This window comes from Haloferax sp. AB510, assembly GCF_024136985.1.
Taxonomy (GTDB): domain Archaea; phylum Halobacteriota; class Halobacteria; order Halobacteriales; family Haloferacaceae; genus Haloferax.
The window spans coordinates 1-56080 of the sequence record NZ_JAMYJY010000005.1 but is presented as its reverse complement, the minus strand read 5'-3'; the positions used below and the strand labels follow the sequence as shown (position 1 = coordinate 56080).

Here is a 56080-nt window from a genome sequence, read left to right as displayed (position 1 = left end):
GCCGCCGCCACCGGAACAGCCCGCGAGCGCCGCCGACGCCGCCGCGCCGCCTGCCAACTTCATGTACGACCGCCGACTCATGTGTGAATTGGTATCAGCCATCGAAGGTAGATTGCGTCGGTCGTTCTTATATCCATTGCCTGTGATTCGGCCCCCGCATAGCGTTCTGCCCATATATTGTGCACAGTTATGCTCCCGAGACATTACCCCCCGAACACGGGGTACGCTTATTAGGGACCATCGCGGAACGATTCGTATGGCCGTGACCGGCCGTCCCACACTTCGGGACTTGTTCGACGAGTCGCCGACGCCCCACATCGCACACCCGCCGCGCACGCACCAACGGCACTTCTACGTCGCGACGGACGGGTCGTACCGCCCGAACGGCGGCGGACTCGGTGCGGTGATAGAGACCCGCGACGGCGAGCGAGTCGCCCGTATCGCGCTCCCAGACGTACCGCCGGACAACAACGTCTCGGAGTATCGCGCACTTCACCTCGGACTGGACGTGCTCGCCAATCGCGCGCCGCCGGGCGCTCGCGTCGGCGTCCTCGTCGACCACGACGACCTCGCCGCGAACGTCAACAACGCGGTCCTCGCCGGCGACCACCCCGACTGGAAGTCGCCGAAGCGAATCGTCGTCCCCGCGGGGAGCGAACACCACTGGCGAGGGATTCAAGCCCGCATCGCCGGGTTCGGTGAGCTTCGCGCCGCGCGAATCGACAGCCGCGAGAACCCCGCGCACCCGCTGGCGAACGCGCCGCGCGAGTACGAGCACGTCAACCGGCGAGCCGACCGCTGCGTGCTCCCCGAGCCGCCGGAGTTCGAGGCGGACTCCGGCACCGACGTGAGCTATCTCCCGCCCTCGCGGTTCGAGGGTCGGGCGAGCGACTGAGCGCGAGGCGTCGTCGAGACCCGTTCGCCCCCGCCTTCGTCGGGTGGGCCACCGAGCGTGAGCCGTCTCATCGGACCGTCGCCCCGCCGGCGGCCGGTCACTACTTCGTCAAAAAGTTGACAACGCGGAGCGGCGATGCCGGACGTATGGACCCCACGGAGACCGTCGACGCGTTCGACCCGCGGCGACGCGGGCTCTCGCCGCTCGGCGCAGCCGCGAGACGCCACGCACGCCGACTCGTCGCTATCGGCCTCTCGACGGCCGGTTTCGTCTTCGCCACCGCCCGTGACCCCGGACTCCTCTCGCCGGCCGCCGGGGTCTCACCGACCGCCGGTGTTTCGACGGCTGTCGTTACCGTCGGCGACCCGACCTTCCTCGTCCGTCTCGAACTGGGTGTGCTCGCCGGCCTCCTCGCCGCCGGCGCCTCGCTCGTGTTTCTCGCCGACCGCGACCCCGCAGTCGATATCCGCGCCGCGTGGGGCTGGTTCGCGCTCGCCGCCGCGGGGTTCCTCGTCGGAACCGCCGTCGCCCGTCAGGTCGCGCCCGCGCTCTTCGATCTCTTGGTCGAATGGGGCCGCATCACGGCCGACTCCCGCCAGTCGGCGCTCGAACTCGAACTGTTCTTCCCGGTCGCGGTCGGCGGCGGCGCGGCCGTCGCCCCGCTCCTGATCGGATTGCGCCGTGCCGGCGCGCTCTCTCGTCGACTCACCGGTGGAACGAGAGGGCTGTCGCTCCTCTGTCTCGTCGCCTTCGCCGCGTGCTTCTCACCGCCGGACTCGACGACGTTCGCGCTCTACTCGGTCCCGCCAGCGGTCGGGCTGGGCGTCGCCGTCGCGTGGGTCGAGTTCGGGTGAGCGTCTCGCCGAAAAAGCAGAACCGGAAGAACCGGAGTTGTCAGTTACTCTTCCTGCGCGTCCACGACCGCCGTCGCCGCCAGATCGAACGACCACCTTTTTTCGGTTCGGGTTCGCTTCGCTCACCCTCTCCGGAAAAAGCTGGACCAAAAAATCCCTCGCTTCGCTCGGGTCTGTTACTCTTCCTGCGCGTCCACGACCGCCGTCGCCGCCAGATTGACGATGTCTTTGACTTCGTCGCCGCGCTGGAGGACGTGGACGGGTTTGTCCATGCCGACGAGCATCGGGCCGATGGCCTCCGCGCCGCCGAGGCGCTGGAGGAGTTTGTAACCGATGTTCCCCGCTTCGAGGTTCGGGAACACGAGCAGGTTCGCGGGGGCGTCGAGTTCCGCGAAGTCGTAGGTGCCTTCGAGGATGTCCTCGACGAGGGCGGTGTCGGCCTGCATCTCGCCGTCCACCGGGAAGTCCACGTCGGGGTCGTCCTGCAGGAGCGCCGCGGCGTCGCGGGGCTTGCGCGTCCCCTCGTTCGTGACGCTCCCGAAGTTAGAGTACGAGAGGAGCGCCGCGCGGGGTTCGACGTTGAACTGGCGGGCCAGTTCGGCGGTGTGCTTCGTGATCTCCGCGAGAATCTTCTCGTCGGGGTCGAGGTTGACCGTCGTGTCGGCGCAGAAGACCACGCGGTTCTTGAACGTCATCATGTAGACGCCGGCCGCGTAGTTCGCGTCCTCGGCGGTGCCGATAATCTGCAGCGGCGGGCGGAGCGCCGACGGGTAGTGGTGGGTCAGCCCCGTCAGCATCGCGTCCGCGTCGCCGACTTCGACCATGACGCTGGCGAAGTAGTTCGAGTCGCGGCGGACGAGTTCCTCCGCCTCGGACTTCGTGATTCCCTTACGCTGTCGAAGCTCGTAGAGGCGCTCGGCGTAGTGGTCCCACTCGCCGTCGCGAGGATTGGCGATGGTCGGGTCGAAGTCGAGACCCAGCTCCTCCGCCTTGCGCAGAATCGTCGTCGTCTTCCCGACGAGGATGGGTTCGGCGATGCCCTCCTCCTGCATCTGGTAGGCGGCGCGAATCATCTTCTCGTTGGAGCCCTCGGCGAGGGCGACCCGCTTGGGGTTCGACTTCGCCTTGTTGAGGACGACGCGCATCATCTCGCGGGACTTCCCGAGGCGCGCTTCGAGGCGCTCGCGGTACTCGTTCATGTCGAGGCGCTCGCGAGCCGCGCCGGAGGTCATCGCCGCCTGCGCGACCGCGGGAGCCACCTCGAACAGCACGCGGGGGTCCAGCGGCTTGGGGATGACGTAGTCGGCACCGAACTGCAGCGGGTGGTCGCCGTAGGCCTTGACGACCGCGTCGGGCACGTCCTGTCGGGCGAGTTCGGCGAGCGCTTCGGCGGCCGCGCGCTTCATCGCCTCGTTAATCTCGGTCGCGCGCACGTCGAGCGCGCCGCGGAAGATGAAGGGGAACCCGAGGACGTTGTTGACTTGGTTCGGATAGTCGGAGCGCCCGGTCGCCATGATGACGGTGTCCTCGCGGGCCTCTTTCGCGTCCTCGTAGGTGATTTCGGGGTCCGGATTCGCCATCGCGAAGATGACCGGATTATCGGCCATCGACCGCACCATCTCCTGGCTGACGATGCCGCCGACGGAGAGCCCCGCGAACACGTCCGCGCCCTCCATGGCGTCCGAAAGCGAGCCCTCCTCGACCGGCTGTGCGAACTCAGCTTTGTACTTGTTGACGTCGCCTTCCTCGACGCGCGACTCGGTGATGATGCCCGAGGAGTCGCACATCGTGATGTTCTCCTTTTTGGCGCCGAGGGAGACGTAGAACCGCGCCGTCGCGAGCGCGGACGCGCCCGCACCGGAGAAGACGATATCGAGGTCGTCGAGGTCTTTGTCCACGATGTCGGCGGCGTTGAGGAGCGCCGCACCGGAGATGATGGCCGTGCCGTGCTGGTCGTCGTGGAACACGGGGATGTCCATCTGCTCCCGGAGCTGTCGTTCGATTTCGAAACACTCCGGGGCCTTGATGTCCTCCAAGTTGATGCCGCCGAACGTCGGCTCCATCGCCTTCGTCGCCGCCACGAAGTCGTCCACGTCGGCGATGTCGAGTTCGACGTCGAACACGTCGATGTCGGCGAAGCGCTTGAACAGCACGCCCTTGCCTTCCATCACCGGTTTCGACGCCTGCGCCCCGATGTCCCCCAGCCCGAGGACGGCGGATCCGTTGGAGACGACGCCGACGAGGTTGCCCTTCGCCGTGTACTCGTAGGCGGCGTCTTCGTCCTCCGCGATGTCGAGACACGGCGCGGCCACGCCCGGCGAGTACGCCAGGCTCAGGTCGCGTTGGGTGTTCGTCGGCTTTGTCGTCGCAATCTCGATTTTTCCGGGTGGGTCTTGTCTGTGATATTCCCGTGAGTCGTCGTCCAGTCCCATGACCAACACGTCCTCACGCAGGGGGCAAAAAGCTATTCAACAACGTCGAATTTTGACTTCGACAATAGTCGAATCTCCGGCGGACGGCGGCGAGGTCGCGGCGACGAACCGACGCCGCTCCGCTCGAAAAATTACTCCGTTTCGATGTGAAGAATTTCCGGCCGTTCGAGTTCGACGGTCTCGTCGGCGTCGGTCACGGTTCGGGTCGGCCAGCGGCCGGTCATGGTCAGCGGCTCGACGCCCTCGTCAGTGACGAGCGCGGTTCCCTCGCTCTTTGCGCCCTGAATGGTCGGGTTGTAGGCGTAGCCCATCGGCGCGTGGACCTCGTCGTCGGCGTCGGGCGTGGCGAACCACTCCCGGCCGGCGAACCCGGCCGCGCCGCCTTGGTGGTGGTTCAGCCACTCCTCTGACTCTCCGACCGAGTCGTAGGCGTCGCGAATGGCGTCGAACACGTCGCCCGCAGTGCCGCCCTCCACGGCGGCCTTTCGGGTCGCCGCCAGCGCCTCCGTCTCGACCTGCATCGCCCCCTCGTGGCGGGTTTCGAGCCACTCGGGCGCGTCGAACGCGACGGTTCGCGTACAACTCGCGTAGAGGCCGCCGCGCTGGGCCGTCACGGAGACGAGCGCGTAGTCGCCGAGTTCCTCTTGTTTGGGCGTGTAGTGGCGGTACTTCTGGGCTCGCCGCCCGCTGCCGACGAGCACCACCGGCGCTTCGATACCCATCGCGCTGAGCGTGACTTTCAGGCCGGAGGCGACCTCGTGTTCCGTGTCGCCCGGTTCGAGTTCGCGGCAGACCCGCTCGACGGCGCTCGCCGCGTCGCGGCCGAGTTCGCGGTAGGCTTCGATGTCGGCGTCGGAAAGCGGCTGGCGGACGGCCGCGGCGTCCACGCCCTCGAAGCCGGGCACGTCGAAGTCGGCGGCGGCGGGGGTCGGCGAGACCGCTTCGACGCCGGACGCCAGCGAGCCCTCGTACCACTGGAAGCGGTGGACGCGAACGTCCTCGTGGGGCACTTCCTCGTGGAGCAGGCGGGTCGCTTCGATGTTGTCCGTCACGACGTGGAACTCGTCGCCGTCGTAGCCGGCGGCGGCGACGCCCAAAGGCGAGTCGCGGTCGACGACGCTGTCGCCGCCGAGGAGCCACGCGAAGGAGTTCGGTCGGGCGAACCAGACCGCTTCGAGGCCGTTGTCGTCGAGGTAGCCATCGAGTCGGTCCGCTCGGGATTCGAGTCGCTCGTCCATGTTCGCGCGTCCAACCGAACCGACTTGAATGGGACGGCTCGGATGGGGCGTGTTACCCGCGCGAGCGACCACCCTCACGACGACGCCTTCGAGGACCATACCGACGAGATTTGACATCCTCCCGTGCCTAAAGACGCGGGAATCCCGACCGCAGTTGGGATATTAGGGTTTGCAACCCGCCTGCTCGCTCGGTGCAAAACGCCCCGAGGTTTGAGTGAACAGGTAGGCTACTGGCCGTGCCAAACGACCGTTACTCATATCCTCCGTCGGAGGATTCTGAGTTATCTTTCTGCGAATGTTCACCGCACCGTTCACGTCCGCGTTCATCGTCACACCGCACGACTCACAGACGTACAACCCACGCTCCACGCGGTTCGCCTCACGCTTCCGCCCACAGCACGAACACGTCTTTGACGTATCTCGCTCACTCTTGCGGTCTACGAGAATCCCGTGTTCTTCGGCCTTGTATTCGAGCAGACGAGTGAACCGGTCGAACTCCCAGCCGTGGAGTTTCTTATTTCTACGTGTACCCCAATTCCGAGAGTCACCATTTTCGTCCTCTCGAATATCGCTCAAGTCACCGACGGCGATACGACCGACCTCGTGGTCGATACACTGCTCGACGATGTGCTTGGAGAGTGCGTGCAGGAAGTGGTCTTTCCGACGCGAGAGCTTCTGGCGAGCGCGAAGCGCACGACGTGACGGCCCGTTCTCGCCTTCAGTATCGTACTCGTCACGGGTGAAGTAGTGTTTGTCCTGTTTCAGCACGTTCCCCGAATACAACTCCGCCTCACCGTCGTCGTAAGCGATGGCGAGGTAGTTCTTGATGCCGAGATCGATACCGGCGGTGTTATCGCCGGGAGCGTCCTCGACGGGGATTTCGACCTTGCAGACGAGGTTCAGTTCCCATCTGTCGCCGTTCCACACGGCTCGCACTTGCTGGATGTTCTCTACGGTCACGTCTGGACGCGTCTCGTACTCGCAGAGGATGAAGTCCGAACGGTGGCTTTTGAGGTTGAACCCCTTGCTGAGACGGAGCCTATTCTTCGAGGTGTCGTGTTTGATGCCGTGCTGCTTCCACGTCACGGTGGAGCGTGGGTGGTTGTCACCTCGCTTTCGGTAGCCGGGCGGATTCGCATCTGTGTCGCCGTTCTTGCGCTTTTTGAACCAACCGGTGAACGACTCAGCGAGTTCTTCGAGAACGCGCTGACTTGACTGAGAATGGAGGTCACTATATCGTTCGTGGTCTTTTAATTCGCGCTTGAGGTCGGCTTCAGACGGAATCTCGCCGGTATCGTTCCATTCTTGCTGGATGTGGTAGCGGGCGACGTTCCACAGTTTCGACGCGGAGTGTCCGCAGTCATCAAGGTCGTCACTCACTTGCGAGTGATTGACGATTGTCGCTCGATAGGTGCGGGTTGTCTCCAGCATCTGACTATAGTTATAAATACTTATGAGGATTAGTATATTAAAAGTAACGAGCGGGCGTGGAATATCCGGGCGTGCTATCGAACGTGGTTAGTGGAGGGGTTGACGGATTCATCCCGCGCCTTTAGGCACGGGTATTCTCCTCGCCATGTATAAGTTCGCGCGGTCCTGACCCACGCGTATGACACCTCGGCTTCGCCGCCTCCTCGCGGGGGCCGCCGCGATGACCGGCGTCCTGATGGTCCTCGGCGTGTACACCGCCGCCGCGGGCGCTGGGCTCACCTGCGCCGGCCGCTGGCCGTTCTGCGACGGCTTCCTCGGGCTGTTCCCGGCCAACTGGGGCAGTTTCCTCGAATGGTTCCACCGCCTCGTCGCCATGCTCACCGGCTTCCTCATCCTCGGGACGACCGTGCAGGCGTGGCGCGAGGGCGTCGCGAAAGGCGTCCGCTACGCGCTCGTCGTCGCCACGGTCATCCTCCCGTTCCAAATTGTCCTCGGAGCGCTCACCGTCACCGAGTACGAGTGGGTCATCCTCACCGCCCACTACGTGGTCGCGACCTCCATCTTCACCGCCGTCGTCGCCGCCGCGGCGTGGGGACTCGTCGACCGCGGCATCACCCGCATCGCCGACGCGGTCGGACTGGCGCTCGTCGGCGCACCCGTCATGCTCGTCCTCGCGCCCCACGCGTTCGTCTCCTTCGGCCTGACGACGCAGGCCGTCTACTACGTCGTCGGCCTCGCCACCTACGCCGCGCTCGTCGCGGTCACCCTCTGGGCGAACGCCGCCCACGGCCCGCGGGCGGACGCCTACGGCCGGCTCAGATTCGTCACCGCGCCCGCGAGCGTCGTGGTCGTCGCGCTCCTCATCGCCGGCCGGCAGGTGTACGGACCGGCGCTCGAACTCGCCCACCTCGGCGGGACGGTCCTCGCGCTCGTCCTCGTCGGCGGCGCGGCGATCCTCGTCCGCGGCGGGCTTCCGGTCCCGCAAGCCGGCGCGACGAACGACGCCGACTGACGAGCGGGCCGCACCTGATTCGTCGGAGCTCGCCCGCGTGTCGGAGATGCCTTCAATACTCGTACTAACCGCGGCAATATTTACAACAGTATTGCCAGAAGTTGTACTACAATTCGAGACTAGCAAATGGTCTGACCCCGTTCACGGTTAGAGATATATCTCACCCATCTACACAATTCCCGAATATTTTTCGTCAATCTCGGAACGAATTGACGAACGGACCGAAGAAGTGTTATACGGGGCTGTGCTACCTGAGGGCTGTTATGGAACGTCGCACCTTTCTGAAGGGCTCCGCCGGAGCCGCGGCCGCGTTCACGCTGGCCGGCTGCCTCGGCGGCGGCGGCAGCGGTAGCGAGACGATCACCATCGGTTCGGACATCCCGTACCGGCCGTTCGAGTATGAGACGACCGAGGGCGAACTCGTCGGCTTCGACGTCGACATCGCGCAGGCCGTCTTCACCGACGAACTCGGCTACGAACACGAGTTCCAGAAGACGAGCTTCGACAGTATCATCCCCTCGCTCAACAACGGGAACTTCCGCGTCATCATGTCCGCGATGACCATCACCGAGGACCGCGCGGAGCAGATCGACTTCTCGGACCCGTACTTCACCGCGTACCAGACGGTCATCGTCCTCAACCAGAGCGACATCTCCTCGAAGGAGGACCTCAAGGGCGTCACCGTGGGCGTCCAGAAGGGGACGACCGGAGAGAGCGCCGCGACCAGCCTCAAAGAGGAGTTCGGGGGCGACCTGACGATTCAGAGCTACGACCAGGTGACCGGCGCGTTCGACGCGCTCCGGAACAACCAGGTCAGCGCGGTCGTCAACGACAACACCGTCAACGCCGCGTTCGTCGAGCAGAGCGACAACGTCCGGTTCCTCGAAGGGCCCGGAGCCGCCGAAGAACAGGGCAAGGAGAACGCCCCGCCGTACCTCACCCTCACCGTCGAGGAGTACGGTATCGGCTTCCGGCAGGACGATGACGAACTCCGCGAAGAGGTCAACGGCGCGCTGCAGACCATCCGCGACAACGGCACGTACGACGAGATTTACTCGGAGTACTTCTCCGGGTAACTCGACCAGGACGCGTTTTTTATCCCATCACTGTGAGAAACACTACCAATGGCTGAATCCTACTCCGAGGGACGCACCGGAGACGGTGAGTACCAAGAGCAGTTTTTGAACGATACGACCCTCAGACGGCTGGGTGCGGCCGTCGCGGGACTATTCACGCTCGGAGTCGGCGGCTTCATCGCGGCGATTATCTTCACGCAGGTCGATTTCGAACTCCTCGTCGAGATTATCCACCCGCAGTTCGTCAACGCGTTCCTGCGAGTGCTCGGTATCGTCCTCGTAGGGAGTCTGTTGTCCGTCACCGCGGGCGTCTTCGTCGGGCTCGGTCGGGTGTCGAACACGAAATTCACGAACACCGTCGCGACCGCCTACGTCGAGTTCTTCCGCGGCACGCCGCTTCTGTTCCAGTTGCTCGTTATCTACGTCGGGATTCCGGCGTTCTGGCCGCCGGGGCAGTTCCCCATCTCCAACTGGGCGATTCCGACCGCGATTATCGGACTGACGCTCAACCACGCCGCCTACGTCGGCGAGGCCGTCCGCGGCGGCATCGACGCCGTCCCGGAGGGCCAGATGGAGGCCGCCCGCTCGCTCGGGATGTCCTACGTGCAGGGCATGCGCGAGGTCGTCCTCCCGCAGGCGTGGCGCAACGCGCTCGCCGCCATCGGCAACGACCAGGTCATCCTCGTGAAGGACACGTCGCTCCTGACGGTCATCGCCATCCCGGAACTCATCAGCGCGTTCCGCAACGTCAACTCGACTACGTTCGACCCGTGGACGCCCATCATCCTCGTCGCAATCGCCTATCTCATGATTACGATTCCGCTCGGCAAAATCGTCAACCACCTCGAAGCCCGCGCCGATTGGGGAGGTGACCGCCGATGAGTCTCCTCGAGTTCGACGAGGTTGACAAGTACTTCGGCGAGACGCACGTCCTGAAAGACGTCGACCTCGACGTCGAAGAGGGCGAAGTCTGCGTCATCATCGGGCCGTCCGGGTCCGGGAAATCGACGCTGCTTCGCTGTGCGAACCGCCTCGAAGAGATTCAAGACGGCGAGATTCGACTCGAAGGCCAGTCCATCTCCGCGGCCGACGCGGACATCAACCGCCTGCGCCAGCGCATCGGCATGGTGTTCCAGAGCTTCAACCTCTTTCCGCACAAGACGGCCCGAGAGAACGTGACGCTCGCGCCGACGAAGGTCAAGGGCCTCAAGAAAGGAGACGCCGAGCGCCGCGCCGACGAACTGCTCGACCGCGTCGGCCTCGGTGCGCAGTCGAACTCCTATCCGAACCAGCTCTCGGGCGGCCAGCAACAGCGCGTCGCCATCGCTCGCGCGCTCGCGATGGACCCCCACGTGATGCTGTTCGACGAGGTCACGAGCGCCCTCGACCCCGAACTCGTCGGGGAGGTGCTCGACGTGATGCACGACCTCGCCGAGGAAGGGATGACGATGCTCGTCGTCACTCACGAGATGGGCTTCGCCCGCGAGGTCGGCGACCGCATCGTCCTCATGGCCGACGGCAAAGTCGTCGAGGACTCGCCGCCCGAGGTCTTCTTCGAGAACCCGAAAACCGACCGCGGCAAGCAGTTCCTCTCGAAACTGCTCTGAGGCGGGGTAGCCGGTCACACACCCGGATTCTTCCAACAAGCTTATCTCCCGAAACGCCGCTTGCTGCGGCATGAACTACGCTCCCCGCGAATTCAGTCACGAACCACCCGATTGCGAACACACCAAGGCCGTTCTCTTCTGTCAGACCTGCGGTCGCGCCGCCGGTATCGACGAGTGGCCCGAACAGACGCACGACGGCCGGACGGTCCGACTCGACTGCCCGGACTGCGGTGAGGTCGTCTGGCGCGGGCTGGACGACGAGCCGTCCGAAGAGCGTCGAGCGCCGACGCCGACGCCCTGAGCCGGCACCGAGCGTCCGAACCGACGACAGCCCTGTTTTACGGAACCATCACTTCGACGCCGACGGTGTCGTAGTCGGTCATCGCGGCCAGCCGTTCCGGAACCTCGTCAAGCGAGACGGTCTTCGTCACGAGCGACCCGGGGTCGACCGCGTCCGACGCGAGCAGCGAGAGCAGGTCGTCCGCGCTCGTCGGCGGCATTCCGCGCGCGCCGAGGAACGACACCTCGTGTCTCGTCATCCAGTCGGTCGGCAGCGAGACGTTCCCCTTTTCGGCCTCGGTCGTCAGGCCGACCTGCACGTGCGAGCCACGCGGCCGAACTGAGCGGACCGAGTTCCGGCAGGTCTCGGCGACGCCGAGCGCGTCGAGCGAGACGTGCGCCCCGCCGTCGGTCAGCCCCCGGATGGCTTCGACCGGGTCCTCCGCGGAGCCGTTGACGACGGCGTCCGCACCGAGGTCGGCGGCCGCGTCCAGCGCGGAGTCGCGCACGTCGACGGCGACGACGCGCGCGCCGAGGACGTTCGCCACCTGAATCGCCGACAGGCCGACGCCGCCGCAGCCGTGGACGGCGACCCACTGGCCGGCGCGGAGTCCGGCGCGGGCGTCGAGGGCGTTGTAGGCCGTCATGAACCGGCAGCCGAGCGCGGCCACGTCGGTCGGCGAGACGCCCTCGGGGAGCCGAATCGCGTTGTAGTCCGCGGAGGGGAGATGCACCAAGTCCGCGAACGCGCCCTGCGCGGACAGTTCGAAGCCGAGCGCGTGCGGGTGGTCGCCCGTGCAGACGTTTCCGTGGCCGGTCCGGCAGTAGCCGCAGGAACCGCACGCGAGGTTGAACGGCAAGGCGACGCGGTCGCCCTCGCGAAGCGTCCGGACGCGGTCGCCGACCTCGACGACGCGGCCCGCGGGCTCGTGGCCGAGAATCTGCCCGGACGGGACCGCGTCGTCGGCCCACTCGCCGTGGCCCATCCACGAGTGCCAGTCGCTCCGGCAGATGCCGCAGGCCTCGACTTCGACGACGACGCCGTCGGGGTCACACGTCGGGTCGGGGACTTCGGTCACGTCGAGCGGTTCACCGTGTTCACGAAGGACTGCGGCTCTCATACGCACGGTTCGGCGGGCGGCCCCAAAAAGCTCTGCGTGGCGTCAATCTCGGGCGGGAGAAAACCGGTAGAAACGGCGGAAACGCGGCGGATGGTCCCGTTCAGAAGAAGTCGTCGAGGCCGGACTGTCCGTCGTCGGTCGAGGCGTCGGCGTCGTCGCTCTCGGCCGACTCGTCGGCGTCGGCGTCGCGGTCGAGCACGTCGTCCGAACCGCCGTCTGCTCCGTCGCCGTCGGTGGCCGCGGCGTCACCCTCGACGGACACGTCTTCCATGCCGGCGAACGCGCCACCGGCGTGTTCTTCGACCAGTTCCTCGTGGAGTTCACCGGCATCCTCGACGATGGACTGGACCTTGTTCGTCGTCTCGCCGCTCCCGGTGACAAAGGAGACGTGCGACTCGTCGAACTCGTAGTAGGCGGCCATGGCGACGGTCAGTTCGCGGGGTTTGCAGTGATGGGTGATCGCCGAGAGGTACGGCAGAACCTCGCGGCGGGCGGTCGCCATGCTGAAGCCGCCCTGCTCCGCGATTTTCTGGACGACGGTGTCGCGGGTCTTGTCGCGGGTCGAACGGTAGGGCGCGCCGCCGTAGCGGGTCCACCCGCCGCGGGTCCGGTCACGGGAGGCCGCGACGCCGGCGGCGAGGTTGTCGGTCGCGTAGCGCCAGTAGGAGTAGTTTTGCGTGGCGCGCACGCGGCCGAGCCAGCGGTCGGCGTTGGCGAGGAAGTCGTAGGCGCGGGCGAGCTCGTCGGGTTCGTAGACGAGCGAGACCTTGTCCTCGACCCACTTCGTGAGGTCGTCGGGCGTCTCATCCACGTCGTAGGCGGTGTAGAGCGCCTCCTGTGCGGATTTTTCTTTGAGGACGGCGTCGAGGAACTCGAACAGGCCGACCGAGCGGTCGCGGTCGCCCATGACCACGTCCTCCTCGGTGATTTTCTCGCGGCCCTCGGCGATGGCCTGCAGGTCGTTGACGGCCGACCGCAGGTCGCCGCTGTTCATCTCGGCGATACGGTCGAGCGCGTCAGACTCGAACGCCAGCCCCTCCTTGCGACAGATGTCGCGGAGGACGGGGACGATAGAGCGAGCGGACACGTCGCGGAACTCGATTTCCTGACAGGCGTTTCGGAGCCCGCGGCTCATGTCGTAGAACTCGTTGGCGATGAGGACGATGGGCTGGCTCGACGATTTGACGAGTCGGGTGACGGCGCTGGCCCCGCCGCGATCGTAGTTGCCGTGGATGTTGTCGGCCTCGTCGAGGATGACCAACTGCCGGGTGGACGTGCCCGCGGAGGAACCGACGAGCGTCGCGTTCTTCGCGGCGCGGCCGGCGAAGCGTTCGATGACGTCGCCGGTCCGTTGGTCCGACGCGTTCAGCTCGACCGTCTCCCAGCCCATGTCGGCGGCGAGCGCGTGGGCCGCGGAGGTCTTTCCGATGCCCGGGCTCCCGTGGACGACGACCGCCTCCCGGTGGTCGTCCCACGTCTTGGCCCACTCCGCGAGAGCGTCGCGGGCCTTGTTGTTGCCGCGGACCTCGGAGAGCGTCGATGGGCGGTACTTCTCCGTCCAGTCTACCATTACCGGAAGGAGGACCGAGGCGCGTTTAGTGGTTGCGGAGCGCCGCGCGCCGGCCGGACGCTCCACCGGAAGCGCTCGGAGTTTCGGGGCGACTCACCGACGCAGACTCCGACTCACCACGCCGCCCGCCGCGCCCGGTTCCGTGCGTCGACGAGCGACCACCCGAGCGCCGCGAGCGTGGCGAGACAGACGACGAACAGCCCCACGACGACGCCGACCCGTCCGACGCCGGCGTAGTAGCCGGCGCTGTCGATGACCCCGGCGAAAAGCAGGCCGAAGGCGAGGAGGCTGAGCGGCCGCGCCCACACCTGCCGCCGAACGAGTCCCACGCCCGTCGCCAGTAGCGACACGCCGGTCAGCCCCCCCAACACGAGCGACGCGAACAGCGCGAACGGGTCGCTCCGCGGTTCCATGACCGGCCCGCGCTCGACGGTCAACACCCAGATGGCGAGCGTCACGGCTCCCATGACGAGCGCGTAACTGCCGACCGCCCGCTCCCAGTCCATTGTGTATCTCCCCGTTCCCGTCCCCCCTAGACGCGCTCCCGCCACAAATACGCATCTCCACGTTCACACGGGGGAGACTGTGTGTACGACCGGAACGTGTCTGAGTCCGACCGGTCTGCGAACCGCGAGGGAACGGGGATGTTCCATGTTGCCTAATGTCAATACTCAGAAAACTTATTAGCGCTCTCCGAGTGGACTCCGTTCCATGTTCCCCGACGAAATCGTGACCCCGCGGCTCAGGCTTCGTGCCCTGTCGCGGGAGGTCGTCGACCCGTTGGACGCATACGAACACTTCGCCGCCTCGCGCTCGGACACCATCGAGGAAGAGACCGAGTTCGTCACGTGGGGACCCCACGAGACGCCCAAGGAGACGCTGGACTTCATCGAACAGGCCGAAGAAGGCCACGAGTCCGCGGAAAACGCCATCTACGCCGTCTTCCCCCGAGACGGTGAGGACGGGGCGGGCGAGTTCGCCGGCACCGCCGGCTTCAACCCCGAGTGGGACAAGCGCCGGGCGGTCTTCGGCATGTGGCTCCGAAAGGAGTTCTGGGGCCGCGGCTACTCGGGCGAGCGGGCGGCCGCGTTCTTCGCCGCGGTCTTCGACGTGCTCGACCTCGACGTCGCGCTCGCGTACGCGATGCCCGAAAACGAGGCGTCGTGTCGAGCAATCGAGAAGTACACCGACCGCTTCGGCGGGCAGGAAGACGGCCTGTTTCCCAACGAGGCCGTCGACGCCGACGGGACGCCGCGCGACGTTCGCGGTTGGTCCGTGACCCGCGAACAGTGGGAAGCCACCACCAGCGGCGACTACGACGCCGAGTTCCGTTGGGAGGTTCGCGAGTGAGCGACCTCTTTCCCGCGGTCGTCGAGACGCCGCGGCTCCGACTGGTTTCCCGCCGCCCGAAGCACGTCGGCGTCCACGAGGCCTACGACCTCTGTTCGGCCCCCGAGATGGACGACGTGACCCGGTACATGCCGTGGTCGCGCCACGAGACGCCGAAAGTGACGAAGGAGTTCCTCGACCGCGGGGAGTCGAGTTGGACCGACGCCGAGAGCGCCGACTACGCGATTATCCCGCGCGAGGGCGAAGACGGCGCGGGTGAGATTGCCGGGTTCGGCGGCCTCCACACCGAGTGGGACCGCCGCGTCGGAGAACTCGGCCTGTGGCTCCGGCCGCGCTACTGGGGCCGCGGCTACTCGGGCGAGCGTGCTTCGGCGTTGGCGGCGCTCGCATTCGACGTGTTCGACCTCGAAGTCGTCGCCGTCTCGCACGTCGCGGCGAACGAGAAGTCCCAGCGCGCTATCGAGAAGTACATGGCGGCGCTCGGCGGCGGCCTCGACGGCCGCGAGCGAAACAGCATCGTCATCGACGACGAGCCGGCTGACGAACGCCGCTACAGCGTCTCCCGCGAGGACTGGCTGGCGACGACCGGCGGCGACTACGACGCCGAGTTCCGCTGGGACCTCGACCCCGACGACGTTCGCTGAGCCGTCACTTATTCTCCGCCGGAAACCGCACCGGGGACCGCGCCGGCGACGACGCGGCCGCCTTTCAGGACCGCCGTCGGGTCGTTCAGCACCGTCAGGTCCGAAAGCGGATCGTCGTCGAAGACGAGCAGGTCGGCGTACGCGCCGGGTTCGACGACGCCACAGTCGTCCAGCCCCACCGCGTCGGCGGCCGTCTCGGTCATCGCCCGGATGGCGTCCAGCGGCTCCATGGCGTGTTGCGCCATGAACTGCACCTCGGAGGCGTTGCCGCCGTGGACGTTGAACGGCGTGCCCGCGTCGGTGCCGCCGGCGATGCGGACGCCGGCCTCGACGGCCAGTTTGAACGACTCGATGTGCCGGTCGTAGACGGTCTCAGTCTTCGCCACGTCCTCTCTCGTCGCCGCCTCGGTGTTTCGGACGATGTGGTACGGCGCGGACAGCGTCGGCACGAGCGTCGCGTCGCGCTCCAAGAACAGGTCGATGGCCTCGTCGTCGAGGAACGTCCCGTGTTCGACCGTGTCGACGCCCGCTCGGATAGCGGCTTTCACGCCCTCGCCGCCGTGGGCGTGGGTCGCGGTGTGGACGCCCCGCCGGTGCGCCTCGTCGACGAGCGCGTGGAGTTCTTCTTCGGTGAACGCCACCGCGCCGGGGTCGCTGCCGGGCGTCGTCACCCCGCCGGTCGTCATGAACTTGATGAAGTCGGCACCCAGTTTCACCTGCTCTCTGACCGCCTTTCGCGCCTCGGTCGGCCCGTCTATCTCGCGGCCCATGTGGTGGCCGTGGCCGCCGGTGATGGTTATCGACCGGCAGTTGGCGACCGTGCGCGGACCGGGCACGTCCCCGGCGTCGATGGCGCGTTTCAGCGCCACGTCGATGTCGCGCGCGCCCATCACCCGAGCGCCCGTGACGCCCGCTTCGAGCGTCTTCCGAGCGTTTCGCGCCTCGACCAGCGTGAGTTCGGCGTCGGACATGCCGACCACGTCTTCGACGCTCCGCTCGCCCGACAAGGAGAAATGGATGTGCGCGTCCACCAGTCCGGGCGTGACCGTCCTGCCGACGAGGTCGACGCTCCGCTCGCCCCCACGGGGGTCGAGGTCGCCGACGGCCTCGATTTGCCCCGTCTCGGCGTCGATTCGAACGTCCGCCTCGTCGATGACACGGTCGCCGCGAATCACCCGTGGGCCCCGAAGTAACATGCCCGTCGCTATCACACGGCGAGACTTGAACGTGACCCTCCGGCGGTGGACAGACGACGGGCGGCTCGTCGGGCAAACGGTGGACGATTATCGGGCGGTTTCCGGGGGGTCGCCGGGACGACTGTACCCACCTCGTATCGACATCATGTACCGCGAGAGACCCTCTCACGGCGGCCACGAGACATTTACGTGAGAACAACAATCGCTTCCGACACGATGTCAACGACACCTGAATCGACCCGCGGTTCCACACCATCGACGCTTCGGTCAGTCGGCAGCGGCGGCGTCGCCGGCCTCGGGGCGGCCCTCTTCGGCTACCTCGTGACCTACCTCCTCACCTCCTCGACCATCGAGAACTCGACGGCCAGCCAGGTGCTCGAAGCCCTCGGCTCGGACATCTCGACGTGGAAGGTCGTCGGCTGGGTGTTCATGAGCGCCCACGGCGTGACCACGACGTTCCCCGGGTTGTTCGGGACGACCTCCGCCGCGAACCTCATCGAGAGCGTCGAGGCGTTCTCGCCGGTACTCTACGTCGTGCCCGTGGTCGCGCTCCTCGCGGCGGGTGCGCTCGCAGCCGTCGTCAGCGGCGCGTCCTCGACGCGGGCGGGCGCGCTGGCCGGCGCGGGAACCACCGTCGGCTACCTCGTCTTCGCGCTCGTGGGTATCGCGCTGTTCACCGTCTCTCTCGGCGAGTCGGCCATCAGCCCCGACCCGGTCACGTCCGCGCTTCTTGCGGGCGTCGCGTACCCCGCCGTTCTCGGTACCGTCGGTGGCCTCGGGGCCGCGGCGCTCCGGTAGTCGCCGCCGTCCGGTCGCTCGGTTCTCCGTTTTCCGGCACCTCGCTTTCGTCGACTCAGAGGTCGCGAGCGACGAGTTCGCCCCAGTGGTCGAAGCCGTAGCGGTCGTAGAACGCCCGCGCCCGGTCGTTCGCCTCGTCCACGTCGAGGACGATTCGGTCCAACGGGAGATCCTGCGAGCGCGCGTGGTCCAACACGGCCGCCATGAGTTCGTCGGCGACGCCCGTCCCGCGGTAGTCGGCGTCGAGGAATAACTCGTTGAGGACGGCGGCGTCCCAGATGAACGTCATCTCCTCGGGGAGCGCGAAGGCGTAGCCGACGAGACGAGCGTCGCCGTCGTCGTCACCGTCACCGCCGTCGCTATCGATGCCGCCATCACCGTGCCCGTCTCCCGACACCGCCTCGGCGACGACGACGCACCCGGGGTCGTCGGTCGCACAGCGCTCGACCCATGAGAGGTATCGCTCGCGGTAGTCGTCGGTGAGTTTCGCCTCGTACTTCGACAGTTTGTCGTCGCCGCCGGTCCCCTCGCCGATGCCGAGTTCGAACCCGCGTTTCAGCTCCCAGAACGCGGCCGCGTCGCCCGGTTCGTAGGGTCGCACCTCGACGCCGTCGGGTGTCTCGCTCATGGACGCGGATGCGTCGCCATCCGTTATGAACGCTCGGAGTCGGGAGCCGCGGCCGCTCCCCCGTCCCGTTCCGACGACTCACTCCGCCCGCCCGCGCAGGCGCTCCGAGAGGAGTCGTCCGCCGACCACGCCCGCTCCGAGGACGATGAGCATCAGTTCCGTCCCCGACGAGGCCAGCGGGGCGACCCGCTCTACGTTTTCTGGCTCCGCGCCCGGCGACGGGTCGACGACGGTGCTGTAGTGGAGCGTCTCGGTCGTCGGTGGCGGCGACGCGGGCTGTAACTCCACGAACGTCTGGACGAACCCGCGCGTGCTCGACCACTCGGCGCGCCCGTTAATCGAGTAGAACGCGTCGTGCAGCGGGTAGAAGGCGTTGACGCCGTTGGTGAACAGGTCGGGGAAGATGCCCCCACAGAGGAGCGCGGCGATGCCGACCCACGCGACGACGACGCCACGGGTGCCCCAGCGACCGCGAATCGCGGAGCGCTCGGGGTCACGAATCCGCGTGTCGTAGACCACGACGGCGGCGAGGACGAGCGGGAGCAAAAGCGTGTGAAAGAGCGCGCGGTGGCTGCCGGGAAGGAGTGTGCTGGTGAACGAGTCGAGGTCGGGGACCGCGGCGGCGACGAGCGCGACGCCGACCGAGCGGACGTCGAACCAGCGACCGAGGAGGGCGGCACCGACAAGTCCGCCGACCGCGACGTGAACGAGGGTCGATGGCATACCGCGTAGTGGTCGGCCGACGACCTTCAGGGTTCCCACGGGGTTCGTCAGGCGACGACTACCACTTTCGACACCCTTTTGCGGCACACTCACGCACGTTGTCCCATGACTCACCCCTCGGTCGGACCGAGGTGTTCGCGATGACCGCGGCACCGCGCGACGACCTCGCCCGCCGCATCGCGGGCGAGATTACCCTCTCGGACGACCCCGGCGCGACCCTCCGGAAGTGGCGGACCGACTTCGACATCTCGCAGACGGCGCTCGCCGAGCAGTTGGACGTGTCGTCGTCGGTCGTCTCCGACTACGAGAGCGGTCGCCGCGAGAGCCCCGGCATCGGCGTCATCCGCCGGATGGTCGAGGCGCTCCTCGACATCGACGAGGCCCGCGGCGGCAGTCGCATCCGGCAGTACGCCCGCGTCCTCTCGGCCGGCTTCGAGAGCGACATCGTCCAGGACCTCCGTGAGTACCCCACGTCGATTCCGCTGGATTCCTTCTACGACGCCATCGGCGCGACGCCCATCGTCGACGGCGACCAAGACCGCATCAGCGGCCACACCGTCATCAACAGCATCCAGGCCATCACGCGGCTCTCCTCGGAGGTGTTCTACCGGCTCTACGGCCAGTCCACGAGTCGGGCGCTCGTCTTCACCGGTGTCACCCGCGGCGAATCGCCGCTGGTCGCCATGCGCGTCGTCACGCCGACGCCGAACGCCGTCGTCCTCCACGGCCTCTCGGAGGACGAACTCTGGGAGCACGCGCCCGCGCTCGCCACTATCGACGGCTTCGCCCTCGCCGTGACTGACCGCGACTTGGACGAGATGCTCGAAGACCTACGGAAGCTTCCCTGAACCCGGCGTCAAAACCCGATTTCGCGTTCTCTCCGATTCGATTCCGTTCGGTCCCGTTCGCTTCGCTTCGAATTTCCAGAGTGTCCGTCCAAGGGCGAAAAAAGCCGAAGGGCGGCCGCGACGATGTCCGTGTATGGATATCCGCGACCTCCAATCGCACCTCGAAACGTCGTTCGAGTACCCCGTTACGACCGAGCGCGTGCTCGACCGCGCCGGCGACATCGAAGTGACTGCGCCGAACGTCGACGACGCAGAGACCGTCGAAACCATCCTCGCCCCGCTCGGAACCGAGACGTACGAGTCGGCCGCCGACCTGTACAACACGATACTCGGAAGCGTGAGCGACGACTACATCGGCAGAAAATTCTACGACGACCGGGGCGCTGACCCGGCGGACTCGTGGTCGATACTGCCCGAACAGGCCCGTTCGTTCTAACGCGCTTCGTCTCCGCACTCGCTTCGCTCGTGCGGACGGTTCCCGCTACTCCACGTATTCGTACTTCCGAAACGCCGTTCGGCGCTTCGTCTCCGCACTCGCTTCGCTCGTGCGGACGGTTCCCGCTACTCCACGTATTCGTAGCGGCGCTCGTTCATCCGGCCCCAACCCGTGAAGACGAACTCGGCTTCGGGTTGGGTGAACTCCTCGACCTCGATCTCCTTTTCGTGGTTGTGCACGTCGTGGATGAGCTCGTAGTCGTCGAAGGAAATCTCGGTGCGGGCCGCGAGCTGGTCGTCCACGTCCACGGCTTCGATTTCGTCGAGCCACGTCTCTTGGACCGTCTCGGCGTGAATCTCCGCCTGCGCGCCGGAACCGTACGACCCGACGAGCAGTTGCTTTCCGGTCATGTCCTTCCCCTCGTCCGCGGCGGCGATGAGCGCCGACAGCCGGGCGATGTGGACCGAGCCGGTGTACCAGTTGCCGACGCGGCTGGAGATGTCGAGCGTCGGCTCGATGACGCGGCCGTACCAGTCGCGGTACTGCTCGGTCGTCTTCAGCTCGTCCATGTAGCCGCGGATGGCCTCCTCGTAGTCGTCCCACGTCTCGAAGTCCGCCTCGCGGGGCTGGCGACCGATTTCGCTTTCGAGGTCGTCTTCGATGTCGGTGTCGCGGGTCATGTGCCGGAAGCCGAGAAGCGCCGCCTTCCGGACCATGCCGGGGAACGGCGTGTGGAATGGGATGTACTCGAAGAGGTCCGGGTGGGTGCGACCCGCGACGCTCTCGTAGTCCTCGAGCGCCTCGCGCATGCGGGCGAGATACACCTGCATGGAGCGCTTGCCGTCCACGGAGGGGAACTGCTGGTTCGGCTTGAGGAAGTCCGTCTCGTCCATGCTGCCGTAGCCCTGCTCGGTCGAGAGTTCGACGAGGTCCGGGTCCTCGTCGATGAGCATCGCGACCGCGCCCGCGCCCTGCGTCGCCTCGCCGGGATCGCCGCGTTCGTAGAGGGCGGTGTCCGTAGCGATGACGAGCGCCGCGCGACCGCGGTTGCGTCCCGCCTTAATCCAGTTGTAGGCGTCGTCGAGGCTCTGAGTGCCGGCGATACAGGCGAACTTTCGCTCGCCCTTGTTGGCGTGGCGGAAGTCGCCGTCGTACACCTGTTCGAGACAGCCGGCGATGTACGTCGACACCGGCTTGGAGTTGTCGAACGCCGACTCGGTCGCCACGTCGATGCGGCCGATGTCCGCGGGCGTGAGACCCTTTCGGTCCATCAACTGTTTGGCGGCGTTCGCACCCATCGTGACGATGTCCTCGTACACGTCCGGGAACGACGACGTGTGGAGACCCAGACCCTTCGTGTACTTCTCCGGGTCTTCGCCCTTCACCGGCGCGAAGGTGTTGGGGAGGTCTAACACGAGTTTGCCCGTCCAAATCTCCATGGCGTCGATGCCGACGGAAGTCATGGTCGATGCTACAGAACCGAGGGATAAGGTTTTGTCGATGGTGAGTTACGTCGGTTGTCGAAGAGATCGGATGAGAGCAGTCAGGCGTTCTTGTCGCCCGCGATATCCGAGAGAACGTATCGGTCGACCACGATACCGTCGGCGTCGACGACGCGGACCTCGATATCGTAGGTGTCTCCGGTCCCGTAGGTCTCGGTGTATTCGAGGTTGTTCTCACTCGTCGCGGTACTTCGGACGACGCCGCTGGCCTGCGGTTGCTGGCGGTTGCGGAAGTACACCTCGACTTCGGCGAACTCGCCCGTACCGACGACTTCGTAGTCGACCCGGTAGCGAACCCGATTCCGGTTCGTCTGCGAGTTGTCCGACACCGACACCGAATCGAACGAGGGACTTCCCACGCGGGAGAGGCCGTCGTTTCCGGACGGGTCGGTCCAGTCCGCGTCGTCGGTCACGATGCGCTCGTCGACGACGACGCCGTCGGCGTCGAGCAACTGAAGCCGGATGCGGTAGGTCATTCCGAACGTCCCGCCGTTGTCCTCGGCGGCGAAGTCGTCGATGGTGTTCCGCGGGTCCGCGCTCTCGTAGATTCCCTCGGCGTACGAGTCGTCCACGTTTGAAACCCACAGCCTGACGCGGCCGAACTCCGCCCGGTCGGTGACGTTGTACGAGGCCTCGTAGTCGGCCTGCGTCATGCTCAGGTCGTCGATGATTGTACCCTCGAACGACGGGCTGGACACCCGCGTCAGGTCGTCGTTGCCGGCGGGGTCGACGCCATCGGCCACGTCCGAGATGACCCGGCGGTCGACGAGCACGCCGTCCTCGTCGAAGACGCGGATGACCACTTCGTAGTCGTCGCCTTCGGTCCCGTCGTACGCCGAGTAGCCCGCGATGGTCCCGCGGGGTGCGGTCCCGCTGAGTTCCGCGGTCGCAGACGGCGCGTCGAGGTTGTCGAACTCGACGCGAATCTCCGAGAGGTTCGACGCGTTCGTGACGTTGTAGTTCAGTTCGTACGCCGCGCCCTCCTGCGTCAGGTCGATGAGCGCGGCACCGCGAATCTTCGGGTCGTTCGTCTCGGGGAGTCCCGTGTTCGCGTCGGGGTTGTCGCCGTCGGCAACGTCGGAGATGGTCCGCGAGTCGAGGACGTTGCCGCCCGCGTCCAGCGCCGCCACCGTGATTCGGTAGCGGTCGCCGACGCCAGCGCCGATGTCGTAGGTCGCGAAGCCGCGGGCGTTCGTCTCGGTGACCGTCTGGGTCGCCCACGACGAATCGAGGTTCTCAAACGTCACGCGGACGCGGTCGAAGTCCGGCCCCGCGGCCACGTCGTAGTCCACGCGGTAGCCGGCACCGCCGGAGTTGGTCGTCCGGTCTTCCACGTGCACCCCGTTGATGGCGGTCGATTCCGGGGTCGTCGTCGTGGTCGTCGTGGTCGTGGTTGCAGTCGTCGCGGTTGTCGTCGCCGTGGACGTGGTGGTCGCTGGCGGACTCGTCGTCGTGGGCCGCGGCGTCGGCGCGGGACCCGGCGTCTCCGTGACCGCGCCGAGCGTCCGCTCCGCGCGGTGGATGACGGTGTTGCTCGGTTCGTGGACGACCAACACGAGATACGGATCGCTCCCGTCGAATCCGACGGGGGCGGTCGGTCGCCAGCTATCGCCCGGACCGAACTGCGACTCGCTCGTCGTCGCTCGGCGGTTGATGTCGCCGTCGGTCCCGAGCGAGTACCGGGTCGTCGTGTCCTCGCTTCGCGTGACGACGGCTACGTCGCCGGCGCGGAGGGTGTCGCCGGCGCGGTGCGCGAGCGTCAGGTTCGACCCGTCGACGGTCACGTCGAGTTCCACTAGCGGAGCGTCGTCTCGGTAGTCGTCGACAGCGGCGAGCGCGGCGACGCCGCCGACCGTGACGACCACGACGACGAGGCCTAACAGGAGAATCATCCCGACCGTCTCGCTCTGCGCGCGCGAAGCGACCTGCACGACTGAACGCAGGCGGGTACGATATAAAAACGTACGCGGCAACAGACCTTTATCAGTCCGACCAGTTGACCACCCCAATGGAACTCCTCGACAGCGAACGGGGGCAGGCGGTTCAGGTCGGCGCGATCCTCCTGTTCGGCTTCCTCGTCATCGGCCTGTCGCTCTACCAGGCGACGGTCGTTCCCCAGCAGACGAAGGCGACGGAGTTCGGGGCCTATCTGGACGCCTCGGACGACCTCGTGTCGCTCCACAACGACGTGCTCGCGACCGCGACGAGGGGAGTTCAGTCTGGGGTCACGGTCCAGACCGGCGTCCAGTACCGCCCGCGCGTCGTCTTCATCAACCCCGGCCCGCCGACGGGGAGTCTCACGCTCACGGACTCGCGGGACATCACTATCGCCGGTGCCGACGCCGTCGACGGCGAACCCGAGGCAGTCCGGACGCTCTGGGACGGCGGAACCCGGACCTACGAGAGCAAGGTCCTGCGCTACTCGCCGGACTACAACGAGTTCGACGGCACGCCGATCACGGTCTCCGGCGCGGCGGTCCAGCGCGAGGCCGGCGCGAACGTGGTCCCGCTCGGCGGCCAGACACTCGTCTCGGGGAACCGAATCACCGCCGTCTCCATCGACGGACGAATCGGCCAGACGGCGGCCCGAACCCCGCTGACCGTCGCGCCCATCTCGTCGGCCACGCGGACGGTGACCGTGACGAACGAGTCCGACGAAGATATCACCTTGACCCTCCCAGTCGGGTCGAACGCGACGGCGTGGAGTCGGTCGCCGACCGCCGACCGGATGCTGGAGAACGCCCGTGTGAAAGCCGTTTCCGACCTCGGCGACGGTGCGGACCCGACCAACAGCCTCGTCCGCGTCACCCTGAACGGCTCGTACACCTACGAACTCCGGCTCGCCAAGGTCGAACTGTCGTCCTCGTCGGCCGCCTCGACGGTCGCCAGCCCCGACGGGCAGTATCTCGTCCCGGTCACGACGGGAGCGGCCGCCGCGCCTGACAAGTCGACCGAAGTCGTCGTCGAAGCGCGCGACCGCTACAACAACCCCGTCGAAGGCGAACTCATCGACTTCACCGTTACCGAAGGCGACGCGTCACCGACCAGCAGGACCGTCACGACGACCGACGATGGCCGCGCCGGGTTCGCGTTCACGCCCGCCGCCGACGCGGACGGACCGATAACCGTCCGCGCGTCGGGCGACCTCGACGGCGACGGGACGGTCGAGGCAATCGAGCAGACGACCTACACCGTTCCGCTGGTCAACGGGAGCGGCAGTGGCGGCGGAACGGGCGCGGGAGACGACGGGTCGACGGGAGAAATTAACCCGCCGCAGGAGGACCAAGACGTCATCCTAACGGGGGCGACCGCCACGAACGGAAACGACGCCGCTCGCATCTCCCTCAACAACACCGGAACGGAGCGCGTCGTGACGAGTTTCCGCGTCTCGTTTTACTACCCCGACCAGGGCGGTAACGGCGCCGAGACCGCGTCGTTCAACGGTTCGCCAGCTCAGAACGTGGGGGCTGATCAGTACACGCTTGGCCCGGACCGAGTCACGCTCCCGTCGGACGCGACGACGGACATCACCATCGACTTCGGGGCGAACAAGAACCTCGACACACGTGGCGACTTCTTCATCCTCACCGTTCAGTTCGACGACGGCGAGTTCGCGACGTACTTCGTCGCGGTCCCGTAGCCGGGGCTCGCGGTCGGAACGACGGGTGGTTCGGTGCCGGGCGACTCCGGCGCTCTCGGCGGTCGAAAAGCGAGACAAAAACAGCGTGAGAGAGGCCGAGTTCAGTCTTCTTCTTCGACGACTTCGGGCTCCGAAAGGCCGCTCTGGAGGCTGTCGAGGCCGTTGACCCACTCGGTGACGAGTCCGAATTCGAGTTCGTCGAGGACTTCGATGTCGAGGTCGTCGCCGTCGATGACGCGGGTGCCGACCTGGACGATGTAGCCGAGCGCGCTGTCGAGATCGTCTGCGGCCTCGGCGTCCGCGGCGGCGCGGATGTAGGCGTCCATGTCGTCTTCGAGTTCGGCGGGGCCGGCGACGATGAACTCCTCGGCGGCGAAGAAGGCGCACGAAAGGCTCGTCTGGACGCTCCCGATGAGGATTTCGGCCTCCTCGTTCTCCGACTCGAACACGGGTTCGGCCATGACGATGTCGTGGACGGTCGAAAGCTCGTCGAGCGCCTCTTCTTCGCCCAGCGTGTCGTCGTCGTAGGCGGTCAGAATCTTGGCGATGGCGATAGCCGCGTCGTTCTGGATGTTCATCAGGAGACGGCCGGTCTCCTCGCTTTCGAGGTCCAGGTCCTCTTCTTCGACGCGCGTCAACCAGTTCTGCCAGCGTTCCGGCGAGTAGTATCGTTCCTCGGCCTCGGTCATACCTACAACCTCCCGTGCCGGACTCAAATGCCTTTCTTATCCTGCTTGTGACCGTGCGAGGACTCGACGTGGGAGAAGACGGCGCGATTCGACTCGTGTGCCGGTCTCGGCGGTTCGCTCGTCTCCCTGCCTGTCGGTCCCTATCGGTCGAGCGTCGCTTCGGTGTCGACGCCGTAGACCAGCGCGGGCGTCTCGACGTGGGCGTTCCTGACGGCGTCCTCGCGCCCCTCGTCGAGGAGCCAATCGACGCGCCGGGGGACGGTCTTCGGCCCCATCACCGCGCCGGGGCGGTCAGGGTCGTCGATGAAGTCGGTCTCCATGAGGAACGGGTCGCCCCGCTCTGCGGCGTCTTCGAGGCGGTCCTTGTCGCTCATGACGCTCGGCGTGCCGCCGGTCAGGTGGCCCTGCGCGTAGTGCTTGACCACGCGTTCGCCGGGCACGCCGCGCTCGTCGGCCCACTCGGCCACGTCCGAGAGGTCGGTCGTCGACTCCGTGTGGAGTTGGAGCGCGCAGTCGCAGCCCGCGGCAAGGTCGAGACCGTGTCTGAGGACGGCGTTCGAGGCCTCCCAGACGGCGTCCGTGACCTCGTAGTGCGGGCGGCCGGACTTGAGCGCGAGCGCGTCGCCCTCGCGGACGAACTCGGCGGCGGTATCGAGGCCGGCGCACATCAGGTCGCGGGCGGCCTCGGGGGCGTAGCCGCGGTCGTCGACGAGTTTCGAGACGAGACCGGGGTGGACGCCGAGAACCGGCCACGCGCGACCGGGAAGTAACTCTGTGGCCTCGCGGACGACTTCGACCGTCGTCTCGAAGACCGGGCGGAAATCCTCGCCCGTCTCGACCTCGTGGCCGAGGAGCCACGAGGGCTTGTTGACGACGAGGAGGTGCGTGCCGCCGCTCCGGGCGAAATCCTTCACCGCCTCCAGTCCGCGCCCGTGGTCCGGGTCGAGGTGGAGGTGGTTGTCCACGACCGGCGTGTCGAACTCCTGCATGGGCGAGTGGTCGGTCGGGGGAGGAAAAAGCGAACCGTTCGCGGTCGGGTCGAGTTGGTCGAGTGCGGCCGGGTCGTCGCCCGACTCAGTCGCCGCCCTCTGCGAGTTCGTCGAGCGTCATCGCGTGGGTCGCCGCGTTCTGGAGCGCGTCCGAGCGCCCGTAGCTCCCCGGCGCGATGGCGACCGTCCGCAGGCCGTAGGCGTTGGCCGTCTCCAGGGCGGGCTTGAAGTCGGTGTCCCGCGAGGCGACTGCGATGACGTCGGCGCGGTCCTCAACGGCGTACCGGGTGAGGTCGACCGCGAGCTTCACGTCGACGTCGCCGCTCGTGACGATAACCTCGAAGCCGCGCGCCTCGGCCGCCTGAATCAGCCCCGGCGTGGCGTGTTCGTCGAGGTAGAGCCGCGCCGCGCTCAGCTGTCCGCCGAGGGAGCGAGCCGCCGCCCGGATGTCGTCTAAGTCCACGTCGAACTCGTCGCGGAGGACGTTCGGCCCGTCCACGAAGAGCGCCACTCGGCCCGACGGGAGCCCGTCGGGACCGACCAACCGCCGCAGGAGGTCCATACACCACCTCACCCGGTTTCGGGTTTATAAATTTCGAGGGAGGATCGACCGAAGCAGGAACGACGATCTGGGAATCTGTAGAGGATTTATTTTGGTTTACGATTTTGTTCCGAATCACCTTTGAAGAACAGGCTGAAATTGAAATTTCAGTCAAGCTAACAAATATTGCCACGGTCTCCCGAGACATGTGTGCCCATGGCAGGCACACCGAACTTCGACAGACGAACCTTCCTGAAGCTCGCCGCGGCCGCCGGGTTGACCGGTGCGGCAGGCGTGACCACCGCGACGCCCGGTCGGTCCCCCGGCCCGAAGAAAGAAGAGATTCTCGTCGGCGTCTCGAAGACGGCCGACAGCCCGCGCAAGGCCGTCGAGAAGCACGTCCCCGGCAACGCGACGGTCGTCCACGAGAACAAGACCCTCAGTTACGTGGCGGTCAAGTTCCCGTCGGTCGCCGCCGACCGCGCCCGCGAGAACTTCATCTCGGCGGTCACGAAGCGCGACGAGGTGAAGTACGCGGAGAAGAACGTCACCCATCAGGCGCTCTATACGACGAACGACCCGCAGTACGGCAGTCAGTACGCGCCCCAGCAGGTGAACGCCGACACCGCGTGGGACACCACGCTCGGCAGTTCCGACGTGACCGTCGCCGTGGTCGACCAGGGGGTCAAATACGACCACCCCGACCTCTCGGCGCAGTTCGGCTCCGACAAGGGGCAGGACTTCGTCGACGCCGACGACGACCCGTATCCGGACGTGCTCGCCGACGAGTACCACGGCACCCACGTCGCCGGCATCGCCGCCGGCTCCACCGACAACAACGAGGGCATCGGCGGCATCAGCGACTCGTCGCTCCTCTCGGGGCGCGCGCTCTCCGAGTCCGGCAGCGGCTCGACGAGCGATATCGCCGATGCCATCGAGTGGGCCGCGGACCAAGGGGCGGACGTCATCAACCTCTCGCTCGGCGGGGGCGGTTACACGTCCACGATGAAGAACGCCGTGTCGTACGCGACCCAGCAGGGGAGCCTCGTCGTCGCCGCCGCCGGCAACGACGGGAGCGGGAGCGTCTCGTATCCCGCCGCCTACAGCGAGTGCGTCGCCGTCTCCGCGCTCGACCCCGACGAGACGCTGGCGTCGTACTCCAACTACGGCACCGACATCGACCTCGCCGCGCCGGGGACGAACGTCCTCTCGTGTTGGACGACCGACACCGAGTACAAGGAGATATCCGGCACGTCGATGGCGACGCCGGTCGTCTCGGGCGTCGCCGGGCTCACGCTCGCCGTCTACGACCTCTCGCCGGTCGACCTGCGAAGCCAACTTAAGAACACCGCGGTCGACGTCGGCCTCTCCGAGAACGAACAGGGCGCGGGCCGCGTGGACGCCGCGAACGCCGTCACGACCGAGCCGGGAAGCGGCGGCGGTGGCGGTGGTGGCGGTGGTGGCGGCGACTCGACAACCTCGACCATCGACGACTCGCTGTCGTCGTCGGCCGACTCCGACTGCTGGAGCTACGCGTGGGAGTACGACTCTCCGTCGCAGGTCGTCGTCGACCTCAGCGGGCCGTCGAGCGCCGACTTCGACCTCTACGTCAACGAGGGCTCGGGGACGTGCCCCACGACCGGGTCGTACGACTACCGGTCGTGGACCACGGACAGCGAAGAGCAGATAGTCGTCGACAACCCCGACACGTCGGCCGACCTCTCGGTGCTGGTCGACAGCTACTCCGGCAGCGGCAGCTACACCGTGACGGTCACGGAAAAGGAGTAACAGGGACCTCAACCGCCCGCGAGACCCCCTCGCGAGCGAACCGATAGCCGACTTCATGAGCAGGTGACCGTCGCGCCCGCGCGCTCCCACACGCGTCGTGCGGCGTCACATCCCAATTCTGCGGGACCTCGCGATGCGCTGATGCGACCGGAACGCGTAGTCTCACCTATGGGTGGGGACGAACCGACAGTCACGGTTGGAATTCTGGGGTTCCACGACAGCAGGGAGACGAAAGCCATCAGCAACGCGGTCACGGCGCTCGGCCACGAGGCCGTCTGGTTGCACGAGGAGGCGGTCGGCATCGACGTGTCGCCGTCGGGCGTCGCGCTCGACCCCGACGTCGACGTGGTGGTTAACCGGCTCCTGCTGTCGAAATCGACGACTCCGCTCGAAGACCTCTCTATCGCTAGTTGCTACGCCGCGGTTCGCCCCGTGCTCAACGACCCGCGGTGCGTCCTCTTCGCCGTCCACAAGCACGCGACGGCGAGTAGGCTGGCCGCCGCGGGCGTCCCGGTGCCGCACACGTACATGGCCACCGCGGACGCCAAACTGAACGCCGCGCGGGACGGGTTCGGGACGCCGGTCGTCTACAAGACGGCCGTCGGGACCAACGGCGGGGGGACGTGGCTGGTCGACCACGACCGGGCCGTCTCGGCGACCGTCGACGGCCGACGAGCGTTCATTCAGGAGTACATCGACGCGGGCGACCACCGCCGCGACCTCAGGGTGTACGTCGTCGACGACGAGGTCGTCGGCGCGATGTACCGCTACGCCCCGGACGGCGACTGGCGGACCAACGTCGCCCTCGGCGGCGACGTGCTCAACGCGACCGACGAGATGCCCGAGGAAGCGCGGGAAACTGCGCTCTACACGGCCGAAGTGATGGAGATGGACTACGTCGGCGTCGACCTCGTCGAGGGCGAAGACGGCTGGTTCGTCCTCGAAGCCAACCCGACGGCCGGCTTCAAGGGCCTGTATCAGGCGACGGGCAAGAGCCCCGCGCCGCACATCGCGAAGCTCGCAATCGAGCGCGCGGGCGGCGAGGTCGACGAGACGCGCGTCGAGGAACTCTCGGCGACGCTCGACGACTCCGTCCCCTCGTGTGCCCCCAACGAATCGCCCATCATCGACGGTGAAGCGCCCATCATCGGCTACATCGAGGAGGTCGTCGTCAACGGGACCAGCGGCTCCCAGCAGACCCTCGCCAAGTCCGACACCGGCGCGACCCGGACGAGCATCGACACGAGCCTCGCCGCCGAAATCGGCGCGGGGCCAATCAAGAGCATGACGCGCGTGAAGTCCGGGAGCCTCAAGGGCGGGAAGGCCCGCCCCGTGGTCGACCTCGTCATCGGTATCGGCGGCACCCAGCACACCGTGACCGCCAGCGTCGAGGACCGCTCGCACATGGACTACCCGCTGCTGCTCGGCCGCGACATCCTCGAACACTACCGCGTGGACGTGCGCCGCCGCGCCAACGCCGACCGCAACGACAGCGACGACGAGGAAGAAGAACTCCTCGAAGAGTAAGTCGGCCCGCCACACCACGGCCACCGGCGCGCTCGCCATCGGCGCGACGACCGACGGCCGCACCCGAGACACGCGCACTTTTCTCTTCGACGCCCCAACCACGAGTCGATGAGCGACGACGCCTACCGCGAACTCCGGGCGGATCCGCACCTCGGCGATGTGGTCGACGAACACGGCCCGCTCTCGCTGGATCCCGCCGACGACCCCTTCGAGCGACTGGTCGTCTCGATTGTCAACCAACAGCTCTCGACGACCGCGGCGGCGACGATTCGGGACCGCCTGTTCGACCACGTCGAAGTTACCCCGGAAGGGATACTCGCCGCCGACGAGGCCGTCCTGCGCGACTGCGGCCTCTCGAACCAGAAGGTCGGCTACGTCCGCAACGTCGCCGATGCGTTCCGAGACGGTCTGTCGGCCGAATCCCTCCGGGCGATGGACGACGACGAGGTGGTCGCGGCGCTCACCGAGATTCGCGGCGTCGGCGACTGGACCGCGAAGATGTTCCTCATCTTCGTGCTCGCCCGCGAGGACGTGTTCCCGGTCGAGGATCTCGGGATTCGACGCGGCATGGAACACGTCTTCGGGTTCGAACGTGACGCCGTCTCCCGCGGCGAGATGCGCGAGCGCGCCGAGCGATGGGCCCCCTATCGAAGCTACGCCAGCCGGTATCTCTGGCGGTGTGTGGACTAACGCCGTCAGGGTGGAAAGAAACTGGAGGACGAATAATCAGCAGACTGCGGCGATGTGTTCTGTCGATTGAATAAACGCCTGTTTCGTTTATATTTCATGCGAGGGAAACGTTGAAACCGCCGCGCACTATAACGTTCGTCCATGAACGTAGATGACGTCACCAGTATCACCGTTCTCGGAGCGGGCAACATGGGCCACGGCATCGCGGAGGTCGCGGCCCTCGCCGGCTACGACGTCGTGCTGCGCGACATCAAAGACGAGTTCGTCCAGAAGGGCTACGACCAGATCGAGTGGTCGCTGAACAAACTCGCCGAGAAGGACCGACTGTCGCAGGACGACGCCGACGCCGCGCTCGCCCGCGTCTCGACCGCGGTGGACCTCGGCGAGGCCGTCGCCGACGCCGACGTCGTCATCGAGGCCGTCCCCGAGAAGATGTCCATCAAAAAGGAGGTGTACACCGAGCTGGAGGAACACGCACCCGACAACACGGTGTTCGCCACCAACACCTCCAGTCTCTCTATCACCGAACTCTCCGAAGTGACGGAGCGACCCGAGCGCTTCTGCGGAATGCACTTTTTCAACCCGCCGGTCCGCATGGACCTCGTCGAGGTCATCTCCGGCGCACACACCGCCGACGAGACGCTCGAACTCGTCGAGGACCTCGCCGAGGCGATGGGCAAGACGCCCGTCCGCGTCCGCAAGGACAGCCCTGGTTTCATCGTGAACCGCATCCTCGTCCCGCTGATGAACGAGGCCGCGTGGATCGTCCACTCCGGCGACGCGACGATGGCCGAAGTCGACTCCACGACGAAGTACGACATGGGCCTCCCGATGGGGAGCTTCGAACTCGCCGACTACGTCGGCATCGACGTGGGCTATCACGTCCTCGAATACATGCACGAGGTGCTCGGCGACGCCTACGAACCCTGTCCGCTTCTCTCCGAGAAGGTCGAGGAGGGCGACCTCGGCCAAAAGACCGGCAAGGGCTTCTACGACTACGAAGACGGCGAGGGCGCCGAGGTCCCCCACGACGAGGGGAGCGAAGCGGTCAGGAACCGCCTGCTCGGCGTCATGGCGAACGAGGTCGCCGGCCTCGTCGGCAACGACGTGGCCGACCCGGCCGCCATCGACCGCGCGGTCAAACTCGGCGGGCGCTTCCCCGACGGCCCGGCGAAGATGGCCGACAACGCAGGCATCGCAACCCTCGTCGGCGCGCTCGACAACCTCCACGACGAGACCGGTGAGGAGCGCTACGAGGCCGTGCAGTACCTCCGCGACCTCGCCCAGTCCGGCGAGGGCTTCTACGGCGGCGAGGAGGAATCCGACGAGGCTCCCGCGTTCGACGACATCTCTGTCGAGGTGCGCGACGGCATCGGCCACATCACCCTCGACCGCCCGCACCGCCTCAACACCATCAGCATCGAACTGATGGACGAACTCTCCGAAGCGCTCGACGACCTCGCCGAGGACGACGAGGTCCGCGCCGTGCTCCTCACGGGGGCCGGCGACCGCGCGTTCTCCGCCGGGGCCGACGTGACGAGCATCGCCGCGGGCGGCGGCGACGCCGTCTCGGGCGTCGAAATCTCCCGGAAGGGCCAACAGACGTTCGGAAAGCTCGAAGAACTCGACAAGCCGGTCATCGCCGGCATCGACGGCTTCTGTCTCGGCGGCGGGATGGAACTCGCCATGTGCGCCGACCTCCGCATCGCCACGGAGCGCTCCGAACTCGGCCAGCCAGAGCACAACCTCGGGCTCCTCCCCGGATGGGGCGGTACGGTCCGCCTCCAGCGCATCGTCGGCACCGGCCGCGCGAAGGAGATTATCTTCAGCGCCGACCGCTACGACGCCGAGACGATGGCTGACTACGGCTTCATCAACGAGGTCGTCGAGAACGACGACTTCGAAGAACAGGCCTTCGAGTACGCGAAGCGGTTCGCACAGGGCCCGCCGGTCGCCCAGCGCTACACCAAGCGCGCTATGCACAACGGCTGGGAAGACACCGACTCCGGGCTGGAAGTCGAAGCACAGGCGTTCGGCCTGCTGTTTACCACCTCGGATCTGATGGAGGGCATCGCAGCCTTCACGAGCGACCGCGACCCCGAGTTCACGGGCGAGTAAGCCGCCGTCGTGGGTGGGTTCCTCTCACTCACCCACGATGGAACGCAACGCTTAAAATAGTCCAACGACCACTCGTGAATGCAGACGCTCGGTTGGTGTAGTCCGGCCAATCATCTTGGCCTTTCGAGCCGAGGACCAGGGTTCAAATCCCTGACCGAGCACTTCTGTCGAACACAAATCTCCGAGAGACCTCCGTGTCTCTCAGTCTTGTGAGACTGGATGCACGACGGAGGATTTGAAACAGGGAGCGAACAGCGTGAGCGACTGAGGTTCAAATCCCTGACCGAGCACTTCTCTCAACCCCGGCCGACTCGACTCCCGCCCACAGCAGTTAGCTTACACGTTTTTAACGATAGCAATTAAACTATACACGAGAGAATGGAACACGGACGTTCAGGGGTTCGATGATGCTCGAAGAGTTCGTCTCGCAAATCGACCCCGTCGTGGTCCGCCTGTTCGTCGCGGCGGCGTTGGGGATGTTCCTCGGGTTGGAGCGCGAGCGGTCGAAAAAGAGCGCCGGCGTGCGGACGTTCACGCTGACGAGCCTCCTCGGGGGCGTCGCCGTCGCGGTCGGGAGCGACATCCTCCTCGCAGTCGGCGGATTGTTGGTCGTCACGCAAGCGGTGTTGCTCGGGGGTCGCGGACTCGTCGAACGCGGGTCGCGCGAAAGCGAGGACGACCGAACCGAGTCGCAACTTGACTTCGACGCGGACGCTGACGCCGAAGCCAGCGACGGCCGCCGCGGTGACACTGAGGCCGCGAGGTTGGACGACCTCGGGGTGAGCCTCTCGCTCACCACGTCTACGTCGCTGTTGGTCGCCTACGCGGTCGGTGCGGCGGTGGTGAGCGGCTTCGTCATCGAGGGCGTCGTCGTCGCGCTCACGTCGTCGCTCTTGTTGGTCCTGCGGCGCGAACTCCACGGGTTCGCCCGGCGACTCACGACCGACGAGGTTCGGAGTGCCGTTGAGTTCGCCATCATCGCGTTCGTCGTCTACCCGTTGCTCCCCGAGGGGCGAATCGGCCCCTGGGACGCCGTCAACCCCCGGACAGTCTGGTTGCTCGTCGTCGCGGTGAGCGCAATCGGCTTCGTCAACTACGTCATCATCCGGCGGTACGGCGAACGCGGCATCGCCATCACGGGCTTTTTCGGCGGGCTGGTGAACTCGACGGCCGTCATCGGCGAGATAGCCGGCCGGACCAGCCGGAACCCGTCGATTCGACCGCTCGCGGCCGGCGCGATTCTGATGGCCGACGCGGCGATGGCGCTCCGAAACCTCTCGCTCGTCGTCGTGTTCGTTCCGGAACTCGCGGTCGAGGTGGGGGTTCCCCTCGGACTCATCGCACTCGTGGGGATGAGCTACGCGCTGCACTCTCGCGAGTGGGGCGTCGACCTCGACGTGGCGTTCGAGTCGCCGTTCAGCCTCGAAAGCGCCCTCCGGTTCGGCGTGTTCTTCCTCCTCGTGTTGCTCGCCTCCGCGGCCGCACAGGAGTACTTCGGCGCGACCGGGTTCATCGTGACGAGTTTCATCGGCGGACTCGTGTCGAGCGGGTCGGTCGTCACGACCACCGTCACGCTCTACGGCGGCGGCAACATCAGTGGAACGACCGCCGTCGTCGGCGTCCTCGCCGGAACCGCCGCGAGCATCGGGGTCAAGGTCGCGCTTGCGACGAGCGTCGACCGCGAACTCTTCGGCCCGGTGGCCCGCCGAAGCGCGCTCCTCGTGGCCGCCGGCGTCGTCGGCGTCGTCATCGTCGTCTTTCGGCCGTGAGACGGGTGGTACGGAGCCCCGCGCCCGCGGAATCACCGCAACCGACACAACAGTCAGCGACACAACATTGATAACACCGTGCCGCGGCAATCAAATCGCACTGGTTCGGCGCGTAGCCCGTGACCGAACGACCCACGAAGAGTCGCCCGTCGGTCGTCCCCCGACGGGCGAGGGTCATTCCGCGTATCCGTCGATTCTGAGCGACTGCACTCGTCTAACTCGAGCGCCGAGCCGATGGCTTGAGGTTCACCGCCGTCTATCGTGGCTCCACGTCCAACAAGCGATGATACCCGACCCGACCCGACGAGACGGTGGTGCCGAACCGCACGCGGAGCGACAGCAGGTGAACGTGGTGCCGAACCGGACGAGAAACACCCACAGGAGCGCCTGACCGTGTCGGACACGACGCGCGCCGCACTCGCCGCCGGAACGCTCGTCGCCCTCGCCGCGACGAGCGGGAGCCTCTACTTCAGCCTCGGCCTCGGACTGACGCCCTGCGACCTCTGTTGGTACCAGCGCATCCTGATGTACCCGCTCGTCGTGGTGCTCGGGGTCGCCGCGATCGAGGACCGACCCGGCGTCTGGAAGTCGGTGCTCCCCCTCTCGCTGGGCGGGCTCGCTCTCTCGGGCTACCACTCGTACCTGCAGGTCGCCCCGGGCGCGACCTGTACCGTCGGCGGCCCGTGTACGTCCATCCAGTATTCCATGCTCGGCGGCCTCCTGACGATTCCGCGACTCGCGTTCATCGGATTCGCGCTCGTGACGGTCCTCGCGCTCGCCGCCGCCCGCCTCGCCGGGTCGGCCGACGACGCGTGGGGGATGTAATCGCGGCTACTCGCTCGAACCGCCGAGTTCGACCATCGGTTCGGGGTAGTTCACGCCCAACTCGACCCCGTATGTCGCCTGTTCTTCGTCGCTGAGTTTCCACGGTTCGTGGGCGTACTCGGCGGGCAAGGCGTCGAGTTCGGGGAGCCACGTCTTCACGTACTCGGCGTCCTCGTCGTAGCGGTTCGCCTGCCAGCGCACGTCGAACGAGCGGTCCCGCGAGTCGTTGCCGACGCCCGCGATGTAGGCCCAGTTGCCGTAGTTCGACGCGGGGTCGTAGTCGACGAGTCGCGTCTCGAAGTACGCCGCGCCGCGTCGCCAGTCCAGTCTGAGGTCGTTGGCGAGGAACGACGCCGCGTTCTGCCGCCCGCGGTTCGACATGTACCCCGTCGCGTTCAACTCCCGCATGTTCGCGTCGACGAAGGGGATGCCCGTTTTCCCCGCCGCCCAGCGCTCGAACTGCGCGTCGTCGGCCCGCCAGTCGATGTCGGTTCGCTTCCGGATGCCCTCGCGGCGGAAGAAGTCGCTCCCGTGTTTGGCGAACTGGAACTGGAAGAAGTCGCGCCAGCGGAGTTCGAAGACGAGCCAGTACGTCGAGTCGTTTGCGACCCGCCGGTCCTCGTAGCGGTCCACCTCGGCCTTGACGTACCGCGGCGAGAGACAGCCCTCGTTCAGCCACGGCGAGAACTTCGAGGAGTAGTCGGCGCCGAGCAGTCCGTTTCGCATCTGCTTGTACTCGCGGAGGTGGTCGCCCGCCCAGATGTACGACTCCACGCGGTCGAGCGCGGCCGTCTCGCCGCCATCGAAAGGGAGGACGCCGCGTTCGTCCGGGGCGCTCTGGGACTCGACATCCGGGTTCCCGACGAGGTCGGAAACCGCGGGGAGGTCGCCCGCGTCGGGCGTGTCTCCGGGAAGCGGCGGGACGGTCGGTTCGAGAAGCGGGTCGCGACCGGCGGGGTCGCTGCCCACGGACCCGCTGCCCGCGCCTACATCTCCCTGTTCGGTGCTTTCGGCGGCCGATTCGACCGCCTTCCGGAACGTCGTGTAGGTGTCTGGGAGTTCCGAGAGCGCCATCGGGAGGTCGTCGAGGTGGGTGAGCGTGTGGCCCCAGAAGCGACGGAGTTCGACGCCGCCGTCTCGAAGCGCTCGCTCGACCGCCGACTCGACGCTCGACTCCTCGGGGGTCGGTCGCGTATGGACCGTCACGAAGTCGGCGTCAACGGTCGCCGCCAGCTCCGGGAGGACGGATTCGGGCCTCCCCTCACGAACGACGAGGTCGCTCCCGCGGTCGCGGAGCGACGACCGCAGGTCGGACAGCGATTCGAGGCGGAAGCGAGCGCGGTGCGCGCCGGTCTTCTCGAAGTCGAAGGAGTCGGGGCCGCCGAACGGTCGGTCGCCGTACTCGCGGGGGTCCACGCAGTAGACGGGAACCACGCGGTCGGCGTCGCAGGCGGCCGTGAACGCCTCGTTGTCGTGCAGGCGGAGGTCGCGGCGGAACCACGCGAGCGAAGTTGGCTCGGACATCGTCGGCGGCGCTTAGGATGGGGGTGACTTGAGTCGAACGGCGGATTCGGGGTGACACAATAGGGCGACACCCGGCCGCGCCGCCCGACCTACGTCCGGCTTCGCGTCTGCAACCGGAGTTCCGCGCCGGCGACGACGGCGACGACGGTGAGCGCGAGTCCGGCGACGAGCCGCGGGTCCACGCGGTCGATGACGGGGACGCCCATCCAGCCGGCGAAGAGGAGCGCGAGTCCGGCCAGACAGGTCGCAAGCGTCAGGATCGCGAGGGGGGCCTGCGTCGGTTCGGCGGCGGCCAAGAAGTGGTCAAGCTCCGCCGCGCTCGACCCGAGCGAGACGGTCTTCGCCCGCGAGTCGTACGCGACGATGCTGAGTGAGTCGAGTTTAGGGAGGTGGGTCTGGTGAAGCGAGATGTAGACGCTCTGGCGAACGTTCTTCGGGGGCGGCGACTCGCCGGACTCTATCTCGGCGATGTGCTCCGCGAGGTCGCCGACCGACTCCGGCCCGTCCCCGTCGCGCAGTCGTTCGAGTGCGAGCCGCCGCCGCTCGTTTCTGAGCACGTCGTGGATGTCGGCCTCATCGAGCGAGCCGTCCGCCTGCTCGCCGGAGACGGTCGGCGAGTCAGGCTCGGCCATCGCCCCGTTCAGAGCCAATCATCGGGCTTCGTGTCGTAGTCGATCTCGCCGGCGGCGATGCGAGCTTCCAGCTCGGCGTCGAGGTCGTGTTCCTCGAACGACTCGCCGTCGTAGCGGATGCGGATGGCTCGCTCTTCGGGCGTCGGCTCTCGGCCCCGCCGCCGGGCGACTTCGACCTCGTGCTCGTCGAACTCCTTCGTGATGGTCATCAGGTTCACCGGGCGGCCCCAGAGGTGGTAGACGCGCTCCAAGACGCCCTTCGCCTGCTTCATGTCGAGGATGACGCCGTTGTACTGGTGGCCCAAGAGGAGCTCCCCGCGGTTGTCGAAGTTCCCGTCGTACACCGCGATAGTCGGCTTCCCGAAGTTGGTGAACTGGAACAGGAGCTTCTTTTTCACGTCCCGGTACGCCGACGAGGAGACGCGGAACTGCCGGGACGACTGGGAGTACTCGTAGGCGAAGTAGTGGTTCGAGCGGACGAACTCCTCGGAGAGGAACGCGTCGAGGAACGTCACGTCGTTGTGACTCTCGCGAATCTCGCGCATCCGGTCCCAGCCGGCAGACTTGTCCACGTCGGCGACGGCCGCCTCGACACTGTCGTACACCTCGTCGTCGAACATGTACCGCGAGAGCTGTTCGAGTTCCGAGCGCCGAATCCGACTGAGGAACCCGCGGTTCTGCGCCTTGACGAGCGAGTAGTGTCGCTCCGCGAGCCCCTCGTAGGTGAGGAGCTTCCACGGGTACGCTTCGAGGTCAAGCGACTCGTCGCCCGACAGCGCCCTGTCGAGGGTCTCGTGGTCGACTCTGGGGTCGTCGGGACCGAGTTCGGACAGTTCGTCGAGGGAGTCGGCGCTGACGCCGTCGATAGCTGGGTCCGCCCGGAGGAGTTCCTGTACCTCGTCGAAGTCGACCGTCTCGTGGAAGTTGCGCCACGTGACGCCCTTCACGCGCAGGAGCTTGTCGGCGACCTCCGCGCGGTTCGTCGAGTTCTCGATGTACTCCCACAGCTCCTTGCCGAGCTTGTAGGGGTTGAGCCCGGGCGACCCGAGGACGCGCGACTGGTGGTCGGCGTAGGTGATGAACTCGTCCGTGCCCGCGAAGCGCTCGTCGCCCATCATGAGCGACTCCCAGTAGGCCGCCCAGCCCTCGTTCATCACCTTCGTCATCTTCTGGGCGGCGAAGTAGTACGCCTCCTCGCGGAGCATGTCGAGGACGTCCTTCTGCCACGGCTCCATCTCTTCGGCCTTGCCCGTCTCCTCGTCGTACCGCATCCCGTGTTCGCGGACGTACGCGAGCACGTCCTTCCGGGGGTCGGTGAGCTTCGCGGCCTCGCGTTCGGCCTCTTCGACCTGCTCGAGCCACGCGTCGTCGAACACCTCACGGCGCACGTCGTCGGAGATGTCGAGGCTGTCCAACTGCGCGCGGATGTCCTCGGGGATCCGGCCGTCCTCGTCGGCGGCGGCCTCGCGGATGGTCCGGTGCTGGTCGATGGTGTCTTCCAGACAGAGGACGGCGTCGATGAACTTCTCCACGTCGTCCCGGCTGATTTCGGGGTTCTGGACGTACCGGTCGATGGTCTGGGCGTGCTGTTCGAGCATCGCCGCGGCGGCGAACTGCCCCTCGTCGGAGAACAGCCCGAACCACTGGTTGTTCTTGAAGAAGTCCGAGTGCGCCTCGACGTGGGTGATGACGGCCTTCTGGTCGGCCAGCGAGTTCGACTCCTGAAGGAAGGCGTTCGCCGGGTCGTCGTTGTTGACGATTTCGAACGCCTTGCCCATGCCGAACTGGTCGGTCTTCCGCTGGCGGTCGTAGGTCATCCCCCACCGCCAGTGCGGGTAGCGCTCTTGGAACCCGCCGTAGGCGATGAGCTGGTTCATCTCGTCGTAGTTGACTACCCAGTAGTTCACCGGGTAGGGATCGAGTCCGAGCTTCTTCGCGAGCGCGCCGGCCTCCCGGACGGGCTCATCGAGTCTGGCGGCCTCGCGCTGTGCGTCTCTGCGGTGTCGTCTGAAACTCATTCTGCTGTCGCCTCCGTGCTGAGTATGGTGTAGATGGCGTCGATGACGTCGTCGGGCTCCGAGACGTACGCGACCACGACGTTACCCTGCTCGCCGAGGCTCCGTTCGACCTCTTCTGCGTGGGTGGCGTTGATGGCGGTCCCGCCGGGCTGGGTCTCCACGTAGGCGTGGAGGTTCGCGTCTATCTCCTGCATGAGCGGGACGACCCGCTCTTTGGTGTCGTTCGAGGAGTTCTCGGAGTCGCCCGCGGCGAAGACGTAGCGGTTCCACTCGCGCCACGGGTAGCGCTCGTCCAAGACCTCCTTCGCCAGTTCGTAGGCGGACGAGATTCGCGTCCCGCCGCCCGAACGGATGCCGAAGAACTCGTCGCGTTCGACCTCCCACGCCTCGGCGTCGTGGGCGATGTAGACGAACTCGGCGTGGTCGTACTTGCCCGTGAGATACCAGTCCAGCGGGGTGAAAGTGCGCTCGACGAGTTCGCGCTTCGTCTCCCGCATCGACCCCGACACGTCGCGGATGTTGACGACCACGACGTTCGACTGCTTCTTCTCGATGACTTCCGGGTGGCGGTAGCGCTCGTCCTCGCGGCGGAACGGAATCTCGCGGAGCCCCTCGCGGCGGATGCGCTGGATGGCCGTCGTCCGCTCGACGTTCTCTTCCATCTCCTCGAAGGAGGCCCACGTCCCGCGTTCGTCATCCGGGATGCGGCTCCACTCGTCTTCGATCCACGCCATCGAGACGAGGATGTTGTTCTCGCGGCACCACCGGAACACCTCGCGGGCCGAGGTGCCGTCGACTTTCATCGCCTCGCGGACGAACTCCTCGTCGAAGTCCATCGCGAGCTTGCGCTTCAGGCCCTCCTTGAACAGGCGCTCGAAGTCGAGGGTGCTGTGGGGGCCGCTGCGGGTAATGTCGGTGAAGTCGCCTTCGACCTCCTCGATGACCTCCTTACCCTTCGGTTCGAGTTCGAGGCCGAGTTCCTCGTCCAACGCCTCGGCGAACTGCTCGGGGTCCATCTCGTAGTACTCGTGTTCGGCCCCCTCATCGCCGGGTTCGCCGTCTTCGCCCTCGCCGTCACCGGGCTCGGGCTGGCCGAGCGGCTGGCCCACGTCAGGCGTGCCGCCTTTGCCCTGTCCGACGCCGCCCATGTCGAGGCGGTCGTACTTGAACTCCGGCAGGTCCACGACCTTGATGGGTATCTTGATGTCTTTCGAGCCGGACGCGCCGAGGTCGCCGTAGGAGATGAACTCCTTGAGGTCTTCGCGGCGCTCTTCACCCACTTCGCGGAATCGTTCGAGGTCGTCTCTCAGTCCCATGTGTGGCTCACCTCCTTCATCACGGCACGGCTGGTCAGTTCGGCCGACGCGGCGGTGTAGCCGCGGTCGACCAGTTCGTCGATGGTGCGGGCTTTCACGCGCGCCGTCTCGGTGTTCGCCGGCGGGTCGTCCCACTGGCGGGGGTCGAGGTCGGTGAACAGTCGGCGCACGTCCTCCCAGTCGTGGGTTTCGAGCACCGTCCGGATGACCGGAATCTCGGTCAGGTCCACGTCGGAGACGGTAAAGCCCTCGTCGCGGTTCTCCCACGCGTAGCGGTTGAGCGCGGTGATGACCTTCTCGTTGCGGAACTCCTCGACCGACTCGGAGGGGTCGTTGCCCTCGTAGTCGTCCGGCGAGAAGCGGCCGAGGTGCTCGGTCTCGAACAGTTTCATGAGAAGCGGGTCGGGGTCGACCGGCCCGCGCTCGGTCTCTATCTGCCCGTCGGACGCCCACGCGTAGACGTGTTCGACGTACTCCTCGACCGTCTCGCGCTCGACGCCCTTGTCGGCGAGGAGCGCGTCGAGCACGTCCGCCTCCTGCTGGTCGAAGATGTACTCTTTGACGGTTGCGATGCGGCCCTCGTACTCCGAGGATTCCGCCCGCGAGAACACGGGCGCGTCGGAGAGTTCGGCGACCATCTCGTCGAGCACGTCGGTCGGCATCACCACCGACGACACGTCGAGGTCGGGGTGTCTGCGGTCGATGCGGTCGTGGAGCAGGTCGGCGATGACGTCGCGGGTGAACGTCACGGGAATCCCGTGGGTCCCCTCGGCGTCGCCGACGAACTCGAACGCGGACACCTCGCGGCGCTGGTCGCCGACCTGCAGGTAGCCGCGGTCGAACAACAGCGCCTTGTCCACGAGGTCGAACTCGAGGTCCGGGTCGCGCGGCACGTCGTCGTCGTCGAGGCGGGTCACGACGCTGTAGAGCGCGGCGGCCTCGACGGTGTGGGGCGCGAGTTCGCGGGTGCGGACCTCGCCCGGCCCCTCGCGCACGTCTAACGAGACGGCCTCGGCGACGCGTTCGGCCATCGCCTCGGGGTCGTCGGTCCAGACGCTCGTCTCGTTGGTCAGCTCGCGGCGGATGAGTTCGGCCTCGAGCGAGAGGTTCGTCAGGTACCGGAACTCGTGTTTGTTGAGCCGGCGCTTGAGCGCCTTCAGCGGGTCGCGGCCGTTCCTGTCGGCGTACTTGTCGAGTTCGGCGTCGAGGTCGGGATTCGAGATGATGACGAGCTGGGTGTCGATGTCCATCCCGATTCCCTTGTCCAGTTTGACGTGCCCCTCGTCGGGGACGTTCAGGAGCTTCTGGAGCAGGTCGGCGTGCTGGGTGGCGTCCTCGACGATGGTGAGGAGGCCGTTGCCTTGCGACAGCACCCCGTCGTAGCTGAACGCCTGCGGGTTCTTCCGCCCGCGGGAGTTCAGTTCGCGGAGCATGCTCGGCATCCACGACCCGACCAGTCGCTCCTTGGGGGAGCCGTCGTCCTCCGAGTGGAGGACCCCGACGCCGCGGCCGACGTCGACGACGTAGTTCTTCACCCGGAGGTGTTTCGGGTCGGTGACGGCGCTGAAGAGGTCCTGCTTGCCCGCTCTGCGGAACTCCTCTTCGAGGTAGGTGTACGCCTCCAGACAGAACGGGTCGAGGTCCTCGTCGACGTCGACGGCGATGTGGTCACCGTTCCTGCTGTTGAGGTCGGCGAGCAGCCGCTTGCGAACCTCGGCGGGGAACACCGAAAGCGGGTGCGACTGGACGGGGCTTTCGTACCAGTCCTCGTCGGCGGCGTCGACCTCGCCGCCGTAGGACAGCCCGCGGGTGTCGTCGGCGTTGGCGACGTTCCACTCGACGGTGTAGCGCCGCCCCGCGTCGGTCTTCGAGTACTCCCGAAGCCCGTTGATGAGACAGCGTTTCAACTCGGATTTCCCCGTGGCAGTCGGGCCGTCGAACCAGACGATTTTCTCGGCTTTGCCGCGGTCGGCGGCGATGGTCCGCAGGTCGTCGACGAAGGCGTTAAGCACCTCCGTGTTGCCGAGGACCGCGTGCTCGCCGTCGTTGGCGGGGTCGTCGAAAAAGCGGTAGCGCTCTTTCTCCTCGCCCTGTTCGACCACCTGTCTGGTCCCCATCGACTCGATGGCTTCCAAGAGGTACTTCGACGCGTGGGAGGCGATAGAGGGCGACTCGAACGCGGCGTCGACGTACTCGCCGAGACTCATCGGCTCCTCGTAGGTGCCGCGGAGCGCCTCGTCCGCCTCGCGGATGTAGTCTCGCATGGTCACCCTTCGAGTTCGGTCTTCGCCACCTCCGCACCGGCGAACTCGAGCACCTCCCGTGCGCCGTCGCGCGAGTAACCCTGGTCGACGAGCGCGTCTATCCACGCGTTGCGCTCGTCGTCGTCAAGCTCGTTCGCGCTCACGAGCGCCGAGAAGTTGATGTTGTGTTTCTTGTCCTCCCAGAGTTTGCGTTCGAGCGCGCGGCGGAGGCGGTCGTTGTCCTGCGGGTTGAACGACGTTCCCTCGCGGGCGCGCCGGGAGACCCAGTTGGAGACCTCCTGTCGGAAGTCGTCCTTGCGGTCCTCGGGGATGTTGAGTTTCTCCTCGACCGCGCGGAGGAACTTCTCGTCGGGGTCTTGGTCGCGTCCCGTCAGTTCGTCTTCGACCGTCGCGTCGTCGATGTACGCCATGACGTGGTCCATGTACTTCTCGCCCTGCCGGCGAATCTCGTCGATGTCGTAGGCGAGGGCGTGGCGCACGTCCTCGATGGCGCGCTCTTTGTACTCCTCGCGGACCATCTCGAGGTAGCGGTGGTAGCGTTCGAGGTTCTCCTCGGGAATCGACCCGTGGTTCTCGAGGTTCTCTTCGAGGTGGGTAAACGAGGACAGCGGCGAGAGGTAGCCGCGGCCGCGGTGGGTCGCGTCCATGATGGCCTCGGCGATTTCGTCGCCGATGAACCGGGCGGAGACGCCGTCCATGCCCTCGGCGATGTCGGCTTTCTTCTCGCCCTCCTCGCGGAGTTTGCGCACGTCCACGTCGTCGCCGTCGTCCAACTCGCCGTTGTAGGCCTTCGCCTTCTGGACGAGCGAGATGGTGTCGGAGTCGGGTTCGACGATGCGGGTCAGGACGCCGAACAGCCCGGACATCTCCAGCGTGTGCGGCTCGACGTGGATGTCTGGCACGTCGGCGTTCCGGAGCATCTTCCGGTAGATTTCGGCCTCCTGTTCGTATTCGAGGACGTACGGGAAGTCGATGCGCTTCGTCCGGTCGTTGAACGCCTCCATCTTCTCGTCGCCCTTCTTCTCGCGGTATTCGGGCATGTTCGTCCGCCCGACGATGACCTGGTCGATGTCGATTCGGGGGTTGTTCTTCGGCTTGATTGTCTGTTCCTGCGAGGCGTGCAGGAAGTCGTAGAGGAACTCCCGTTGGAGCTTCAGCAGTTCCTCGCCGGAGAAGATGCCGCGGTTTGCGTTACAGAACGCGCCGGCGTAGTCGAACGCCCGCGGGTCGGACTCGCCGTACACCGCGAGCTTCGAGTAGTTGACGTCGCCGGTGAGTTCGGTCTCGTCTTGGTTCTTCTTGTCCTTCGGTTCGAACGTCTCGATACACTGGCGTTTGTTCTCGGAGGCGACGAGTCGGATGACCTCGATGTGGTTCGCCACGACCTCCTCTAAGTCGTCGTCGTAGTGGGCCAGCAGCCGGTCCATGTAGAACTCCGAGGCGGGGTCTAGCGCCTGGTCGTTCCGGATGGTGTACGGCGCGTCGAGGTTCTCGTTCAACTGCTCGATGACCACGTCGCGCTGTTCCTGCGGGAGCAACACGAGCGGGTCCTGATTCATCGGCGACGTGACCACGTCGTCGGAGGGGTCTTGGTCGCGGATGACGTCGCCGAGGTTCGTCCACCGGAAGGTGTACATCCGCCCCTCGTCGGACATCGTGTAGTCCTCGAAGTAGCGACGGGAGATCCAGTCGAAGTGGGACTTCCCGGAGCCGACGGGGCCCAAGAGGAGTTTGATGCGTTTTTCGGGACCGAGGCCGCGAGCCCCCGATTTCACCTTGTTGACGAACTCGTGAATCGACTCGTGAACTTCGCGGCCGTAGAAGACGTTTTCACCGTCGTGAAGGGGGTCTTCGGAGGCCATGAGGTACTCCACGACGCCCGCGTCCTCGTCGTAACGGGTGCCGTAGAAGTCGAACATGTCCGCCACGCGTTGGTGGGCGTTGCGAGCGATCTTTGGGTGAGCGTAGACCTCTTCCAAGTACCACTCGAAGCTCTTCGCCTCGCGGAGGTCCGCGGGCACGGAGTCTTTGTAGTGCTTGCTCAGGTCTGCGAGTGTTTCAATTTCGCCGGTCATTGTTCGTGGAGCCTCGTCGGACCAGCCGTCCGGAGACGACCGAGGGCGACGCGCCCGCGTTCGCGGGTCGCAGACGACACACCGCGAGCCACGGACCCGCGGCGACAGACCGCGGGCGGTGAATCGAAATGCGTCGCCGCCGCTGCGCGCTCACGACGGGTCGGCGACTGGCGACAGAATCGGCGATTGGCAAACGATGCGCGACGGCTCGCTCGGCCCGGGGACCGAGACTACCAATCAATGAGAGACGTTAACATATAACGCTTTCTCTGAAAGTAGTCAATAGATTGTCTTGAATGTCGACCAATCCAGATACGTACCACGTCGTGTGAACCTCCAATCGACCGACGTGTGTCGGTTTAATCGGCGATTCAGTCAGTTGGTGGTCCCGTTAATCGGGTCGGATGAGATTCATGTCGTCCCCGACCGGTCAGTTTCGAGGGGCGAACCACGGCCTCCGAGCCGGCGTCACGGCGACCGGCGGTGGCGGCGGAAGCGGGAAGGCTTAGGACGCGCGGCGGACTAGCACGCCCATGACCGACCTGCCCGACGGGTGGACCCTCTGGAACGACGAGCACGAGGGGCGGCGCATCCTCGCGTTTCGGCCCGACGTGTTCAACGAGAGCGCCTTTCCCGCCGAGTGCATGCCGACCGTCTTCGTGTGGAACGGGTCGCGGGCGAACCGTCCGGGCGCGACGCAGATTCGAACCGAGACGTGGCACGCCGTGCTCTATCTCGAACCCGAAATCGAAGTCGTCGTCGAGGAGTTCGACTCCCGCGAAGCGGCCGTCGAGGGCGCGACCGACATCGCCGGACGCTTTTCCGACGGCGAGATAGACTACCGGAGCGCCTACCAAGTCCCCCGCGAGGAGTACTTCGAGAAGCTCGACGAACTGACCGGGCGGGAGCCTTAACCACCTCGCAGGAGAACCACCGCTATGACCTCCGTCACGCTTGTCGGTGCCCGCCTGACCGACCCCGGCACCGAGTTCGTCTACCACGGTGAATCGAGCGCCTGCGAGGGCTGTCCGTACCGTCAGCAGTGCCTCAACCTCACCGAAGGCGTCCGTTACCGGGTCCTCGGCGTGCGCGAGAACACGCAGGTCCTCGACTGCGCCGTCCACGACGAGGGCGTCCGCGCCGTCGAGGTCGAACCGGCCCCGGTCACGGCGAACGTCCCCTCAAAGGGCGCGTACGCCGGAAGCAAGGCCAGCCTGCAGGGCCCGTGTCCGCACACCGAGTGCCCCAGCCACGAGTACTGCGTCCCCGAGGGTGCCGAGTTCGACCAGGAGTACCGCATCAGCGACGTGCTCGGCGACCCGCCGCACGACCACTGCCACCTCGACCGGAACCTGACGCTCGTCGAGTTCGAACCCGCCGACGAGTAGGGGTTTTTGTGGTTCCCGGCCGCTGGCCCTGATATGACGACCGCCGTCTTCTTCGACCTCGACCTGACGCTCCTCCGCTACACCGCCGACTTCGAGACTATCTTCGACCGCGCGGTCCCGAACGCACCCAAAGGTGCCTACGACCGGTATCTCTCCGTCTTCTTCGACGCGTTCGAGGACCTCGCCGTGGACCCCTACGCGGTCGGCTTCGAGGTAATCACCGACGAGTTCGACATCGGCGACGACCCGGAGGCGCTCGTGGCGCGCTACGCGGAGGCCGAACTCGCCGCCACGACGGTCCCGGCGTCGGCCCGCGAGGCGCTCGTCCGCGTCGCCGACCGCCGACCGACCGGGATTCTCACGAACGGCGCGCCGGCGGTCCAGCGGGCGAAACTCGAACGCCATGACCTCACGGACCTCGTCGATGCCGTCGTCGTCTCGAACGACCCCGCCGTCGCCTCGCGGAAGCCCGACTCGGGTATCTTCGAGGCCGCGGAGACCGCGCTCCCGGCAGACGACTACGTCTACGTCGGCGACACCTACGACGAGGACGTGGTCGGAGCGAGAAACGCCGGGTGGGAGGCGTACCACGTCGGCGACGACGGTCCCGGCGGCGACCCAACCGACGACGCCCCTGACGACCCGGCGGCGGTCGAATCGGTCGCCGACGCGGTAGTTCGAATCCTCGGTGAAGACGGCGCGTAGCGCGGAAGAAACGAGAGAATCGACCGACTACGGGAGCGTGCCGACCTTCTCACCGGCGTAGCCGAAGATGTCGGCGTAGCCGTACGCGGAGAGGAGAATGGGATAGAAGTCGCGGTCGGCGACGAACTGCTCGGCGTCGGCGCGGGCGAACGTCTCGCCGGCGGTGACGGGTTCGAAGTTGGTCGCGTGGACTTCGTATTGGTCCGCCGTCGGCTTGGGAAGCCGTTCCAGCAGGCGGAACACGTCGATGCTGTTCTCCTCCGGAATCGCGAGTTTCAGGCGGTCGTCCTCGGTCTGCGACTCGGACTCCTCGTCGAGCTCGCCGCTCCCGTCGCTCGCGACGGCGGGGGCGGGGAGGACGTTGGTCGCGGTGAGGAACGCCCGGATGAGCCAGTAGGCGTTGTCGGCCGCCTCGTCGGACTTCTGGAGACCGGCTTCGACCTCGATGGTGTGGGCGTGTTCGATGAGCCGACCCTCCGCGAAGTGGTTCGTCTCGACGGCCACATCGACCGGGAGCCGGGGGAGAATCGACCGGGAGATGGCGTCGACCGTGTCCACGATGGCGAACGGTTCGGCGTACGACTGGGTGGAGTGAAGCGAGAAAGCGGTGGTGCCGCGGACCTCGCGGCCGAGGTCGTGGGCGAGGCGTCGCTCGTGGCTCTCGGCGTTGGGATCGCCCGGAAACGCCCGGTTGAGGTCCTCGTCGAGGTAGCGCTCGTCCGCCGCCAGCGCCTCCTCGTTGGCGACGATGAGCTTCACCGGGCGCTCGACGTCGGGGTCCTCCGCGACGAACCGCTCGATGGCGCGAGCGCCGCACGGTTCGTCGCCGTGGATCGACCCGACGACAGACACTTCGGGCGTGCCGTCACCGAGTTCGTAGATTCGCATTGCCGATTCCTAGAACTGGACGCTAAAGGACTTTTAGATTCTCCCGGTTCACGCCGCTTTCGCTGACGTGTCAGCAGGAACTACTGATTCGGCGGGCGGGAAACCGCGGGTCAGACGCGATCAGTGGTCGAGCCCTTCGACGTACTCGTAGTCGGCGGGGTAGGCGGTCGCTCGGTGGCCGTCGAGTTCGATTTGCCAGCCGTGAAGCGCCGTCGGGTCGTCCAACGCCGCCCGGAGGGTCTCGCGCACGTCGTCCACATCGACGCCGTAGAAGTCGCTCGGAACGCCACGGATATACTCCAGCGCCGTCTCGAACAGCGACCGCATCCCCGCGTCGTTCTCAAAGTCGAAGTGCTTGTACGCGCCGGCGGCGACCTGCACCATTCCGTGAAGGAAGGCGCTTTCCGCGGTCCCTGCACCGTAGTTGTACCACTCGTCTTCGAAGCAGTCGTGGCTCTCGTGGAAGTCGCCGGCGTTGAACAGGCGGACGCCGTGTTCGACCGCCCGGCGGAGCGTCGCGTGCTCCCACAGCCGAAGGTCGTCGTTCCACCCCGTCGGGTTGCCGAGCGGCGGGGCGACGCTCGGGTCGCGGGTGTGTTCGTCCATGTGAGTCAGGGCGACCGGAAGGCCGGTAACTCCATCGGTGGCGACACTGGCCGCGCAGTTTTTTTCGTGCGAGCGCGACAATGGTCGGATGTGACGGACACGATAGAATGCACCTACTGCGGGAGCGACGTTCGGCGTCACGACCCCGTCTTCGTGGAGGAGCTCGAAGCCGGCGAGCGCGTGCCGGCGGGCGCGTTCTGCAACTACGCGTGCCTTTCGTCGCACATCGACGCGGCGGGGCTGACGACCGGCGCATCCTGCGAGTGGCGGCCAGAGTAGGCACCGACCGTGGTCGGAGTACCCGCCCGGACCCCTGACCTATTTACTGCGATTCGTCCTTTCGAGCGTATGGCACTCGCATCAGCACTCGTGGCCGGCGGGGTTATCGGAATCCGGCACGCGCTGGAAGCCGACCACCTCGCCGCCGTCGCGACGATGGTCGAAGACGACGACCGACCGAGCATCGTCGGCGCCTCGTGGGGCGTCGGGCACTCGATTCCGATTGCCGTCGTCGGCCTCCTGTTCGTCGCGCTCGGCGTCCGCCTGCCCGAGTCGGTGACGCACTTCTTCGAAGTCGTCGTCGGTGCGATACTCGTCCTCCTCGGGGCGCGGATGCTCCTTCGGGCCGCCGGCGTCTCCGTGCCGACGCTCCGGGACCACGACCACGACAGCGGCGTTCACCGGCACCTCTCGCTCGGGAACGTCGCGTTCGGAACGAAACACACGCACGTCCACGACGAGTCGTTCGGCGTCGGCGTTCTCCACGGCTTCGCCGGGAGTGGCGCGCTCGTCATCGCGATGGTCTCGACCGCGCCCGCGATGGGGCAGGCCGTCGCGTTCCTCGCGGCGTTCAGCCTCCTGACTATCGCCACGATGGCGACCGTCTCCTTCCTCTGGGGGCGCTCGATGGCGGTCGGCGGGACGCGCGTCCTCCGCGCCGCGGCCGGTGTCGTCGGCATCGCCGTCGGCGGCCTCCTCGTCGTCGAGCAGTTCGGCGGCCTCGTCTGACGTTTCGCAACGTTTTAGCGGTCCCCCTGTCGTACTTGAGTACGCGCGAGGGTAGCTAAGTCAGGAAAAAGCGGCGGACTCAAGATCCGCTCCCGTAGGGGTCCGTGGGTTCAAATCCCTCCCCTCGCACTTATCGCGAGAAACGACGTGATGAGCGGCAAGTGCAGCTCGGCCTGCGGCGAGAAGCGAGCACCGAAGCGGCCCGCCACCCTGTTATAAACCCGGTCGCTCGATGGCGGACGCGTTCGCTTCTGTCCCCCGCTGTTCACCCGGTTACGATGCCACCACAGCGCCGCCGCCAGTATCCCGAACAATTCATCATGAACAGACCACGTTTCCGATGAAAACCGCCGGAAATAGTCCGAACGAGGATGACGTTCGGCGACAACCGCGACTAACCCGTCCGTCGGCCGGACTATCAGTTTCTCCGGACAGTACAGAATTTGTCAGAAACGTTCATTATGTTATCGATCCTACTGTAGTGTTGCCGGAAGCGCAAGGACGCACCGGATGACCAAACCGAATCTGTCGGGCGACGTGAAAGGCGTCGACGACGGTACGCATCGCAAGACGCGGAGGAATGGAATCGACACGAACACCGAGTCTTTCGTAACAGGAAGACGAGGTCAAAGTGCCGAAGAGGAACCGAAACAGCCCCGTAAACCGCTCTGCGAGCGAGTGGCGGGAAGACCAAGTACCGGACCACGAGGAATCGGAGTTCGGGAAGTCGGCGCAAGCCGAAAAAGGTCGTGAGGGCTGCGGAAAACGTCTTCCGTCCGGGTTCTAATTGCGGATTCTGGCTTTTCTGTTATTCGCCCTTCGAGCGGGCGAGCCGTCTCGTGCGGCGCAGTTCACGACGCGACACGACGACGCATCGCGTTCGCGGTGTGGGTGCGACGTACCGGCCGGGTTACGGCCGGATCAACTGACTCATCAGCCGGAGGTATTCCGACGCGACGAGCGGTTCGTCGGCCGCGGTCCGCTCGACGGCTGCCACGCCGTGCCGGAGTTTCTCCTTGAGCGGGCTCGGCGGAACCTTGTGGCCGAGCACGCGGGACGCCGTCTCGACGTGTTCCAGCGCGGTTTCGGCGTCGCCGGCTCTGACCGCCGCTCTGGCGTCGTCGAAGGACGCCGCGAGCGACTCGCGGACCCGCACCGGGAGGTCGATAGCGTCTGACACGCCACGAGATAAACTGTCCATCGACATAAGCCACCGGGCCGCGTCGGCGTCGGGTCGGTGGATATAGGCACGTCCCCGTCCTGTCACGCCTATGAACGAACTCGACGCCCGGGCGGACCGGGCACAGCGCGCGGCCCGCGACGGCGGCGCAGTCGCGCGACGCGCCTTCAGAACCGGCATCTCCGTCGAGACGAAAGATGGAAAGACGGACGTGGTCACGCAGGCCGACAAGGACGCCCAGCGCCGCGTCGTCGAGCGAATCCGCGGGGCGTTTCCCGACGACCCAATCGTCGGCGAGGAGGACGACGAACTCAAGTCGGTTCCCGAGTCGGGGGCGGCGTGGGTCGTCGACCCCATCGATGGAACGAACAACTTCGTGCGCAACGTGCCGGTCTGGGCGACTGCGGTCGCCGCCGTCCGCGACGGCGATCCCGTCGCGGCGACAAACTACCTGCCCGCACTCGACGACTGCTACGCGGCCGACGACGAGGCGGCCTACCGCAACGGCGAGGAGATTTCGGTGAGCCAGCGCGACGACCCCGAGACGTGTACGGTCTGTCCGACGTTCTGGTGGGATTACGACGCCCGCGACGAGTACGCCGCCGCGGCCCGGGCCATCGTCACGCGCTTCGGCGACATGCGGCGCTACGGGAGCATGCAGGTCGTGCTCTCGTACGTCGCCGACGGCTCGCTCGACGGCGTCATCACGAACAAGCGGGCGAACCCGTGGGACTCGGTCGCCGGCGTACACCTCATTCGGATGGCCGGGGGGACGGTCACAGACCTCGACGGGAACGAGTGGCGACACGATTCGGAGGGCCTCGTCGCCTCGAACGGGCGCGTCCACGACGTCGTGCTGGAGGCGGCCCGCGAAATCGACGAGCGGTAGACGGACGAAACCCGGAACCGGACGGCGCTCGCCGCGGGCGCGGGCGTGCCTCCCATCCGCAAGTGCGAAGTCACCCCCCATCAGAAAGGATAGCATGGACCTCGACGCGACGGACCGGGCGATTCTCCGGATTCTGATGGAAGACGCGCGGACCCCGTTCAGCGAAATCGCCCGCAGAATCGATATGTCGAGCGCGACGGTTCACGACCGGGTCGGTCGGATGGAAGACGCCGGCGTCATCGAGGGCTACCACGCCCACGTCGACCCGCGGGAGGTCGGGCTGGGAACCTCCGCGCTGGTCGGCTTCCGGGTCAAACAGGGCCGCGAAAAGGAGGCGCTCCAACAGCTTCGAGACATCGAGGGCGTCCAAGAAATCGACCTCACCACCGGCGAGTGGGACGTGATGCTCCGGGTGTACGCCGAGGACACCGACGCTCTGCGCGAGCTCATGTTCGACCACATCGCCGAGCTCGACGGCTTCTCGCGGTCTCAGACGATGGTCATCCTCGGAACTGAGTACGACGACCCGGTGTTGCCGATTCGCGAACCGGACGACGAGGACTGAGCCACGCCCGCCGCTGAACGCCACCTCGTTGCGACGCCGACCCGCCGCGCCGAGGCGCGCGGGGTGGATGCGAGAGACCGGAACCCTCAACAGGCCCGCCGTCGGGGTATCGCCTATGGCAACGGTAGCAGAGCGAATGGGTCTCGACCCCGAGCGCCTCTGGGGGCTCGGCGTCGCGGCCATCCTCGTCGCCCTCGTCGGCGGGTCGCTCGCGTTCCCTCGCGTCGTCTACGACGGATTTATCTGGCACTACTTCTGGGGCCCGTCCAAGCCGACGCGAACTCGGCCGTCTGTGCGGTTCGGGCGAACGGCGTCACGCAGTACCTCGACACGGCGTCGGCCTGCGCCGCCGCGGCCGAACCCGTCGCGTACCCCGGCTACACGCTCGTCTCCGAGGTCGGCTACATGGTCACGCTCGTCATCGCTCTCTCGGGCGTCGTGTTCCTCCTCCGCCGCCTCGACATCGGCGAGAGCCCGCGGTTCTTCTACGCGCTCTTCCCGTTCATGCTGTTCGGCGGCGCGTTCCGCGTGATCGAGGACGCTAACGACTCGCCCGGCGTCGCCGACGCGCTCATCAGCTATCCGCTGAACACGCTCGTCATCAGCCCGGTTATCTACGTGACCGTCTTCGCAATCACCCTCGTCGCCGTCGTCGGGAGCGTCTTCGCCGAACGGCGGGGGCTCGTCGACGACTACGTGAAACCGCTGTTCGGGGCCGGCCTCGCGGTGCTCGCAGTCGCGGTCGGTTACCTCCTGTGGGCCGGCCTCACCGGCGCGCAGGGCGCGACGTTCTATCCTCAGGTGCTCGTCGTCATCCTCGTCGGTGCGACGCTCGCCGCCGCCGCGACGTGGTGGCTCGTCGAGCGCTTCGCCCCCGAGGTCAACGAGGGTACCGGCTACATCGGTCTCGTCGTCATCTGGGGCCACGCCGTCGACGGCGTGGCGAACGTCATCGGCCTCAACTGGATGGTCGCGCTCGGCGCGGGCAACAACCTCGTCCCGAAACACCCGGTGAATCAGGCAGTCGTCGACTTCACGGCCTCGACGCTTCCCGAGTCGGTGCTGGCCGTCACGGGCGACGCGTGGCCGTTCCTGCTCGTCAAACTCGTGGCCGCAACGGCCGTCATCTGGGTGTTCGACGAGCAGATATTCGAGGATAGCCCGCGCTACGCGATTTTGCTTCTCATCGCCGTCCTCGCGGTCGGTCTCGGGCCGGGGAGCCGCGACATGCTCCGCGCGACGTTCGGCGTCTAATCGGCCTGCAGTCTCCCGCTTTCCGACCTCTCGTTCCCGCGCTCCCGACGAAGCTTCAAGTACCGAGCCGCGGCCAACGTCGCTATTCTGTGACTCAGGCCGCGCGTCGGCTCGCGGGTGTCCGGCACACCGCCGCGCGGACTCGATTCGGCCCACCTGCCGCGTGGCCGCCCGTGCCGGCTGTCAGCCACGACGCCCACGAACCCAACGAATCCCGAGACCAGCCAGCTACGGGAACGGGTGGAACTCCCGGTCCAGTCGCGGTTCGAAGCCGAGCTCTTGCGGCACCGACTCGGCGCGGTCGGCGAAGTACGGCTCGCCGATGAAAAGCGGCTGTGCGTCCGGGAGGAGCACCCGGACCGCCTCGAAGCCGAGTCGCTCCACGTCGTGCGGGGTGGTCCGCGCCGCGTCGCGTCGAGGCCGGCGTCGGCGACCGCCGAGACGACTGCGTCGAGTTCGGCCGCGCCCTCGGGAACCTCACCGGGGCCGACCGAGTCAGCGGGGATGGTCGCGTCCGGCGAGACGAACGTCCGAGCCGGCTTCGGGAAGTCGGCGTAGGTCGCAATCGCGCCGCCCTGCGTCGCGGCCTGGTCCGGTCCCATGGCGCGCAGTTCGGTCCAGTTTTGGAGCGCCTCGGCCAGCGCGGAGCGAGCGGCGCGGCTCGCGTCGAGGTCCGCGCCGGAGCCCATGGCGAACTTCGGCCACTCACCGTCGCGATGGACGGCCACCGCCACGACCGGCACGTCCACGTCCTGCGTCACGAGGAGCGCAGTCACCTCTAGGGACTCCGAGCGGGCGCGGGCCGCCAGCGTCTCGAACGTCTCGTCGCTCACGTCCAGTCCGAGCGGGTCGAACGTCGAGTACCACGCGAGCATCGTCGCGTCGCGCTCGACGACCTCGTAGAGCCCCGAGAGAATCGCCTCGGTCCCGGAGTTGCCGAGGCCGAGGCCGGTCGTAATCGACGGCTTGTGTCGCTCCGACGGCGGCGGGTAGTGGACGAACTCCGCCGGGAGCGAGACGGTTGCCCCGGTCGCGAGGTTCTCGCCTTCCACCCACTGAATCGGCTCCTCGGGGTCGGGGTCGCGAACGGAGTCGGGTCTGACGAAGCGACTCGGCGGCACCGCGGCCGGTCGGGACGCCGCGGGCGCGACGGCGAACTCGCTGGAGCGGTAGACACCCGCCGAGTAGCGTTCGAGCGCCTCGCCGAGCGCCTTCATGTAGGCCTCGTCCCAGCCGGCGGCCGCGCCACCGGCGAGTTCGGCCGCCCGAGCGTCGGCGTAGACCGTGGTGTCCGCCGTCTGCGCGACGTAGTACGGAAGCGGGAACGACTCGCGCTCGCCGACCTGCGTGACGATGCCGACGCGGTCGTCCACGGCCGACTCGGCCCGCGCGAGCGCGTCGTCTAACTTGACGTCGCGGAAGTCGCGCTTGAGGGTCCGGTCCCGTTCCGTCGGCGACGGGGTCGGGAGAAACGATCGCTCGGGGCCCGGGACTTCGACGACGGTCCCGGCCACGTCGTCGCCCGAGAGGAGCGCGATGCCGCGTCGCCCGG

Annotated in this window: 50 protein-coding genes, 2 tRNA genes and 2 pseudogenes (1 of these 54 cut by a window edge); 29 read left to right on the top strand and 25 right to left on the bottom strand. The window is 66.6% G+C overall.

The window, feature by feature from the left end:
- Positions 1-102: the start of an ABC transporter substrate-binding protein gene (locus NKF06_RS01900; RefSeq protein WP_253244349.1), read on the bottom strand. Its footprint begins 1530 nt before the window's first position; the window shows 102 of its 1632 coding nt (coding positions 1-102); the start codon lies at positions 100-102; its stop codon lies beyond the left edge, outside the window.
- A 154-nt stretch (positions 103-256) separates the two neighbouring features.
- Here NKF06_RS01900 and NKF06_RS01895 point away from each other — a divergent pair, with 154 nt between their 5' ends.
- Both NKF06_RS01895 and NKF06_RS01890 read left to right on the top strand, forming a co-directional pair.
- Positions 257-895, top strand: coding sequence for a hypothetical protein (locus NKF06_RS01895; RefSeq protein ID WP_058827622.1), 639 nt, complete (start codon positions 257-259; stop codon positions 893-895).
- Between the two features lie 146 nt (positions 896-1041).
- A complete protein-coding gene (locus NKF06_RS01890; protein ID WP_253244348.1) occupies positions 1042-1749 on the top strand; it encodes a twin-arginine translocase subunit TatC in 708 nt (235 codons plus the stop codon).
- A 176-nt stretch (positions 1750-1925) separates the two neighbouring features.
- Here the strand turns inward: NKF06_RS01890 and NKF06_RS01885 are convergent, their stop codons facing one another.
- The 3 genes from NKF06_RS01885 to NKF06_RS01875 all read right to left on the bottom strand — a co-directional run bounded on the left by NKF06_RS01885 (position 1926) and on the right by NKF06_RS01875 (position 6850).
- The gene (locus tag NKF06_RS01885) at positions 1926-4181 is read right to left on the bottom strand and encodes an NADP-dependent malic enzyme (protein WP_253244347.1); all 2256 of its coding nucleotides are present in this window, start codon (positions 4179-4181) and stop codon (positions 1926-1928) included.
- Between the two features lie 131 nt (positions 4182-4312).
- Positions 4313-5419, bottom strand: a complete 1107-nt coding sequence (locus tag NKF06_RS01880) for a M24 family metallopeptidase (RefSeq protein WP_253244346.1) — start codon at positions 5417-5419, stop codon at positions 4313-4315.
- A 162-nt stretch (positions 5420-5581) separates the two neighbouring features.
- Positions 5582-6850 (bottom strand): transposase, encoded by a 1269-nt coding sequence (locus NKF06_RS01875; protein WP_253244345.1) that lies wholly within the window; start codon positions 6848-6850, stop codon positions 5582-5584.
- 220 nt (positions 6851-7070) lie between these two features.
- On the opposite strand from NKF06_RS01875, the gene NKF06_RS01870 reads away from it, so the two are divergent.
- From NKF06_RS01870 to NKF06_RS01850, 5 genes are all read left to right on the top strand, one after another.
- Positions 7071-7862, top strand: coding sequence for a COX15/CtaA family protein (locus NKF06_RS01870; protein WP_253244365.1), 792 nt, complete (start codon positions 7071-7073; stop codon positions 7860-7862).
- Positions 7863-8125: 263 nt separating this feature from the next.
- On the top strand, positions 8126-8938 hold the full coding sequence (locus NKF06_RS01865) for a basic amino acid ABC transporter substrate-binding protein (protein ID WP_058827627.1): 813 nt from the start codon (positions 8126-8128) through the stop codon (positions 8936-8938).
- 48 nt (positions 8939-8986) lie between these two features.
- Positions 8987-9820 (top strand): amino acid ABC transporter permease, encoded by an 834-nt coding sequence (locus NKF06_RS01860; RefSeq protein WP_058827628.1) that lies wholly within the window; start codon positions 8987-8989, stop codon positions 9818-9820.
- Positions 9817-10545, top strand: coding sequence for an amino acid ABC transporter ATP-binding protein (locus NKF06_RS01855; RefSeq protein WP_058827629.1), 729 nt, complete (start codon positions 9817-9819; stop codon positions 10543-10545). Before NKF06_RS01860 ends, NKF06_RS01855 begins: the two co-directional genes overlap by 4 nt.
- Positions 10546-10615: 70 nt before the next feature.
- The gene (locus NKF06_RS01850) at positions 10616-10846 is read left to right on the top strand and encodes a hypothetical protein (RefSeq protein ID WP_058827630.1); all 231 of its coding nucleotides are present in this window, start codon (positions 10616-10618) and stop codon (positions 10844-10846) included.
- A gap of 37 nt (positions 10847-10883) precedes the next feature.
- Here NKF06_RS01850 and NKF06_RS01845 read toward each other — a convergent pair whose 3' ends face one another.
- The 3 genes from NKF06_RS01845 to NKF06_RS01835 all read right to left on the bottom strand — a co-directional run bounded on the left by NKF06_RS01845 (position 10884) and on the right by NKF06_RS01835 (position 14021).
- Positions 10884-11945 carry a zinc-binding dehydrogenase gene (locus NKF06_RS01845; RefSeq protein WP_058827631.1) on the bottom strand — a complete coding sequence of 354 codons (1062 nt, stop codon included), beginning with the start codon at positions 11943-11945 and terminating at the stop codon, positions 10884-10886.
- 100 nt (positions 11946-12045) lie between these two features.
- Positions 12046-13515 (bottom strand): replication factor C large subunit, encoded by a 1470-nt coding sequence (locus NKF06_RS01840; RefSeq protein WP_253244344.1) that lies wholly within the window; start codon positions 13513-13515, stop codon positions 12046-12048.
- A gap of 113 nt (positions 13516-13628) precedes the next feature.
- Entirely contained in the window at positions 13629-14021 is a 393-nt protein-coding gene (locus tag NKF06_RS01835; protein ID WP_058827633.1) for a hypothetical protein, read from the bottom strand.
- Positions 14022-14226: 205 nt separating this feature from the next.
- Between NKF06_RS01835 and NKF06_RS01830 the strand changes: the two genes are divergently transcribed.
- Together NKF06_RS01830 and NKF06_RS01825 are read left to right on the top strand one after the other, a co-directional pair.
- Positions 14227-14865, top strand: coding sequence for a GNAT family protein (locus NKF06_RS01830; protein ID WP_253244343.1), 639 nt, complete (start codon positions 14227-14229; stop codon positions 14863-14865).
- A complete protein-coding gene (locus NKF06_RS01825; RefSeq protein WP_253244342.1) occupies positions 14862-15509 on the top strand; it encodes a GNAT family protein in 648 nt (215 codons plus the stop codon). The genes NKF06_RS01830 and NKF06_RS01825 overlap by 4 nt, the downstream gene beginning before the upstream one ends.
- Positions 15510-15517: 8 nt before the next feature.
- On the opposite strand, the gene NKF06_RS01820 is transcribed toward NKF06_RS01825, so the two are convergent.
- On the bottom strand, positions 15518-16705 hold the full coding sequence (locus NKF06_RS01820) for an amidohydrolase family protein (RefSeq protein WP_253244341.1): 1188 nt from the start codon (positions 16703-16705) through the stop codon (positions 15518-15520).
- Positions 16706-16921: 216 nt separating this feature from the next.
- On the opposite strand from NKF06_RS01820, the gene NKF06_RS01815 reads away from it, so the two are divergent.
- Positions 16922-17503: a transporter gene (locus NKF06_RS01815; RefSeq protein WP_253244340.1), complete on the top strand. Its 582-nt coding sequence runs from the start codon at positions 16922-16924 to the stop codon at positions 17501-17503.
- Between the two features lie 55 nt (positions 17504-17558).
- Here the strand turns inward: NKF06_RS01815 and NKF06_RS01810 are convergent, their stop codons facing one another.
- Positions 17559-18131, bottom strand: coding sequence for a GNAT family N-acetyltransferase (locus tag NKF06_RS01810; RefSeq protein ID WP_058827638.1), 573 nt, complete (start codon positions 18129-18131; stop codon positions 17559-17561).
- Positions 18132-18209: 78 nt separating this feature from the next.
- Complete coding sequence (locus NKF06_RS01805) at positions 18210-18854, bottom strand: metal-dependent hydrolase (protein WP_253244339.1); 645 nt, start codon at positions 18852-18854, stop codon at positions 18210-18212.
- A gap of 140 nt (positions 18855-18994) precedes the next feature.
- On the opposite strand from NKF06_RS01805, the gene NKF06_RS01800 reads away from it, so the two are divergent.
- Positions 18995-19702: a helix-turn-helix domain-containing protein gene (locus NKF06_RS01800; RefSeq protein WP_253244338.1), complete on the top strand. Its 708-nt coding sequence runs from the start codon at positions 18995-18997 to the stop codon at positions 19700-19702.
- Positions 19703-19835: 133 nt separating this feature from the next.
- The gene (locus tag NKF06_RS01795) at positions 19836-20138 is read left to right on the top strand and encodes a hypothetical protein (protein WP_058827640.1); all 303 of its coding nucleotides are present in this window, start codon (positions 19836-19838) and stop codon (positions 20136-20138) included.
- Between the two features lie 125 nt (positions 20139-20263).
- Here NKF06_RS01795 and hmgB read toward each other — a convergent pair whose 3' ends face one another.
- Together hmgB and NKF06_RS01785 are read right to left on the bottom strand one after the other, a co-directional pair.
- The gene (gene hmgB / locus NKF06_RS01790) at positions 20264-21601 is read right to left on the bottom strand and encodes a hydroxymethylglutaryl-CoA synthase (protein WP_058827641.1); all 1338 of its coding nucleotides are present in this window, start codon (positions 21599-21601) and stop codon (positions 20264-20266) included.
- 80 nt (positions 21602-21681) lie between these two features.
- Entirely contained in the window at positions 21682-23571 is a 1890-nt protein-coding gene (locus NKF06_RS01785) for a type IV pilin (protein ID WP_253244337.1), read from the bottom strand.
- A gap of 77 nt (positions 23572-23648) precedes the next feature.
- Here NKF06_RS01785 and NKF06_RS01780 point away from each other — a divergent pair, with 77 nt between their 5' ends.
- A complete protein-coding gene (locus NKF06_RS01780; RefSeq protein WP_253244336.1) occupies positions 23649-25280 on the top strand; it encodes an Ig-like domain-containing protein in 1632 nt (543 codons plus the stop codon).
- A gap of 101 nt (positions 25281-25381) precedes the next feature.
- Here NKF06_RS01780 and NKF06_RS01775 read toward each other — a convergent pair whose 3' ends face one another.
- The 3 genes from NKF06_RS01775 to NKF06_RS01765 form a co-directional block, all read right to left on the bottom strand.
- A complete protein-coding gene (locus NKF06_RS01775) occupies positions 25382-25969 on the bottom strand; it encodes a DUF2150 family protein (RefSeq protein WP_058827644.1) in 588 nt (195 codons plus the stop codon).
- A 140-nt stretch (positions 25970-26109) separates the two neighbouring features.
- On the bottom strand, positions 26110-26958 hold the full coding sequence (locus NKF06_RS01770; RefSeq protein ID WP_058827645.1) for a TatD family hydrolase: 849 nt from the start codon (positions 26956-26958) through the stop codon (positions 26110-26112).
- Between the two features lie 85 nt (positions 26959-27043).
- Positions 27044-27520 carry an NYN domain-containing protein gene (locus tag NKF06_RS01765; RefSeq protein WP_058827646.1) on the bottom strand — a complete coding sequence of 159 codons (477 nt, stop codon included), beginning with the start codon at positions 27518-27520 and terminating at the stop codon, positions 27044-27046.
- A 195-nt stretch (positions 27521-27715) separates the two neighbouring features.
- Here NKF06_RS01765 and NKF06_RS01760 point away from each other — a divergent pair, with 195 nt between their 5' ends.
- The 7 genes from NKF06_RS01760 to NKF06_RS01730 all read left to right on the top strand — a co-directional run bounded on the left by NKF06_RS01760 (position 27716) and on the right by NKF06_RS01730 (position 36216).
- A complete protein-coding gene (locus tag NKF06_RS01760) occupies positions 27716-29287 on the top strand; it encodes a S8 family serine peptidase (protein WP_253244335.1) in 1572 nt (523 codons plus the stop codon).
- 168 nt (positions 29288-29455) lie between these two features.
- Positions 29456-30814, top strand: coding sequence for a RimK family alpha-L-glutamate ligase (locus NKF06_RS01755; RefSeq protein ID WP_253244334.1), 1359 nt, complete (start codon positions 29456-29458; stop codon positions 30812-30814).
- 108 nt (positions 30815-30922) lie between these two features.
- The gene (locus tag NKF06_RS01750) at positions 30923-31504 is read left to right on the top strand and encodes a DNA-3-methyladenine glycosylase (RefSeq protein ID WP_253244333.1); all 582 of its coding nucleotides are present in this window, start codon (positions 30923-30925) and stop codon (positions 31502-31504) included.
- Between the two features lie 141 nt (positions 31505-31645).
- A complete protein-coding gene (locus NKF06_RS01745) occupies positions 31646-33622 on the top strand; it encodes a 3-hydroxyacyl-CoA dehydrogenase/enoyl-CoA hydratase family protein (protein WP_058828269.1) in 1977 nt (658 codons plus the stop codon).
- Between the two features lie 86 nt (positions 33623-33708).
- Positions 33709-33783, top strand: a tRNA-Glu gene (locus tag NKF06_RS01740).
- A gap of 246 nt (positions 33784-34029) precedes the next feature.
- The gene (locus NKF06_RS01735; protein WP_253244364.1) at positions 34030-35391 is read left to right on the top strand and encodes an MgtC/SapB family protein; all 1362 of its coding nucleotides are present in this window, start codon (positions 34030-34032) and stop codon (positions 35389-35391) included.
- 393 nt (positions 35392-35784) lie between these two features.
- Complete coding sequence (locus NKF06_RS01730) at positions 35785-36216, top strand: disulfide bond formation protein B (protein WP_253244332.1); 432 nt, start codon at positions 35785-35787, stop codon at positions 36214-36216.
- Between the two features lie 6 nt (positions 36217-36222).
- On the opposite strand, the gene NKF06_RS01725 is transcribed toward NKF06_RS01730, so the two are convergent.
- The 6 genes from NKF06_RS01725 to NKF06_RS01700 all read right to left on the bottom strand — a co-directional run bounded on the left by NKF06_RS01725 (position 36223) and on the right by NKF06_RS01700 (position 46045).
- Positions 36223-37740, bottom strand: a complete 1518-nt coding sequence (locus NKF06_RS01725; RefSeq protein WP_253244331.1) for a DASH family cryptochrome — start codon at positions 37738-37740, stop codon at positions 36223-36225.
- An 89-nt stretch (positions 37741-37829) separates the two neighbouring features.
- On the bottom strand, positions 37830-38372 hold the full coding sequence (locus tag NKF06_RS01720; RefSeq protein WP_253244330.1) for a hypothetical protein: 543 nt from the start codon (positions 38370-38372) through the stop codon (positions 37830-37832).
- Positions 38373-38380: 8 nt separating this feature from the next.
- Positions 38381-40390, bottom strand: coding sequence for a SpoVR family protein (locus NKF06_RS01715; protein ID WP_253244329.1), 2010 nt, complete (start codon positions 40388-40390; stop codon positions 38381-38383).
- A complete protein-coding gene (locus NKF06_RS01710; RefSeq protein WP_253244328.1) occupies positions 40387-41706 on the bottom strand; it encodes a YeaH/YhbH family protein in 1320 nt (439 codons plus the stop codon). Before NKF06_RS01710 ends, NKF06_RS01715 begins: the two co-directional genes overlap by 4 nt.
- Positions 41697-43970 carry a kinase anchor protein gene (locus NKF06_RS01705; protein ID WP_253244327.1) on the bottom strand — a complete coding sequence of 758 codons (2274 nt, stop codon included), beginning with the start codon at positions 43968-43970 and terminating at the stop codon, positions 41697-41699. The genes NKF06_RS01710 and NKF06_RS01705 overlap by 10 nt, the downstream gene beginning before the upstream one ends.
- A gap of 2 nt (positions 43971-43972) precedes the next feature.
- A complete protein-coding gene (locus NKF06_RS01700) occupies positions 43973-46045 on the bottom strand; it encodes a serine protein kinase PrkA (protein WP_115880794.1) in 2073 nt (690 codons plus the stop codon).
- Between the two features lie 533 nt (positions 46046-46578).
- Here NKF06_RS01700 and NKF06_RS01695 point away from each other — a divergent pair.
- The 3 genes from NKF06_RS01695 to NKF06_RS01685 are packed head-to-tail and all read left to right on the top strand — an operon-like array spanning position 46579 to position 48138.
- Positions 46579-46959 carry a DUF5820 family protein gene (locus NKF06_RS01695; RefSeq protein ID WP_042661742.1) on the top strand — a complete coding sequence of 127 codons (381 nt, stop codon included), beginning with the start codon at positions 46579-46581 and terminating at the stop codon, positions 46957-46959.
- A 24-nt stretch (positions 46960-46983) separates the two neighbouring features.
- Entirely contained in the window at positions 46984-47433 is a 450-nt protein-coding gene (locus tag NKF06_RS01690; RefSeq protein WP_004974429.1) for a UPF0179 family protein, read from the top strand.
- Positions 47434-47466: 33 nt separating this feature from the next.
- Positions 47467-48138 (top strand): HAD family hydrolase, encoded by a 672-nt coding sequence (locus NKF06_RS01685; RefSeq protein ID WP_253244326.1) that lies wholly within the window; start codon positions 47467-47469, stop codon positions 48136-48138.
- A 27-nt stretch (positions 48139-48165) separates the two neighbouring features.
- On the opposite strand, the gene NKF06_RS01680 is transcribed toward NKF06_RS01685, so the two are convergent.
- Both NKF06_RS01680 and NKF06_RS01675 read right to left on the bottom strand, forming a co-directional pair.
- Positions 48166-49026: a succinylglutamate desuccinylase/aspartoacylase family protein gene (locus NKF06_RS01680; RefSeq protein WP_253244325.1), complete on the bottom strand. Its 861-nt coding sequence runs from the start codon at positions 49024-49026 to the stop codon at positions 48166-48168.
- Positions 49027-49146: 120 nt separating this feature from the next.
- Positions 49147-49632, bottom strand: a complete 486-nt coding sequence (locus tag NKF06_RS01675; protein ID WP_058828259.1) for a DUF309 domain-containing protein — start codon at positions 49630-49632, stop codon at positions 49147-49149.
- Positions 49633-49722: 90 nt separating this feature from the next.
- Here NKF06_RS01675 and NKF06_RS01670 point away from each other — a divergent pair, with 90 nt between their 5' ends.
- The 3 genes from NKF06_RS01670 (at position 49723) to NKF06_RS01660 (ending at position 50769) form a co-directional block, all read left to right on the top strand.
- Entirely contained in the window at positions 49723-49911 is a 189-nt protein-coding gene (locus NKF06_RS01670) for a hypothetical protein (RefSeq protein ID WP_058828258.1), read from the top strand.
- Between the two features lie 69 nt (positions 49912-49980).
- Positions 49981-50640 (top strand): high-affinity nickel-transporter protein, encoded by a 660-nt coding sequence (locus tag NKF06_RS01665; protein ID WP_058828257.1) that lies wholly within the window; start codon positions 49981-49983, stop codon positions 50638-50640.
- A gap of 45 nt (positions 50641-50685) precedes the next feature.
- Positions 50686-50769, top strand: a tRNA-Leu gene (locus NKF06_RS01660).
- Between the two features lie 781 nt (positions 50770-51550).
- Here NKF06_RS01660 and NKF06_RS01655 read toward each other — a convergent pair.
- On the bottom strand, positions 51551-51820 hold the full coding sequence (locus NKF06_RS01655; protein WP_058828256.1) for a hypothetical protein: 270 nt from the start codon (positions 51818-51820) through the stop codon (positions 51551-51553).
- Between the two features lie 91 nt (positions 51821-51911).
- On the opposite strand from NKF06_RS01655, the gene NKF06_RS01650 reads away from it, so the two are divergent.
- The 3 genes and pseudogenes from NKF06_RS01650 to NKF06_RS01640 all read left to right on the top strand — a co-directional run bounded on the left by NKF06_RS01650 (position 51912) and on the right by NKF06_RS01640 (position 54528).
- Entirely contained in the window at positions 51912-52709 is a 798-nt protein-coding gene (locus NKF06_RS01650) for an inositol monophosphatase (RefSeq protein ID WP_253244324.1), read from the top strand.
- Between the two features lie 94 nt (positions 52710-52803).
- Complete coding sequence (locus NKF06_RS01645; protein WP_058828254.1) at positions 52804-53274, top strand: Lrp/AsnC family transcriptional regulator; 471 nt, start codon at positions 52804-52806, stop codon at positions 53272-53274.
- 136 nt (positions 53275-53410) lie between these two features.
- Positions 53411-54528 (top strand): annotated as a pseudogene (locus tag NKF06_RS01640) (DUF63 family protein).
- Between the two features lie 228 nt (positions 54529-54756).
- Here the strand turns inward: NKF06_RS01640 and NKF06_RS01635 are convergent.
- Positions 54757-56080: pseudogene (locus NKF06_RS01635) on the bottom strand (YcaO-like family protein); the annotation flags it as partial.

Excerpts from the sequence above, each read along its gene's own strand:
- NKF06_RS01895 (WP_058827622.1), top strand. The coding sequence starts at position 257 with ATGGCCGTGACCGGCCGTCCCACACTTCGGGACTTGTTCGACGAGTCG.
- NKF06_RS01890 (WP_253244348.1), top strand. The coding sequence starts at position 1,042 with ATGGACCCCACGGAGACCGTCGACGCGTTCGACCCGCGGCGACGCGGG.
- NKF06_RS01885 (WP_253244347.1), bottom strand. The coding sequence starts at position 4,181 with ATGGGACTGGACGACGACTCACGGGAATATCACAGACAAGACCCACCC.
- NKF06_RS01880 (WP_253244346.1), bottom strand. The coding sequence starts at position 5,419 with ATGGACGAGCGACTCGAATCCCGAGCGGACCGACTCGATGGCTACCTC.
- NKF06_RS01875 (WP_253244345.1), bottom strand. The coding sequence starts at position 6,850 with ATGCTGGAGACAACCCGCACCTATCGAGCGACAATCGTCAATCACTCG.
- NKF06_RS01870 (WP_253244365.1), top strand. The coding sequence starts at position 7,071 with ATGACCGGCGTCCTGATGGTCCTCGGCGTGTACACCGCCGCCGCGGGC.
- NKF06_RS01865 (WP_058827627.1), top strand. The coding sequence starts at position 8,126 with ATGGAACGTCGCACCTTTCTGAAGGGCTCCGCCGGAGCCGCGGCCGCG.
- NKF06_RS01860 (WP_058827628.1), top strand. The coding sequence starts at position 8,987 with ATGGCTGAATCCTACTCCGAGGGACGCACCGGAGACGGTGAGTACCAA.
- NKF06_RS01855 (WP_058827629.1), top strand. The coding sequence starts at position 9,817 with ATGAGTCTCCTCGAGTTCGACGAGGTTGACAAGTACTTCGGCGAGACG.
- NKF06_RS01850 (WP_058827630.1), top strand. The coding sequence starts at position 10,616 with ATGAACTACGCTCCCCGCGAATTCAGTCACGAACCACCCGATTGCGAA.
- NKF06_RS01845 (WP_058827631.1), bottom strand. The coding sequence starts at position 11,945 with ATGAGAGCCGCAGTCCTTCGTGAACACGGTGAACCGCTCGACGTGACC.
- NKF06_RS01840 (WP_253244344.1), bottom strand. The coding sequence starts at position 13,515 with ATGGTAGACTGGACGGAGAAGTACCGCCCATCGACGCTCTCCGAGGTC.
- NKF06_RS01835 (WP_058827633.1), bottom strand. The coding sequence starts at position 14,021 with ATGGACTGGGAGCGGGCGGTCGGCAGTTACGCGCTCGTCATGGGAGCC.
- NKF06_RS01830 (WP_253244343.1), top strand. The coding sequence starts at position 14,227 with ATGTTCCCCGACGAAATCGTGACCCCGCGGCTCAGGCTTCGTGCCCTG.
- NKF06_RS01820 (WP_253244341.1), bottom strand. The coding sequence starts at position 16,705 with ATGTTACTTCGGGGCCCACGGGTGATTCGCGGCGACCGTGTCATCGAC.
- NKF06_RS01815 (WP_253244340.1), top strand. The coding sequence starts at position 16,922 with ATGTCAACGACACCTGAATCGACCCGCGGTTCCACACCATCGACGCTT.
- NKF06_RS01810 (WP_058827638.1), bottom strand. The coding sequence starts at position 18,131 with ATGAGCGAGACACCCGACGGCGTCGAGGTGCGACCCTACGAACCGGGC.
- NKF06_RS01805 (WP_253244339.1), bottom strand. The coding sequence starts at position 18,854 with ATGCCATCGACCCTCGTTCACGTCGCGGTCGGCGGACTTGTCGGTGCC.
- NKF06_RS01800 (WP_253244338.1), top strand. The coding sequence starts at position 18,995 with ATGACCGCGGCACCGCGCGACGACCTCGCCCGCCGCATCGCGGGCGAG.
- NKF06_RS01795 (WP_058827640.1), top strand. The coding sequence starts at position 19,836 with ATGGATATCCGCGACCTCCAATCGCACCTCGAAACGTCGTTCGAGTAC.
- hmgB (WP_058827641.1), bottom strand. The coding sequence starts at position 21,601 with ATGACTTCCGTCGGCATCGACGCCATGGAGATTTGGACGGGCAAACTC.
- NKF06_RS01780 (WP_253244336.1), top strand. The coding sequence starts at position 23,649 with ATGGAACTCCTCGACAGCGAACGGGGGCAGGCGGTTCAGGTCGGCGCG.
- NKF06_RS01775 (WP_058827644.1), bottom strand. The coding sequence starts at position 25,969 with ATGACCGAGGCCGAGGAACGATACTACTCGCCGGAACGCTGGCAGAAC.
- NKF06_RS01770 (WP_058827645.1), bottom strand. The coding sequence starts at position 26,958 with ATGCAGGAGTTCGACACGCCGGTCGTGGACAACCACCTCCACCTCGAC.
- NKF06_RS01765 (WP_058827646.1), bottom strand. The coding sequence starts at position 27,520 with ATGGACCTCCTGCGGCGGTTGGTCGGTCCCGACGGGCTCCCGTCGGGC.
- NKF06_RS01760 (WP_253244335.1), top strand. The coding sequence starts at position 27,716 with ATGGCAGGCACACCGAACTTCGACAGACGAACCTTCCTGAAGCTCGCC.
- NKF06_RS01755 (WP_253244334.1), top strand. The coding sequence starts at position 29,456 with ATGGGTGGGGACGAACCGACAGTCACGGTTGGAATTCTGGGGTTCCAC.
- NKF06_RS01750 (WP_253244333.1), top strand. The coding sequence starts at position 30,923 with ATGAGCGACGACGCCTACCGCGAACTCCGGGCGGATCCGCACCTCGGC.
- NKF06_RS01745 (WP_058828269.1), top strand. The coding sequence starts at position 31,646 with ATGAACGTAGATGACGTCACCAGTATCACCGTTCTCGGAGCGGGCAAC.
- NKF06_RS01735 (WP_253244364.1), top strand. The coding sequence starts at position 34,030 with ATGCTCGAAGAGTTCGTCTCGCAAATCGACCCCGTCGTGGTCCGCCTG.
- NKF06_RS01725 (WP_253244331.1), bottom strand. The coding sequence starts at position 37,740 with ATGTCCGAGCCAACTTCGCTCGCGTGGTTCCGCCGCGACCTCCGCCTG.
- NKF06_RS01720 (WP_253244330.1), bottom strand. The coding sequence starts at position 38,372 with ATGGCCGAGCCTGACTCGCCGACCGTCTCCGGCGAGCAGGCGGACGGC.
- NKF06_RS01715 (WP_253244329.1), bottom strand. The coding sequence starts at position 40,390 with ATGAGTTTCAGACGACACCGCAGAGACGCACAGCGCGAGGCCGCCAGA.
- NKF06_RS01710 (WP_253244328.1), bottom strand. The coding sequence starts at position 41,706 with ATGGGACTGAGAGACGACCTCGAACGATTCCGCGAAGTGGGTGAAGAG.
- NKF06_RS01705 (WP_253244327.1), bottom strand. The coding sequence starts at position 43,970 with ATGCGAGACTACATCCGCGAGGCGGACGAGGCGCTCCGCGGCACCTAC.
- NKF06_RS01700 (WP_115880794.1), bottom strand. The coding sequence starts at position 46,045 with ATGACCGGCGAAATTGAAACACTCGCAGACCTGAGCAAGCACTACAAA.
- NKF06_RS01695 (WP_042661742.1), top strand. The coding sequence starts at position 46,579 with ATGACCGACCTGCCCGACGGGTGGACCCTCTGGAACGACGAGCACGAG.
- NKF06_RS01690 (WP_004974429.1), top strand. The coding sequence starts at position 46,984 with ATGACCTCCGTCACGCTTGTCGGTGCCCGCCTGACCGACCCCGGCACC.
- NKF06_RS01685 (WP_253244326.1), top strand. The coding sequence starts at position 47,467 with ATGACGACCGCCGTCTTCTTCGACCTCGACCTGACGCTCCTCCGCTAC.
- NKF06_RS01680 (WP_253244325.1), bottom strand. The coding sequence starts at position 49,026 with ATGCGAATCTACGAACTCGGTGACGGCACGCCCGAAGTGTCTGTCGTC.
- NKF06_RS01675 (WP_058828259.1), bottom strand. The coding sequence starts at position 49,632 with ATGGACGAACACACCCGCGACCCGAGCGTCGCCCCGCCGCTCGGCAAC.
- NKF06_RS01665 (WP_058828257.1), top strand. The coding sequence starts at position 49,981 with ATGGCACTCGCATCAGCACTCGTGGCCGGCGGGGTTATCGGAATCCGG.
- NKF06_RS01650 (WP_253244324.1), top strand. The coding sequence starts at position 51,912 with ATGAACGAACTCGACGCCCGGGCGGACCGGGCACAGCGCGCGGCCCGC.
- NKF06_RS01645 (WP_058828254.1), top strand. The coding sequence starts at position 52,804 with ATGGACCTCGACGCGACGGACCGGGCGATTCTCCGGATTCTGATGGAA.